Genomic DNA, 55,072 nt, shown 5'->3' with positions numbered 1-55,072 from the left:
ACCTACACCCCGGCGGACCAGCACCTGGCCAATGCCGCCGCGTTCACCTCGGCGCTGGTCGACTCGGCCTGCACGATCAGCGGCGCATAACCGGTAATCGCCCGGCCGATCGGCGGTTTCGGGGCAGAATCGGGGGGTGGCCACGTGGCGGGATGTCGCCCGGCTGGTGGACGCGCTGCCGCTGACCGAGCGGCATGCCGGGCGCGACTGGCGGGTCGGGAAGAAGCTGGTGGTGTGGGAGCGCCCACCGCGCTACTCCGACCGCCAGCACTACCCGGAAGCGGGCGGCGACGACCCCGAGGGCGGCGACATCCTGGCCGCCCGGGTGCGCGACGAGACGACCAAGGCGGCGCTGATCGCCGAGCGGCCCGCCGTCTTCTTCACCACCCCGCATTTCGACGGCTACCCGGTGGTGCTGATCCGGCTGCCCGCGATCGGGGTGGCCGAGCTCGCGGAGGTCATCACCGACGCCTGGCTGGTGCAGGTCCCGCGGGTGGTGGCCCGGGAGTATCTGAGCCGGCGGGGCTGAGCCCGTTGGCCGCCGGCCGGGCCGGGCGGAGCGAGCCGGTCAGACCTGCGGGGCGGCGTCGATCCCGGATTCCTTGCGTTGTTGGGCGGTGATCGGGGCCGGCGCGTCGGTGAGCGGGTCGACACCACCCCCGGACTTCGGGAACGCGATGACCTCGCGGATCGAGTCCACCCCGGCCAGCAGCGCGGTGATCCGGTCCCACCCGAACGCGATCCCGCCGTGCGGCGGCGCGCCGTAGGTGAACGCGTCGAGCAGGAACCCGAACTTCTCCTGGGCCTGCTCGGCGTCGATGCCCATCACCGCGAACACCTGCTCCTGGATGTCGCGGCGGTGGATGCGCAGCGAGCCGCCGCCGATCTCGTTGCCGTTGCAGACGATGTCGTAGGCGTCGGCGATGACGGCGCCGGGGTCGGCGGTCAGCGCCGCCGCCGCGCCGGCCTTGGGTGCGGTGAAGGCGTGGTGCACCGCGGTCCAGGCCCCCGAGCCGACGGCCACGTCCCCGGCGGCGGTGGCCTCGTCGGCCGGCTCGAACAGCGGCGGGTCCACCACCCAGGTGAACGCCCAGGCGTCGGCGTCGATGAGGTCGAGCCGGTGGGCGATCTCCACCCGGGCGGCGCCCAGCAGGGCCCGCGACGCCTTGACCGGGCCGGCAGCGAAGAACACGCAGTCCCCCGGCGCCGCGCCGACGTGGCCGGCCAGCCCGGCCCGCTCGGCCTCGGAGAGGTTCTTGGCGACCGGGCCGCCGAGTTCCCCGTCCGGCCCGACCAGGACGTAGGCCAGGCCTTTGGCGCCGCGCTGTTTGGCCCATTCCTGCCAGCCGTCGAGGGTGCGCCGCGGTTGGGAGGCGCCGCCGGGCATGACCACCGCGCCGACGTAGGGCGCCTGGAACACCCGGAACGGGGTGTCGGCGAAGTACTGCGTGCATTCGACCAGTTCCAGCTCGAACCGCAGGTCGGGTTTGTCGGTGCCGAACCGGCGCATGGCCTCGGCGTAGCTGATCCGCGGCAGCGGGGTGGGCAGCCGGTAGTCGATCAGCGCCCACAGGGCGGCCAGGATCTCCTCGGCGACGGCGATGACGTCCTCGGCGTCGACGAAGCTCATCTCCAGGTCGAGCTGGGTGAACTCGGGCTGGCGGTCGGCGCGGAAGTCTTCGTCGCGGTAGCAGCGCGCGATCTGGTAGTAGCGCTCCATGCCGGCGACCATCAGCAGCTGTTTGAACAGCTGCGGGCTCTGCGGCAGCGCGTAGAAGGTGCCGGGGCGCAGCCGGGCGGGCACCAGGAAGTCGCGCGCGCCCTCCGGGGTCGAGCGGGTCAGGGTCGGGGTCTCGATCTCGACGAAGTCGCGGTCGGCCAGCACGGCGCGGGCGGCCGCGTTGACCCGCGACCGCAGCCGCAGGGCGGCGCCGGGGCCGTCGCGGCGCAGGTCCAGGTAGCGGTGCCGCAGCCGGGCCTCCTCCCCCGGCGCCTCGTCGAGCTGGAACGGCAGCGGCGCGGATTCGGCGAGCACGTCGAGCGCGGTGGCGTTGACCTCGATGTCGCCGGTGGGGATCTCCGGGTTGGCGTTGCCCTCCGGGCGGGTTTCGACGGTCCCGGTCACCGCGATGCAGAATTCGGCGCGCAGCCGGTGGGCCTCGTCGAGCACCGCCGCGTCGCGGAAGACCACCTGCGCCACCCCCGAGGCGTCTCGCAGGTCGATGAAGATGACCCCGCCGTGGTCGCGGCGGCGCGCCACCCAGCCGGCCAGGGTGACCTGCTGCCCGGCGTGGGCGGATCGCAGGGAACCGGCGTCGTGACTGCGCAGCACAGCTACTCCTCGGGGGCGGGGCGGGAAACGATTGACCAGTCTAAGGCCGCCGGGCGGTGTGCCGCGCCGGGGCGGCGTGTGATGGGCTGTGGGTCACCGGACCGGAGGTTGCCTGATGGGCCTGAACGACAAGAAGCATCCCTGCCAGCGCGTCGACGTCGGATTCATCGACGCCGCGCCGTACCGCTTTTCCAACAGCGTCGAGTTGGCGATCACCCCGGAGCAGTTGTTCGAGGTGCTCGCCGACGCCGAGTCGTGGCCGCGGTGGGCGTCGGTGATCACCGACGTCACCTGGACCAGCCCGCAGCCCTACGGGGTGGGCACCACCCGCACCGTCACGATGCGCGGCGGGATCGTGGGCTACGAGGAGTTCATCGCCTGGGAGCCGTATACGTATCTGGCGTTCCGGTTCAACGAGTCCACCACCCGGGCGCTGGGGGCGTTCGCCGAGAGCTACCGCGTGGAGCCGACCGCGCAGGGCTGCCGGCTGACCTGGACGATGGCGATCAAACCGCTGGGACCGGCCCGGCTGGCGATGCCGCTGGCCCGGCCGGTGATGACGGTGATGCTGAAGTGGTTTTTGGCCCGGTTGCGCCGCTACACCGACCGGCGTTTCGCCGGGGTTGACCGTCGGGGTTGACCGCCGCGGTTCGAACGCCGCCAACCCCGACGCGGCCGCGCGCACGTGTGCGAAGCTGAGTTCGGGCCGTGCCGATGGCGCGGCGCCACCGAGCGATCGACTTGAACGACGGAGCCTGCGATGACCTTCAACGAGGGCGTGAACATCGACACCAGCACCACCCGGTCCAGCGGGGGGCGGGGTCGGGGCATGGCCATGGGCGGCGGGCTGGCCGGGCTGCTCGTGGTGGTCGTGGCGATGTTTCTCGGGGTGGACCCCGGCGAGGTGATGTCCCCGGAGGCGGGTGCGCCCAGCGAAGTGTCCCCGGGTTTCGACCTGGACAAGTGCAAGACCGGCGCGGACGCCAACAAGTACGTGCAGTGCCGGGTGGTGGCGACCGGCAACTCGGTGGATGCGACCTGGGCGCAGCTGCTGCCCGGCTACACCCGGCCGAACATGCGGCTGTTCACCGGCCAGGTGAACACCGGCTGCGGGATGGCGACCAGCGAAGTCGGCCCGTTCTACTGCCCGGCGGACCACACCGCCTACTTCGACACCGACTTCTTCCAGGTGCTGGTGGACCAGTTCGGTTCCAGCAGCGGCGCGTTGGCTCAGGAGTACGTGGTGGCCCACGAGTACGGCCACCATGTGCAGAACCTGCTCGGGACGCTGGGGCGGGCGCAGACCGGCGCCAAGGGCGCGACCGGCGCCGGGGTGCGCACCGAGTTGCAGGCCGACTGCTACGCCGGGGTGTGGGCGCACTACGCGGCGATCACCAAGGATGAGAGCACCGGCGAGCCGTTCCTGCAGCCGCTGAGCGATCAGGACATCGCCGATGCGCTGTCGGCGGCGGCGTCGGTCGGTGACGACCGCATCCAGGAGTCGATGACCGGTCGGATCAACCCGGACGCCTGGACGCACGGGTCTTCCGAGCAGCGCCAGCACTGGTTCACCATCGGCTACCAAACCGGCGAGCCGGACAAGTGCGACACGTTCGCCGCACGCGACCTGGGCTGAGCGGCCCCGATCCGGCCTCGATACGACGAAGCCCCCGCTTCTGGTGCGCGGGGGCTTCGTGCTGCGGCAGGTTCTACAGCCAGCTGGAGCCGACCGCGCTGTCGGTGGACGCCATGTTGTTGCCGGCGTTCTGCACCTTCATGCCGTGGCTGGCGGCCTGCTGGTAGATCACCTGGAAGTTACGGCCCAGCTGCGCGATGAACTCCTGGCACGCCGCCGAACCGGCACCGCCCCAAAAGTCCCCGGCCATCAACACATCCCGAATGATCGCCTGGTGCTCGGCCTCCAGCGCCGCGGCCTGGGCCTTGATCATCGCCCCGTGGGCGTTGACATCCCCGAACTGGTAATTGATCGTCATCGTTCTCGTCCTCTCAAAACCCTGCTGGTAGTCAGCTGCTCAGGCTCGACTGCGCCGCAGCCTCTTGCTGCTCATAGACGTTCGCGTCGCGGATCAACCCGTCGCGCACCCCGTGCAACATGTTCACGATGTTGCGGAATGCGGCCTGCATCTGCCCCATCGTGTCCAACGACGTCCGCTCCGCGATACCGCTCCAGCCGGCACCGGAGATGTTCTGCGACGACGCGAACATCCGCCGCGCCTCATCCTCCACCGTCTGCGCGTGCACCTCGAACCGGCCGGCCATATCCCGCATCAGCTGCGGATCGGTCATAAAACGAGCTGCCATGGTTTGTCTCCCTTGAACGTTGTGTGTCTGAGTTCTGTTGCTCGCCTAGCGAGTTACGGGGCCGCCTGGTCAGCCGCCCTTGGCTGACACGGCGGCTTTCGCGCCGGCCTTGGCCATCGAGCCCAGGCCGCCGAAGCCGCGTCCGGCCAGTGCGCCCATCATCGCCTGGGCGAAGGGGCCGCCGGGCATGCCGGCCTGGACGGTGGCCGGCGAGACGATCGTCGTGGCCGGCGCCACCGGCAGCGCGCGGGTGATGGTCTGGATCGCCCCTTCGGGCACCGACAGGCCGCCGATGCGGGAGGCGTTGGCCAGTTGCGCGCTGACCTGTTGGCCGATCTGCGAGCCCCACGACGACAGCTGGTTGCTCAGCCCGGAGGTCAGGCCCTGCAGTTTGCCGCTGACCATCTCGTTGATCGCGTCCAGCAGCGAACTGGTGCCACCACCGATCATGTCGGTGCCCAGCCCGGTGCCGGCGCTGCCGCCGCGGGTCAGGCTGGTGAGCATGCTGACCGGCGCGGTCATCATCCGGGCAGGGATATTGAACAGTTCGGATGCTGTGCCCATCCCCGGCGTCGTGAGAATATCGCCGGGATTCAAGGCCAGGCCAAGCATATCCCCGAGAATCGGGACCGACGTCCCGATGTTACCGAGGCCGTCGAGCCCAGGGATACTCGGCAGCGCGAAATTCTGCAGAGATTCCGGGGCGAAGCTTCGCGTAGCGACGACACTCTCTTCCGCGCCGCTCATCCGCGAAACAGCCGGCGGGGGCCGCTGTCGCTCGGTGGCCGGCCGAGCGGCCGTCGAGGCGGATTGGTACTGCAGCATCGCCATCACGTCGTCTGCCCAGTACATCTGGTACTCGGCTTCGCAGGCGGCGATCAGGCCGGTGTTCTGGCCCAGCAGGTTGGTCGACACCAGCGTCAGCAGCCGAATCCGGTTGGCCAACACCAACGCCAGTGGAATCGACGTCGTGCGGGCCTGTTCGAACGCTGCCGCTACCGCGCCGGCTCGCGCACCGGCGTCAGCCGCCTCGATCGACGACTCGTGCAGCCATGCCACGTAGGGGGTGACCGCGCTTTCCATCGCCAGCGCTGACGGCCCGATCCAGTCGGTTGCCAAGCCTGCGGTCATCGATTGGATGGTCTGGGCGGTTGTCTCCAACTCAGCTGCGAGGTTCTCCCAGGACACCGCGGCATCCAGCATCGGGCCCGAGCCCGGACCGGCGGAGATCAGAAAGGAGTTGACCTCCGGAGGGAAAAACGGGAATCCGAACCCCAGCATCACAGCCCCCGCATCACTGAGCGCTGACTGCGTTGGCAGCCTCGGCGTTGGTGTAGGCGGCCGCGTTGGTCCGCAACGTGTTGACGAACTGTTCGTGGATCGCGGCGGCCTGAGCGGCCATGGCCTGGTACATCTGCGCGTGCGCGGAGAACTGCGCCGCCGTCAGCGCGGAAACCTCGTCCGCGGCGGCGGGAATCACCCCGGTGGTCGGCGCTGCGGCGGCGGCGTTACCCGCGTTCATCGAGGTTCCTATCGCCTCGAGGTTGGCGGCCGCTGCCATCAGCACGGCCGGCTCAGTTTTCACGAACATCTCCGGGACCCCCTTGGTCGTACACACGCCACACGCAAACGCCGGCGCCGCGCTTCCCGAGCCGCTGGCCGAGTTACGCGCCGCCGAGTCGCGATTATGCCAAATCGATCGTGATTCACGCCACTCCGAAGGAACGAAACTTAGCGAAGCCGGTCCGTCGACGCCGCCCACGGCCTAAGCCGTAGGGCGCGACGTTACACCCGTAACTCCAGTTAGGCGACGATTTCGCAGACGAGCGGCGCACGTCGCCTCGCCCGGGTCGCCGACCCGCGGCTCAGTTCACCTGAAGCCACCGGCCCGACGACCGCGGCCGCACCGCCGTCCCCGCCCCGCAAAACCTGTGGACAGCGCCGCTGGCCAGCGGCGATGCTCGCCACGACCCGCTTCCGGCGGCTGTGAAATCCCTAAGGCGGGAGCGGGCCGCGTCGTCGCTGAAAGCGGCACGAAACCCCGGGTGTGCGGACGCGGATCCCCCGCGGGTTACCGCATTCGCCCGCCACGGGCGCCTCACGCAGGTGATGCGAGCGCGGTCAAGATTTCACGCAGGCGATCCCGGCCAGTGCTGTCCAGCGGCAGCAGCGGCCGGCGCGGGTCACCGGCCGGCGCTCCCCGCAACGCCAGGCCGGCCTTGACGGTGGTGGCCAGCCCACCGGCGACGATGAACTCCAGCATCGGCTTCAGCCGGTCGTAGAGTGCCTCGGCGCGGTCCTGGTCGCCGGCCCGTACCGCGGCGACCAGATCCAGACAGGGCTGCGGGGCGAGGTTGGGCGCTGAGGTGCACCAGCCGGCCGCGCCGGCGCGCAGCGCGTCGAGCACCAGCGGGTTGCTGCCGTTGTAGAACGGCAGCGCTCCATCGCTGAGTTCGGCGAGCCGCTGCATGCGCCCCAGGTCGCCGGTGGACTCCTTGACCATCGTGACGTGCTCGATCGACTCGAACATCGACACCAAAAGCTCCGGGCTCATGTCCACCCCGGCCGTGGCCGGGTTGTTGTAGGCCATGATCGGGATGTCGATCGCGTCGGAGACCGCCCGGAAGTGCTCGGTGATCTCGCGGTCCGTCAGCTTCCAGTAGGACACCGGGATCACCTGCACCGCGTCGGCGCCGGATTGCTGGGCGTAGCGCGCGCGGCGCACCGTCGCCGCGGTCGTCATCGCCGAGACGCCGACCAGCACGGGCACGGCGCCGTCGACGGCGGCGATGGTGGTGTCCACCACGGTGTCGAACTCGGGCTCGTCGAGGTAGGCCAACTCGCCGGTGCTGCCCAGCGGGGCCATGGCGTGCACGCCGTCGGCGACCAGCCGTTTCACCAGGCTGGTCAGCCGGTCGGTGTCGATCCCGTCGGCGCTGAACGGGGTGACCGGGTAGGCGATGACGTCGCGGATGTCGGGCACGGGCGGGCTCCTCGGGCGGGTCGGGACTCAGGCGGTGATGGCGTCGGGGTGGCGCGCCAGGGCGCGCCGGGCGTAGTAGGCGAAGTTGGCTCTGCTGCGCTGCGGTGTCGAGGTCCAGTCGTGGGCCTCGCGGGCCAGCTTGTCCGGCAGCGGTTTGATGGTGCCCGCGGCCATCGCGGCCAGCTGCAAGCGGGCCGCGCGTTCGATGAGCATCCCGAGGGTGCAGGCCTCCTCGACGCTGGCGCCGACCACGATCTGGCCGTGGTGGGCCAGCAGGATCGCGCGCTTGTCCCCCAGGGCGGTGGAGATGATCTCACCCTCTTCGTTGCCCACCGGGACCCCCGGCCAGTCCTTGAGGAAGGCGCAGTCGTCGTACAGCGGCGTGGTGTCCATCTGTGAGACCACCAGCGGGGTCTCGAGCATCGACAGCGCGGCGACGTGGAACGGGTGGGTATGCACGATGCAGTTCACGCCCGGCCGTGCCCGGTAGATCCAACTGTGGAACCGGTTGGCCGGGTTGGCCATGCCGTCGCCCTCGAGGACGTTGAGGTCTTCGTCGACGACCAGCAGGTTGTCCTCGGTGATCTCGTCGAAGCCCAACCCCAGCCGCTGGGTGTAGTAGGTGCCCGGCTGTTCGGCGCGGGCGGTGATCTGCCCGGCCAGCCCGGAGTCGTGGCCGCCGTCGAACAGCGCCCGGCAGGTCAGGGCGAGCTTCTGGCGGGTGGTCCAGTCCGGTTCGGCGACGTTCGCGGCCAGCTGGTCCTTCGCGCGGCCCATCAACGCTGATTTGGATTCGGTGAACGAGCTTGCCATGCCGGCTCCTCAGATCGGAAACACTGACTCCACTATAGGACACTTTGTGTCATAGTGGCGGTGTGACCGCTCTGGTGCGCACGATCCGCCGCCAGCGGGGCCTGACGCTGCAGGGCCTCGCCGAGCAGACCGGGCTGACCAAGAGCTACCTGTCCAAGGTGGAACGCGAGCAGGCCACCCCGTCGATCGCGGCCGCGCTGAAGATCGCCGACGCGCTGCAGGTCGATGTGGCGCGCTTGTTCTCCGCGCAGAACACCGGCGGGCAGATCGCGGTGGACCGCACCGGCGGAGCCCAGCGGTACCGGGCGCTGGCGCCGGAAATGCTGGGAAAGGCGATGTCGCCGTTCGTCGTTCGCCCCGGCGAGGGCTCAGCCGACGACCCGCATCCGGCCCACAGCGGCCAGGAGCTGGTGTTCGTGCGGACCGGGACGATCGAGTTGGCCTACGGCGCGGACACCGTGACCCTCGGCCCCGGCGACAGCGCCTACTTCGACGCCTCGGTCGACCACCGGATCCGCGCCGTCGGCGACGAGCCCGCGGAGGCGCTGGTCGTCGCCTACCACGAGCCGGGAACCCGCTGAGCGGGCCGCCGGGCGGCTACCAGGGCCGGGTGGAGCAGGTCACCCCGCTGCCACCCTGCTGGGAGACGACCACCTCGCCGTCGACCGCGATCTCGCAGCGGAACTCCGGATTGATGCGCAACCCGCCGCTGGCGGTGATCAGCGCCCACTGGCCCGGGTCGGCCAACCGCGTGGTGTAGACCAGCGTCTGCCCCCCGGTGATGGGGGTGCGGTAGAGGGTCTTGAGGTACTTGTCCGGTTCGGCGTTGTAGGCGTCCATGCTGGGCGGATCGGTCTCGATGTACCGGATGTCGCCGTGCAGGTCGCTGGTGGTGGTGATCGTGTAGGTGACCTCGTGGCCACCCTCCTCCGGGTCCGCCGTGGCAGCGGCCTGACTGACCGCCACACCGGCGGCCGCCACCATCAGCGCAGCCCCGACCGTGGTTGGAATTCGCATGTACGCCATATCGAGGCAGGCTACCGAAGCGTTACAGCGCCGACAGAATCCGTTCCAACCGCCCGCCGCGCTCCGGTGTCCCTGATATCGACATCGAAACGGCCCGATTCGGGCGTTTTTCGGGCCTATGAGCCGGCCTGCGCGTCGATTTCAGGGGATATCCGCCGCGATCGGCACCCGGGTGCCGGCCCCAGCTCCGAAAAACCGCAGGGTCAGCTCGACGCCAGGCGGGCACGCACGTCGGCGACCACCTCATCGAGGGGTACGGCGACCTGCTCCCCGCTGGCGAGGTCTTTGACGCCGATCACCCCGGCGTCGATGTCGCGTTCCCCGGCGACCAGCGCCACCCGGGCGCCGGAGCGGTCGGCGGCGCGCATCGCGCCCTTGAGCCCGCGGCCGCCGTAGGCCAGATCGACCCGCACGCCGGCGTCCCGCAGCGCCGCCGCGAGCTGCGCCAGTTGCAGCTTGGCCCGCTCCCCCAGCGGCACCCCGAACACCTCGCAGCGCGCGGTCGAGCCGACGGTCTTGCCCTCGGCGGCCAGGGCCAGCAGGGTGCGGTCCACGCCGAGGCCGAAGCCGATGCCGGAGAGGTCCTGCCCACCGAGCTGGTGCATCAGCCCGTCATAGCGCCCGCCGCCACCGATTCCGGACTGCGCGCCCAGCCCGTCGTGGACGAACTCGAAGGTGGTCTTGGTGTAGTAGTCCAGGCCGCGCACCATGCGCGGGTTGATCACATACGGCACCCCGAGGGCGTCCAGGTGCTCGCGCACGGTCGCGAAGTGCTCGCGCGCCGAGTCCGACAGGTGATCGAGCAGCACCGGCGCGTCGGCGGTGAGCTCACGCATCCGCCCGCGCTTGTCGTCGAGGACCCGCAGCGGGTTGATCTCGGCGCGCCTGCGGGTCTCCTCGTCCAGGTCGAGGCGGAACAGGAACTCCTGGAGCAGCTCCCGGTAGGCCGGCCGGCAGGTGTCATCACCCAGGGAGGTCAGCTCCAGCCGGAAGCCGTCCAGGCCCAGCGAGCGGAACGCGGTGTCGGCCAGCGCGATGACCTCGGCGTCCAGCGCCGGGTCGTCGACCCCGATCGCCTCGACGCCGACCTGCTGCAGCTGGCGGTAGCGCCCGGCCTGCGGGCGTTCGTAGCGGAAGAACGGACCGGCGTAGCAGAGTTTGACCGGCAGCGTGCCGCGGTCCAGGCCGTGCTCGATCACCGCGCGGACCACGCCGGCGGTGCCTTCCGGGCGCAGTGTCACCGACCGGTCCCCGCGGTCGGCGAAGGTGTACATCTCCTTGGAGACCACGTCGGTGGACTCCCCCACCCCGCGGGCGAACAGCGCGGTGTCCTCGAAGATCGGCAACTCGATGTCGCCGTAGCCGGCGCGGCGGGCGGCGGCGAGCATGCCGTCCCGCACGGCCACGAATGCCGCCGAATCCGGCGGCAGGTAGTCCGGGACACCCTTGGGTCCGGCGAAGGCGCTGAACTCGCTCACCCGCTCAACCCTTCCAGGAACGGGTTGGTGCGCCGCTCGATCCCGATCGTGGTGGCCGGGCCGTGTCCGGGATAGACCACGGTGTGGTCGTCGAGCACCAGCAGCTTGGCCACGATCGAGCCGAGCAGGTCACGGCCGCTGCCGCCGGGCAGGTCGGTGCGGCCCACCGACCCGGCGAACAGGGTGTCGCCGCTGAACACCACGTCGTGCGGGCCGTCGGGGGCGGCGCCGGGGATGCGGAAGCACACCGAACCGCGGGTGTGGCCGGGGGTGTGGTCGACGGCGACGGTGATGCCGCCCAACTCCACCTTGTCGCCGTCGCGGTCGAGTTCGACGACCTGTTTGGGCTCGCGGAACAGCGCACCGAGTGCCAGCTGGCCCAGCCGCGGCCCGAACCCGCGGATCGGGTCGGTGAGCATGAAGCGGTCCTCGGGGTGGATGTAGGCGGGGATGCCGTAGGTGTCACAGACCTTCTGCGCCGACCAGATGTGGTCGATGTGGCCGTGGGTGATCAGCACCGCGGCCGGGGTGAGCCGGTTCTCGTCGAGGATCCGGCGCAGCTCGCCCATCGCGCGCTGGCCCGGGTCGATGATGAGCGCGTCCGCGCCGCGCCGCTCGGCCAGCACATAGCAGTTGCACGCCAGCAGCCCGGCGGGAAATCCGGTGATCAACACGCCGTCCAGTTTCCCATCGGGTGGTGTCAGCGGCACACACCAGGGCTGGCAGACTCTTGCCCAGGACACGACCACGGAGGATGAGCTGCGGTGCCGACCAACGAACAACGACGCGCGACGGCCAAGCGCAAACTCGAGCGGCAGCTGGAGCGACGCGCCCACCAGGCCCGCCGCCGCCGCATGGTGACCATCGCCGGGTCGATCGGCGGGGTGGTCATCCTGGTGGCCGCCGGGGTCTTCGCGGTGGTCTCCCTCAACGGGGACTCCGATTCCACGGCGACGCCCTCGGGTGAGACCACCAGCCCGGGCCTGGACGATGCGGCCGCGCTGCCGTCGTTCACCGCGAAGGCGGGCAGCGTCTCGTGCAGCTACCCGGCAACGGACAAGAAGGCCGCCAAGGAGGTGCAGCCGCCGAAGACCCAGGACGGCAAGGTGCCCACCGACCCGGCGACGATCAGCGTCTCGATGATGACCGACCAGGGACCGGTCGGGCTGATGCTGGACAACGGCAAGTCGCCGTGCACGGTCAACAGCTTCGTCAGCCTGGCGCACCAGGATTACTTCAACGACACGACCTGCCACCGGCTGACCACCGCGCCCACCCTGCGGGTGCTGCAGTGCGGTGACCCCGGCGGGGACGGCAAGGGCGGGCCGGGCTACGAGTTCGCCAACGAGTACCCCACCGACGAGTACGAGCCGGGCGACCCGGCGCTGCAGCGCCCGGTGGTCTACCCGCGCGGCACCCTGGCGATGGCCAACTCCGGGCCCGACACCAACGGCAGCCAGTTCTTCCTGGTCTACGGCGACTCACAACTGCCGCCGAACTACACCGTGTTCGGCACGATCCAGGACGACGGGCTGGCGACCCTGGACAAGATCGCCGACGCCGGCGTCGCCGACGGCACCACCGACGGCGCCCCCAAGACCCCGGTGACGATCAAGTCGGTGCTCCTTGACTAAGGCGATGTGGGCCGGCGCCGCCGCGGTCGGGTTGGTGGCGCTGCTGGCCGGCTGCTCCGGCTCCGACCAGCCCGCGGCCGGGACGTCGACGCCGTCGGCGTCGGGGGGGACCTCGACCGCCACCTCGCCGTTGAACAGCACGGTCCCGCCGCGCCCGTACGACGGCCAGCTGCCGCAGTTCACGCCGGCACCGCAACTCGGGGCGAACTGCCAATACCTGCCCACCGCGCAGCCACCCGCCAAGAACGTCGACGCACCCCCGGCCGGCGAGGTGGCGACCACCCCCGCGACCGTCGCCGCGACCATCGCCACCGATCAGGGACCGATCGGGCTGGAGTTGAACCAGGCCCAATCACCGTGCACGGTCAACAGTTTCGTCAGCCTGGCCCAGCAGGGCTACTTCGACGACACCTCGTGTCACCGGCTGACCACCGCCGCCACCCTGAGCGTGTTGCAGTGCGGTGACCCGACCGGAGCCGGCACCGGCGGGCCGGGCTACGAGTTCGCCAACGAGTACCCCACCGACCAGTACCAGCCGGACGATCCGACTCTGCAGCGCCCGGTCGTCTACCCGCGCGGCACCCTGGCGATGGCCAACGCCGGACCCGACACCAACGGCAGCCAGTTCTTCCTGGTCTACGGCGACTCACAACTGCCGCCGAACTACACGGTGTTCGGCACGATCGGAGACGACGGCTTGGCGACCCTGGACAAGATCGCCGCCGCCGGTGTCGCCGACGGCAGCACCGACGGCACCCCCGCCACCGCGGTGACGATCACCTCGGTGCATCTGGACTAGCAGCCGATGTCCACACCCCAGCCCACCGATCGCCGCCGGCTGCTGCGACACCTGCTGGTCGTGCTGCTGGTCGTCGTGTTCGCCTACCTGGTGGCGGTGACGGTGTCGCTGGTGATCGGCGATCAGCAGAAGGGCTCCGACCTCGAGCGACTCGGCGGGACCCGCGTCACCCTGAGCCCGCAGACCCTCGACGGCGCGCCGCTCCCGGCGGAGGAGACGACCCGCGCGGAGAAGGTCCTCGGCGCCCGGCTCAAAGCCGCCGGGATCCGGAATGCGGAGACGGCTGTCGACGGCGACACGGTGGTGGTGAGCCTGCCCGGTGAGGATCCCGACCTGCCCGCCGATCTCGGTGCCCGCAAGCAGCTTCTCGTCCGTCCGGTGCTCGAGTCCCTTCCCGTCGCACCCGCCGAGGATCGCAGCGCACCGGCACCCGCCCCGACCGACAAAACGCTCGCCGAACGGGTCAGGACCGCGCAGAAGACGCGCCAGAGCGACAACCAACTCATCCAGGTCCAAGCGCTGCACGCTCAGACCGACCGCTGCGGTCAGGACGACCCGCTGGCCGGCTACGACGATCCCGCCCTGCCGCTGGTGACCTGCTCCACCGACGGCACCACCGCCTACCTGCTGGGGCCGGCCATCCTGGACAACGACCAGATCGAGCGCGCCGCCGCCGACGTCAACTCCCACTCCGGCACCAACCTGGTCGATCTCGTCCTGACCGCCGACGGCAAGTCGACCTGGGCGAAGTTCACCGCCGAAAACGTCGGAACCGCCGCCGCCTTCACCCAGGACACCGCGGTCCTGAGCGCACCGCTCATCCAGGAGGCCATCCCCGCCGGGCGCACCCAGATCAGCGGCAACTTCAGTCCTGAGGACGCCCGCGAGCTCGCCGCGGCGATCAGCCAGGGACCGTTGCCGTCGGCTTTCGCGGTCACCGATACCGAGAAGGTGGCGCCGCAGCCGTCGTCGTCGAACTTCGGGTCCCCCGAATTCGGGTTGATCGCCGGTGGTTTCGTGGTGATGGTCGCGTTGATCGGCGGGCTGGTGTTCCTGATGGCCCGCGAACGGTCCTGATGGTCCCCGGTCAGGCCGCCGACGTCACCCGGTAGACGTCGTAGACCCCTTCGACGTTGCGCACCACGTTGAGCAGGTGCCCCAGATGCTTGGGGTCGCCCATCTCAAAGGTGAAGCGGCTCACGGCCACCCGGTCACCGGAGGTGGTCACCGACGCGGAGAGGATGTTGACCTTCTCGTCGGCCAGCGCGTGGGTGATGTCGGAGAGCAGCCGGTGCCGGTCGAGGGCCTCGACCTGAATCGCCACCAGGAACACCGACGAGGCCGACGGATTCCACTTCACGTCGATGATCCGCTCGGCCTGCTGCAGCAGCGACGAGGCGTTGGTGCAGTCGGTGCGGTGCACGCTGACCCCGCCGCCGCGGGTGACGAAGCCCAGGATCGTGTCGCCGGGCACCGGGGTGCAGCACTTGGCCAGTTTCGTCAGCACCCCCGGCGCGCCGGGCACCTCCACCCCGACGTCGTCGCTGCTGCGGTCCCGGCGCGGCAGCATGGTGGTCGGGGTGGAGCGTTCGGCGAGTTCGTCTTCGGCGTCATCGGATTCCAGCGCCGACACCAGTTTCTGCACCACGTGCCGCGCGGAGGTGTGGCCCTCCCCCACCGCGGTGTAGAGCGCCGAGACATCCGCGTAGTGCAGTTCGCGGGCCAGCGCCGCCATCGACTCGCCGCTGACCAGCCGTTGCAGCGGAAACGCGGTGCGACGGGCTTCGCGGGCGATGGCGTCCTTGCCGGCTTCCAGCGCCTCCTCGCGCCGCTCCTTGGCGAACCACTGCCGGATCTTGGCCTTCGCGCGCGGGGACACCACGAACGTCTGCCAATCCCGCGACGGCCCGGCGTTCTGCGCCTTGGAGGTGAAAACCTCCACCACTTCCCCGTTTTCGAGTTTGCGTTCCAGCGCGACCAGCCGGCCGTTGACCCGCGCGCCGATACAGCGATGCCCCACCTCGGTGTGCACCGCGTAGGCGAAGTCGACGGGGGTCGACCCGGCCGGCAGGGTGATGACGTCGCCCTTCGGGGTGAAGACGAAGATCTCCTTGACCGCCAGGTCGAAGCGCAGCGACTCGAGGAACTCACCGGGGTCGGCGGCCTCCCGCTGCCAGTCCAGCAGCTGGCGCATCCAGGCCATGTCATCGATCTCGGCGGCCGCCTGCGGATGCGGTACGGCGTTGCGCCCCTTGGCCTCTTTGTAGCGCCAGTGCGCGGCGATCCCGTACTCGGCGGTGCGGTGCATGTCGCGGGTGCGGATCTGCACCTCCAGCGGTTTGCCCTCCGGCCCGACGACGGTGGTGTGCAGCGACTGGTAGACCCCGAACCGGGGTTGGGCGATGTAGTCCTTGAACCGGCCGGCCATCGGCTGCCACAGCGAGTGCACCACACCGACCGCGGCGTAGCAGTCCCGGATCTGCTCACAGAGGATCCGGATGCCGACCAGGTCGTGGATGTCGTCGAAGTCGCGGCCCTTGACGATCATCTTCTGATAGATCGACCAGTAGTGCTTGGGGCGGCCCTCCACCGCGGCGTCGATCTTCGCGGCGGACAGTGTCGCGGTGATCTCCGAGCGCACCTTCTCCAGATAGGTGTCGCGCGAGGGGGCGCGGTCGGCCACAAGCCGCACGATCTCCTCGTACTTCTTCGGGTGCAGGATCGCGAACGCGAGATCCTCCAGCTCCCACTTGACGGTGGCCATGCCCAGCCGGTGCGCCAGCGGCGCGATCACTTCCAGCGTCTCGCGGGCCTTGCTGGCCTGCTTCTCCGGCGCCAGGAACCGGATGGTGCGCATGTTGTGCAGCCGGTCGGCGACCTTGATCACCAGCACCCGCGGGTCGCGGGCCATCGCGATGATCATCTTGCGGATGGTCTCGCCCTCGGCGGCGCTGCCCAGCACCATCCGGTCGAGCTTGGTCACCCCGTCGACCAGGTGGGCGACCTCCTCACCGAAGTCGGCGGACAGCTCGGTCAGCAGGTAGCCGGTGTCCTCGACGGTGTCGTGCAGCAGCGCGGCGACCAGCGTGGTGGTGTCCATGCCCAACTCGGCGAGGATGTTGGCCACCGCCAGCGGGTGGGTGATGTAGGGGTCGCCGGATTTGCGCATCTGGTTGGCGTGCCGCTGGGCGGCGACCTCGTAGGCCCGGCCCAGCACCGCCACGTCGGCCTTGGGGTAGACCTCGCGGTGCACGGCCACCAGCGGGTCGAGCACCGGGCTGACGGCGCCGCGCTGGGAGGTCATCCGGCGGGCCAGCCGGGCGCGTACCCGCCGCGACGCCGCGGCTGACGCCTTGAGCACATCGGTGCGCTCGGCTGCCGGCTCGGGCGGCAACACGTCGGCCAGCGACATCGGCTGGGTCGGCTCGCTGCCCGCCATCGGCGCGCTACCCCGGTCCTGCTCCGTCACGGTGTGCACCTCCGCCCCCGAGGATAATCACTGACCGCAGGCCCCGGGCCCTCCGACGCGGTTTCACCCGGCCGGAGCGGGCCGGTCAGGACAGGCACAGGCTGTGCACCGGCACCGGGGAGACCGCGCGGCGGCCGTCGAGTGCGGCCAACTCCAGGACCACCGCCGCCGCCTGCACGGTGGCGCCGCAGCGTTCCAGCAGCCGGCGCGCCGCGGCCACCGTGCCCCCGGTGGCCAGGACGTCGTCGACGATGAGCACCCGGCGGCCCAGCAGCGCGATCCCCTCCGCGGGGATCTCCAGCGCGGCGGTGCCGTACTCGAGCTGGTAGGCCTCCCGGTGGACCGGCGGGGGCAGTTTCCCGCCCTTGCGGACCGCCAGCACGCCCAGGTCCAGGCGGGTCGCCACCGCGGCGGCGAGCAGGAAGCCGCGGGCGTCCAGCCCGGCCACCAGGTCGGCGCCGTGCGCGGCCTCGGCCAGTCCGTCGGTGACCGCGGCCAGCCCGGCCGCGTCGGCGAACAGCGGAGTGAGGTCCTTGAACGTCACCCCGGGGGTGGGAAAGTCGGGGACCTGGCGGGTCTTGGCGATGATCAGGTCGCCGAGTGCGGTCACCGCGACAACGTCCAGCGGTCCATGTTCCAGCCCGCGCCCCAGCGGGTCGGGTTGGCCAGCACCCCGTACATCTTCTGCGGGGTCAGCACGGTGCGCTGCTGGCGGTACAGCGGCAGGGTGGGCATGTCGGCCCACAGCACCGGCGCGGCATCGGAGAGCAGCCGTACCTGTTCGGTGGGGCTGACGGTCACCGCCAGCGCCCCGATGATGAAGTCGATCTTTCCGTTGGCGTAGCCGGCGAGGTTGTTGCCGTTTCCGGCGTGCAGGCTGTAGGAGTCCATGGCGGCCGATCCGGTCGAGCCGCTGCCGGTGGCGCCGCCGAGGCTGGACAGCAGGACGTCGATCCGGTTCTCGCGCAGGGCTTGCGGGCCCACCTCCGGGTCGGCGACGGCGACGACGTCGATTCCGGCCGGGGCGCAGGCGCGGGTGATCTCGCCGACCGCGGCGGCCAGCCGGGCGTCGGGCGCGCGGTAGCCGATCCGCACGTTCAGCGGGGTGTCGCCGAGCTCGGCGCGGGCGGCGTCGGGTTTGGCCGCGGTGAACTCGCCGGCCTCGGAGGCGGCTTCGATGCCGCTGAAGGCGTCGTCGAAGGCGGTGTAGAGCCGCGCGTTGGCGATCGGCACGCCCGCGTTCGCCGCGATCACGTCCCGCGGGGTGCACAGGGCCAGCGCCCGGCGGGCGTGGACGTCGGCCAGCGGCCCGTTCGCCGCGAAGATGAGCTGCTCGATGCCGTCGGCCGGGGTCTCCAGCTTCTGGTAGCCGTCAGGGGCCACCAGCAGTCCCGAGGATCCGGTGGCCACGTCGACGACGTCGACGTCGCCGGCGTCGACCAGGTCCTGGATGTCGGCGCCCTGGGCGCGGACCCGGACCTTGCCGGTGGCCGGCGGGGCTTTCCACCACCGGTCGTTGGCGACCAGCAGCACCGCCCCGTCGTCGTCGACCCCGTCGATGCGGTAGGGCCCCGAGGAGGGGAACTTGGTGAGGTCGAGGTCGGGGTGCAGGTCCCAGATCGTGTTCCAGGCCTGCGCGACCCGCTCGACCAGCGGGCTGTCCGGCCCGGTCAGCGCCATCGTCATCTCGCCGCGGTCGACGCCGAGGTCGTCGGCGATGACATGCGCGGGCATCAGCGCGGTCGCGGTGAACAGTTCGTTGTAGTCGACGAAGTTGCGGTCCGCGCCGAAGTTCACCCGCGCCTTCTTCTCACCGGGCTGGCAGTCGATGCCGACGATGTCGGCGTAGCCGGCGCGGTTGGCGGCGTCGAACGCCGGGAAGCGGCCCGACTGCGCCGCCCAGGTCAGCACCATGTCGTCGCAGGTGACCGGGGTGTCGTCGGAGTAGACGGCTTCGCCGGCGATCTCGTAGTCGAGCACCAGCGGGGCGCGGCCGACGACCGCGATGGTCCCGAAGTCGTTGTCGGCGACGACCTGCCCGTTGGGGCCGTGGTAGCCGAACCCGGTCAGGGTGCGGGCGAAGGCCTGCGCTCCGGCCGAGGCGGCGCCGACCACGGTGTTGGTGTTGTAGCTGACCAGTGCGCCGTCGACGACGTATTCGATCCGGTCGGCCCGGCCGCCCCAGCAGCCGGTGAGCCCCAGCGGCGCGGCCAGCAGGCAGATCGCCGCCGCGAGCAGAACACGCCGACGGTGCGCACCCATCCCGGTTACCGCCGTTTACCGCTGGGACGTCCCTGCCTGGTGCGGGTGGGCCGCACCGGCCGCGCTCCCGGCGCCGGCTTGTCGGCCGCCGGTTCGGTGTCGGTGGACGCCGCGAGGGTCGACGCGCTGACCGTGTCCTGCTCGGCGTCGTCGGCGTCCTGGTCGGCGGTGGTGTCGTCGCCGGCGGCGGGCGCACCGGCGACCCGTTGCCGGCGCTTGAGCACCTTGCGGGTGTGGTTGCGCACCAGTTCAGTGCGCTCGCGCATGCTCACCAGCAGCGGGGTGGCGAAGTAGATCGAGGAGTAGGTGCCCACGATGATGCCCACCAGCTGCACCAGCGCCAGGTCCTTGAGCATCCCGACGCCCAGCAGCCAGACCGCGACCACCATCAGCGCGATCACCGGCAGCACCGCGATGACACTGGTGTTGATCGAGCGCATGAACGTCTGGTTGACCGCCAGGTTGGCCTGCTCGGCGTAGGTGCGCCGGGTGGTGTGCTGGAAGCCGTGGGTGTTCTCCTCCACCTTGTCGAAGACGATGACGGTGTCGTAGATGGAGAAGCCCAGGATGGTCAGCCAGCCGATGACGGTGGCCGGTGTCACCTCGAACCCGATCGCCGCGTACACCCCGGCGGTGACGACCAGGTCGAACACCATCGACGCCAGCGCCGAGATCGCCATGTAGCGCTCGTAGCGCGCGGCGATGTAGATCGCGACCAAGACCAGGAACACGACGATGGCCAGCATCGCCTTCTTGGTGATCTGGCCGCCCCAGGTCTCGGAGACCGCGGAGTCGCTGATCGCCGACGCACTGGGCTGGCCGTCCTCCCCGACCGGCTGGAAGCGGTCGAACAGCGCCGCTTTCAGCGCCGCGGTCTGGTCGGTGTCCAGGGTCTGGGACCGGATCTGGATGGTGCGCGATCCGCCGGAGCCGACCTCCACCACCGCCTCGGGGGCGAAGCCCACCGTGTCGGTGAACACCTCGGTCACCTGGGCGACCTCGGCGTCCCCGCGCGGGAACGACACCGTGGTGCCGCCCTCGAAGTCGATGCCGAAGCTGAACCCGCGGATCAGGATCGCCGCGATCGACAGCGCGAAGATGACGCCGCTGACCGCGTACCACAGCCGCCGGCGCCCGACCACCTCGAAGGCGCCGGTGCCGGTGTAGAGCCGGTTCAGGAAGCTGTGGTGGGGCAGCTGGGCGTCTCCGGCGATGGCGGTGGACTCGGTGAGCTCGGTGGCCGTGCCGGCGTCGTCGGTGCTCGATTTGGCAGCCACGCGCTACCCCCTTCCCGTCGAGGAGCCGGCCGCGGAGCGGCCCAGCGCCCGGCGTTCGCGGGCCACCTGTTGGACCGCGCCGAGCCCGTTGAATGCCGGTTTGGCCAGCGTGGTCGACTTCGACGTCAGATAGACCAGCGGCCAGGTCACCAGGAACACCACCACCAGGTCCAGGACGGTGATCAACCCCAGCGTGAACGCGAAGCCCTTGACCTGCCCGACGGCCAGGACATAGAGCACCGCGGCGGCCAGGAAGGTGACCGCGTTGCCGGACACGATCGTCTTGCGGGCGCGCACCCAGCCGCGCGGCACCGCCGACCGGTAGGAGCGGCCCTCGCGGATCTCGTCCTTGATGCGCTCGAAGTACACCACGAACGAGTCGGCGGTCGTGCCGATCCCGATGATCAGACCGGCGATGCCGGCCAGGTCCAGCGTGTAGTTGATGTAGCGGCCCAACAGCACCAGGATCCCGTAGGCCATCACCCCGGCCAGCACCAGGGAGAGCGCGGTCAGGATGCCCAGCACCCGGTAGTAGATCAGCGCGTAGATCAGCACCGCCAGCAGACCGATGGCACCGGCGATGAGGCCGGCCTCCATCGACCGCAGCCCCAGCGACGCGGAGACCGTCTGCGCCTCGGACGCCTCGAACGACAGCGGCAGCGAGCCGTACTTGAGGACGTTGGCCAGCTCGCGCGCCTCCGACTGGGTGAAGTTCCCGCTGATGCGGGTGCGGCCGCCGGGGATGGCCTCCTGGATCTGCGGGGCGCTGACCACCTGGGAGTCGAGGGTGAACGCGGTCGCGGTGCCGACGTTGCGGGCGGTGAAGTCCGCCCACGTGTCGGCCGCCTCGCTTTTGAAGGTCAGTTCGACGATGTTGCCGCCGCCCTGCTGGTCCATCCCGGAGGTGGCGTCCTTGATCTGGTCACCGCTGATGATCGACGGCGCCAGCAGGTAGGCGGTCTTGCCGTCGGTGGAGCAGGTGACCAGCGGCAGCGTCGGGTCGTCGTTGCCGGCCAGCACGTCCTCTTCGCCCTCCCCGCAGCGCATGGACTGGGCCAGCAGCGCCCGGATCTGGGTGAACTGGTGCTCGCTCTGCCGGAGCTGCTTCTCCATCTCGATGCGCTCGGCCAGCGCCTGGCGCTTGTCACCGGGGGCGGCGGGCCCCTCGGCGGCGTCCGGCTGGTCCCCGCCGGGTGTCGGCGCCGGGCTGGGGCTGGGTTCGGGACTGGGCTCGGGCTCCAGCGGGAAGGGCCGCGGCTGCGGAGCCGGCGCGGTCGCCGGGGCGGTCTGTTCGGGGGTGCCCTCGGTGGCGTCGGGCGGTGGGGCCTCGGCGGGCGGGCCCTCGTCGGGCAGCCCCTCGGCGGGCAGCGGCGGCAACTGCGGCTGCTCCTGCTGCTCCTGCTGTTGTTCCTCGGCGGTGCGCGCCGGAATGGCCTCCAGCACCGGGCGGATGTACAGCCGGGCGGTCTGGCCCAGGTTGCGGGCTTCGTCGCCGTCGTTGCCCGGCACCGTGATCACCAGGTTGTCGCCGTCGATGACCACCTCGGAGCCGGAGACACCGAGGCCGTTGACGCGGGCCCCGATGATCTCCTGCGCCTTGGCCAGCGCGTCGCGGGTGGGCCGGGATCCGTCCGGGGTCCGCGCGGTCAGCGTCACCCGGGTGCCGCCCTGCAGGTCGATGCCGAGTTTGGGTTCGGGCTTTTTGTCCCCGGTCAGGAAGACCAGCAGGAAGGTGCCGATCAGCAGCGCCAGAAACACGGAAATGTAGCGGGCAGGTTGCACCGGCGCCGAAGGCGATGCCACGTTCTTGTGTCTCCTCGCTTGACGATCAGTTCGACAGCACCCGCAAAGAGTACGTGGCGCTGAGCCGGGTTGCGGGCCGACCTCAGTCCGCGGTCAGCGGCTCCGTTTCGTTGGCGGTGAGTTCCTCGGCCTCGCCGGTCTCCTCGGCGGCCTCCCGGTCCCGGATCGCCAGCTTCATCCAGGTGGTGACCACCCCCGGCGCGATCTCCAGGTCCACCGTGTCATCGGTGATGGCGGTGATGGTGCCCTGCAACCCGGAGGTGGTGTGCACCCGGTCCCCGATGCGCAGGGCTTCGTGCAGGTCGATGGTGGCCTGCATGGCTCGTTTCTGTCGCCGCGACGCGAAGAACATGAACGCGCCGAGGACGACGAACAGCGGCAGGAAGACGACCAATTGCTCCATGGTGACGACAATCTTTCCGGTTGCTCGTTTGTACAGCTCACCAGTGTGCCATTCGCCCGGCGACCGCACACCGGGGACCACCGTTTGACCGCCCCCGCCGGCGCGCCGTGATTAAAGTGAGGCCGAGCGAGGAACCCTGACACGACACAACCGGACAACCCGGGAGGCATCGATGAAGCTGCAACGTCAACTTGCTCCGGTCGCGATGGCGCTGCTGGCCCCGCTGGGTGCGGTGGCCGCGGTGACGGTCGCCACGCCCGCGGTCAGCTCCGCGGAGCCGCTGAACTGCCCGGCCGGCCAGTGGTGGGATCCCACCGCCAATGTGTGCCGGCCGCTCAACCAGGGCCCGCAGCCGCTCTTCTGCGACAACGGCTGGTGGTGGAACCCGGTGACCAACGAGTGCGCGCCGCCGGTGCTGCCGCCGAACTGATCGAATGTCTGCGCCGACCGGTCTGTGAGCCAGGCCGGTCGGCCGCTGCTTCGGTGCGTCATCTCACAGCGATCGGGCGCGCCCCGCGCATACCGGAATTAAATTAGTTTTGCTAACGTAGTTTCCGGTGGGCGCAATGTAGAGCCCGCCGCTAAGACCTTTGATCACCGATTAGATCCGCTTTGGGGTTCGTTATGTCCGTTGTTACTCACGACGACGTCGTCTCGCACCAGTCCGTCTCGCACCAGGCCGCCTCGCACCAGGCGGTCTCGCAGGACGAGGCTCAGGAACGTCGCATCGCCGAATTGGCCGCCACCGACCCGCAGTTCGCCGCGGCACAGCCCGACCCGGCCGTCGCTGCGGCCGCCGAGGACCCGGACCTGTCGTTGCCGCAGGTCATCCAGACGGTGCTCGACGGCTACGCCGACCGGCCCGCCCTCGGCCAGCGTGCCGTCGAGTTCGTCCCCGACGCCGCGACCGGACGCACCGTCGCCGCGCTGCAGCCGCGATTCGAGACCATCACCTACCGGGAGCTCTCCGAGCGCGTCGCCACGCTGGCGCGGGCCTGGTCGGCCGAGTCGGTCTCCCCCGGCGACCGGGTCTGCGTGCTGGGGTTCACCAGCATCGACTACACCGTGATCGACGTGGCGCTGGCGAAGCTGGGCGCGGTGTCGGTGCCGCTGCAGACCAGCGCGGCCGTCGCCCAACTGCAGCCGATCGTGGCCGAGACCGAGCCGGTGGTGTTGGCCGCCAGCGTCGCCAACCTCACCGACGCCACCGAGCTGGCCCTGGCCGGCCGCCCGACCCGGCTGGTGGTGTTCGACCACCACCCGCAGGTCGACGATCACCGCGACGCCGTCGCCGCCGCCCGCGAGCGGCTGGCCGACTCCGGCGTGGTCGTCGAGACGCTGGCCGAGGTCCTCGACCGCGGCGCCACCGCGCCCGCCGCCCCGGCGCCGCCCGCCGGCGACGACCCGCTGGCGCTGCTGATCTACACCTCCGGGTCCACCGGCGCGCCCAAGGGGGCGATGTACCCGGCCGGCAACGCCGTCAAGATGTGGCGGCGGACCAACAAGGATTGGTTCGGCCCCAGTGCCGCGTCGATCACGCTGAACTTCATGCCGATGAGCCATGTCATGGGCCGCGGCATCCTCTACGGCACGCTGGCCAACGGTGGCACCGCCTACTTCGCCGCCCGCAGTGACCTCTCCTCACTGCTGGAGGACCTGGCGCTGGTGCGGCCCACCGAACTCAACTTCGTGCCGCGCATCTGGGAGATCCTGTTCCAGGAGTACCAGGCCGAGGTCGACCGCCGCAGCACCGACGACGCCGACCGGGCCGCGGTCGAGGGGGAAGTGCTCGCCGAGCAGCGCCGCGACCAGCTGGGGGGACGGTTCATCTTCGTGATGACCGGCTCGGCGCCGATCTCCGATGAGCTCAAGGCCTGGGTGGAAAAGCTCGTCGAGCAGCCCGTGCTCAACGGCTACGGCTCCACCGAGGCCGGAATGGTCACCTTCGACGGGGTGATCCAGCGCCCGCCGGTGCTGGACTACAAGCTGGTCGACGTGCCCGACCTGGGCTACTTCGCCACCGACCATCCGCATCCGCGCGGCGAGCTGCTGCTCAAGACCGAGAACATGTTCCCCGGCTACTACAAGCGGCCGGAGGTCACCGCCGAGGTGTTCGACGCCGACGGCTACTACCGCACCGGCGACGTGGTCGCCGAGGTCGGCCCCGATCAGCTGGTCTACGTCGACCGGCGCAACAACGTGCTCAAGCTCGCCCAGGGCGAGTTCGTCACGGTGGCCAAGCTGGAGGCGGTCTTCGGCAACAGTCCGCTGGTGCGCCAGATCTACCTCTACGGCAACAGCGCCCAGCCCTACCTGCTGGCCGTGGTGGTGCCGACGCCGGAAGCGCTCGACGCCCACAGCGTCGAGGAGCTCAAGCCGCTGATCGCCGATTCGCTGCAGAGCGTGGCCAAGGAGGCCGACCTGCAGTCCTATGAGGTGCCCCGCGACTTCCTCATCGAGACAACGCCGTTCACGCTGGAGAACGGCCTGCTCACCGGGATCCGCAAGCTGGCGTGGCCGAAGCTCAAGGCCCACTACGGTGAGCGCCTCGAGGCGCTCTACACCGAGTTGGCCGAAGGTCAGGCCAACGAGCTCAACGAGCTTCGCCGCCACGGCGCCGACGCGCCGGCGCTGCAGACGGTCAGCCGCGCCGCCGCCGCGCTGCTCGGCGCCGCCAGCAGCGACCTGGGTCCCGACACGCACTTCACCGATCTGGGCGGAGACTCGTTGTCGGCGTTGACGTTCGCCAACCTGCTGCACGAGATCTACGACGTCGACGTCCCGGTCGGGGTCATCGTCAGCCCGGCCACCGACCTGGCCGGCCTGGCCGACTACATCGAGGAGCAGCGCCGCGGTTCGCAGCGGCCCACCTTCGCCGCCGTGCACGGGCGCGATGCGATCGAGGTGGCCGCCGCCGAGCTGACCCTCGACAAGTTCCTCGACGCCGACCTGCTGGCGGCCGCACCCGGGCTGCCCGCGGCGCCCACCGAGGTGCGCACCGTGCTGCTCACCGGTGCCACCGGCTTCCTGGGCCGCTACCTGGCGCTGGACTGGCTGGAGCGGGTCGCCCCGGTGGGCGGCACCGTTATCTGCCTGGTGCGCGCCAAGTCCGACGAGGAGGCCCGGGCCCGGCTCGACGCCACCTTCGACAGCGGCGACGCCGCGCTGCTGGCCCGCTACCGCGAGTTGGCGGCCGAGCACCTGGAGGTGCTCGCCGGCGACAAGGGTGAGGAGAACCTCGGCCTGGACGCGGGCACCTGGCAGCGGCTGGCCGACACCGTCGACGTCATCGTCGACCCGGCCGCGCTGGTCAACCACGTGCTGCCCTACAGCCAGCTGTTCGGGCCCAACGTGTTGGGCACCGCGGAGCTGCTGCGGTTGGCGATGACCACCACGATCAAGCCGTACACCTACGTGTCGACGATCGGGGTGGGTGATCAGATCCGGCCCGGTGAGTTCATCGAGGACGCCGACGTGCGGGTGATGAGCTCGGTGCGCGCGATCAACGACGCCTACGCCAACGGTTACGGCAACAGCAAGTGGGCCGGTGAGGTGCTGCTCCGCGAGGCCAACGACCTGTGCGGGCTGCCGGCCACGGTGTTCCGCTGCGACATGATCCTGGCCGACACCAGCTACGCCGGCCAGCTCAACCTGCCGGACATGTTCACCCGGATGATGTTGAGCCTGACCGCCACCGGCATCGCGCCCGGCTCCTTCTACGAGCTCGACGCCGAAGGCAACCGCCAGCGCGCCCACTACGACGGGCTGCCGGTGGAGTTCATCGCCGAGGCGATCGTGGAGCTGGGCGCCAAGTCCGGCGCGGGTTTCGCCACCTACCACGTGATGAACCCGCACGACGACGGGCTGGGCATGGACGAGTTCGTCGACTGGCTGATCGAGGCCGGCTACCCGATCCGCCGGGTCAGCGAGTACAGCGAGTGGCTGCAGCGGTTCGAGACCAGCCTGCGGGCACTGCCGGAGAAGCAGCGGCAGGCGTCGCTGCTGCCGCTGCTGCACAACTACCAGAAGCCGGCGCCGCCGATCCGCGGGTCGATCGCGCCGACCGACCGGTTCCGCTCGGCGGTGCAGGAGGCGAAGATCGGCGCGGACCAGGACATCCCGCATGTCACCCCGCAGGTCATCGTCAAATACATCACCGACCTGGAGCTGCTCGGGTTGGTTTGAGCATCGAGCGGACAGCGCCCCCGATTCCGCACGGAATCGGGGGCGCTCGCCTCCGTTGGCACGGCCACCGCGGTCAAACCCGGCTCTGGGCGGGCGCTCTTCCCTGAAATCGACACCGATATCGCGGAATTGGCCGTTTTTTACCACTATGTGCCCGTGAGCGTGTCGATTTCAGGGGATATCGGCGCGGTGTCCGCCGCGCTTACTCGAACAACCCCTGCTGGCCGGCCCCGGCCGGTGGCGCCATCCCCAGATGCGTCCAGGCCGCCGGGGTGGCGACCCGCCCGCGCGGGGTGCGGGCGATCATCCCGGCGCGGACCAGGAACGGCTCGCACACCTCCTCCACGGTGGCGGCCTCCTCCCCGACCGCGACGGCCAGCGTGGACACCCCGACCGGTCCGCCGCCGAAGCTGCGGGTCAGCGCGGAGAGCACCGCGCGGTCCAGCCGGTCCAGGCCGAGTTCGTCGACGTCGTAGACCGCCAGCGCGGCTTTGGCGATGTCGCGGGTGATCACGCCGTCGGCGCGGACCTCGGCGTAGTCGCGGACCCGGCGCAGCAGCCGGTTGGCGATCCGCGGGGTGCCGCGGGAGCGCCGGGCGATCTCGGCGCCCGCCTCCGCCCCCAGCTCGATGCCCAGGATGCCGGCGGAGCGGGCCAGCACCCGTTGCAGCTCGTCGGGCTCGTAGAAGTCCATGTGTGCGGTGAACCCGAACCGGTCGCGCAGCGGCCCGGTGAGCGCCCCGGAGCGGGTGGTGGCGCCGACCAGGGTGAACGGTGCGACATCCAGCGGGATCGAGGTGGCTCCGGGGCCCTTGCCCACCACCACGTCGACCCGGAAGTCCTCCATCGCCAGATACAGCATCTCCTCGGCGGGCCGGGCGATGCGGTGGATCTCGTCGATGAACAGCACGTCGTGCTCGACGAGGTTGGACAGCATCGCGGCCAGGTCGCCGGCGCGTTCCAGCGCCGGGCCCGAGGTCACCCGCAGCGAGGAGCCCAGCTCGGCGGCGATGATCATCGCCAGCGACGTCTTGCCCAGCCCGGGCGGGCCGGACAGCAGGATGTGATCCGGTGTGCCGCCGCGGTTCTTGGCGCCCTCGATGACCAGCTGCAGCTGTTCGCGCACCCGCGGCTGGCCGATGAACTCCTCGAGGGACCGGGGCCGCAGCCCGGCATCGACGTCGCCCTCCCCCACGGTCAGCGCCGGGGAGACCTCCCGCTCCTGCGGGTCCTCGTCGGCGGTCATTTGCGGCCCAGCATCGACAGCGCGGCGCGCAGCGCGCTCGCGGTGGTCGCGTCCTCGCCGCTGTCCGCGGCGGCGGCCAGCACCTTGTCGGTGGCGCTCTCGGCCTGTTTGGCGGGGAAGCCGAGACCGACCAGGGCTTCGACCACCGGGGCGCGCACCGCGTGCCCGTTGGGCGCGGCCGGGCCGGCGGCCGCCCCGGCAACCGCGCCGATCTTGTCGCGCAGTTCGAGCACCATCCGTTCGGCGCTGCGTTTGCCCACCCCGGGCACCCGGGTCAGCGCGGTGATGTCGGAGTCGGCGATCGCCTGCCGAAGCGCGGGCGCGTCGTGGACGGCCAGGGTGGCCAGGGCGATCTTGGGGCCGATCCCGGAAACCGAGAGCAGGGTGCGGAACAGGTCGCGGTCCTCGGTGTCGGGGAAGCCGTAGAGGGTTTGGGAGTCCTCGCGCACGATCATCGCCGTGACGAGCCGGGCCTCGGCACCGCGGCGCAGGGTGGCCAGGGTCGCCGGGGTGGCGTTGACCTGGTAGCCGACCCCGGCGGCCTCGATCACCGCGTGGTCCAGGGCGATCTCGAGCACCTCGCCGCGCACCGAGGCGATCATGCCCGCGCCGCTTTCAGCCGGGCCTGGTATTTCTTGCGCGCCTCGGCGGCCAGTGCTTCGGCGGCCGCCATCCGCGCGATCATCGGCGCCCGCCAGCAGTGGCAGATCGCCAGCGCGAGCGCGTCGGCGGCGTCCGCCGGGGTGGGTTTCTGCTGCAACGCCAGGATGCGGGTGACCATCGCGGTGACCTGGGCTTTGTCGGCCCGGCCGTTGCCGGTGACGGCGGCCTTGACCTCGCTGGGGGTGTGGAAGTGCACGTCGATGTCGCGGCGGGCGGCGGCCAGCGCGATCACGCCGCCGGCCTGGGCGGTGCCCATCGCGGTGTTGGCGTTGGAGTTGGCGAACACCCGCTCGATCGCCAGCACGTCCGGGCGGTGGGTGTCCAACCAGTGGTCGACGGCGTCGCTGATCGTCAGCAGGCGGCGGTGCAGCGGTTCACCGGCGGCGGTGCGGACCACATCGACGTCCAGCGCGGTGACCGTGCGGCCCTGTCCGCCCTCGACCACCGAGAGCCCGCACCGGGTCAGGCCGGGGTCCACGCCCATCACTCGTACCGCACGCATGTTCGATACTGTAGTGCTCGGCCCGGACCTGCCCCGGTAGACACACCGGGGCCGGCACCGCCGGCGGCTACTCCTCGGCGTCGAGTTCGGCCGCCACGTCGTCGGGGATGTCGACGTTGGTGTAGACCTCCTGCACGTCGTCGCTGTCCTCGAGCGCGTCGACGAGTTTGAGCACCTTGCGCGCGCCGTCGAGATCGACCGGCACGGTCACCGACGGCTGGAACCCGGCCTCGGCGGAGTTGTAGTCGATCCCGGCGTCCTGCAACGCGCTGCGCACCGCCACCAGGTCGCCGGGTTCGGTGATGACCTCGAACACCTCACCCAGGTCGTTGACGTCCTCCGCGCCCGCCTCCAGGACCGCGGTGAGCACGTCGTCCTCGGTGAGACCGTTCTTGTCCAGGGTGATCACGCCCTTGCGGCTGAACAGGTAGGCCACCGATCCGGGGTCGGCCATGTTGCCGCCGTTGCGGGTCACCGCCACCCGCACCTCGCTGGCGGCCCGGTTGCGGTTGTCGGTGAGGCACTCGATGAGCACCGCCACCCCGTTGGGCCCGTAGCCCTCGTAGGTGACGGTCTCCCAGTTCGCCCCGCCGGCCTCTTCGCCCGCCCCGCGTTTGCGGGCCCGCTCGATGTTGTCGTTGGGCACCGAGGATTTCTTGGCCTTCTGGATGGCGTCATACAGCGTCGGATTGCCGGCCGGGTCGCCGCCGCCGACGCGGGCGGCCACCTCGACGTTCTTGACCAGCCGGGCGAACATCTTGCCGCGGCGTGCATCAATGACGGCCTTCTTGTGCTTGGTCGTCGCCCACTTTGAATGCCCGGCCATCGTTTTCCCGCCTCAAATCCCTCGAACTGATCGCGTGACGAGTCTACGTGCCGCCGATTGCGCGCTCGGTCACGTCCCCGCCGCGGGCAACTCGAAATGCTGGTAGTCCACCGGGGAGCGCCAGTGCCCGCCCCAGGTCCAGCCGCGGTCGGTGAAGGCCCGCACCGCCGCGTCGCCGTCGTGCAGCAACCCCGGGTCGATGCGGGTGCGGTCCAGATACACCTCGGCGTTGCCCGGTTGCACCCCGTCGCTGTCGAGGTAGGGGTTGAGCAGCGGGTTGACGTCGATCGCCCGGCCGTAGGCGTGCAGCGCCCAGTTCCCCGAGCCCGGGATCCGGCGGCAGTTGAACGCCGAGGTGTTGTTGTCGCGCATCGAGGCTTCGTCGTCGGCGCCGGGATAGCGCTCGACGGTGCGCATCCGCTCGATCGGATAGCCCATCCGGTGCAGGTCGGCGAAGATCGCGATGACCTCGTCGACGACGTCGCGGTGCACGATCAGTTCACCGCGGTGGGTTTCCTGGTCGAAGCCGAGGTGGTCGACGGTGACCCGGCGCAGCTGCTCGGGTGGCACCGGGCAGCCGGGCCGCCAGCTCGCCCCGAGCGCGGCGGCGTCGACGGCGCTGACCCGCGGCGCCTGGATGGTGGTCGTCGGCGCGGCCACCGGCGGGCTCGACGCGGCCGGTTCGGGTGGCGGTGGCGCGGCGCACTGCACCGCCGCCGCGACGACGCCCGCAACGACGACGAGCAGTGTCGCCGCGGCCCGCCGACGGCGGCCCGCCGCCCGCACGGCCCGCTAGGACTCCGCCGCGGGGTCCGGGTCCCCGCCGGGCGGGAAGAATCCGGGCACCCACCGCTCGATCAGCTCGGCGTAGTTCACGTGGGCGTCGAGTTGGACGGCCACCCCGATCAGCCCGCCGAGGGTGCGCAGCAGCATCACGTAGCCGGCCGGGATGGTCAGCTGCCGGGCGACCTTGAACCGGTCGTTGAAGCCCTCTTCGAACGGGTCGGTGGTCGCCAGCGCGGACCGCTGGAACCAGGCCCGGGTGAAGTGGAACTCCCCGGCCCGCAGCGGATCGATGTAGCCCCACAGCGGCCCGAGGTACTCCACCACCTGCTCGGGGCTCAAGTCGTAGTCGGCCGGCATGAACCGCAGTTCCTTGAGCAGCCGGATGACCTCGTCCCAGCGTTCGTCGCGGGCGTAGCACAGCAGCTCACCGAAGCCGGCCGGGATGCCGTCGGGATGCTGGGAGACCGCACCGAAGTCGATGACGCCCAGCCGGCCGTCGGCGAGCACCATGAAGTTGCCCGGGTGCGGGTCGGCGTGCACCAGCCCGGCGCGGGCCGGGGAGCTCAAGGTGAACTCCAGCAGCCGCGCGCAGGCGTCGTTGCGCTCGTCAGCGGTGCCGTCGGCGATGATCGACGACAGCCGGCGGCCCTCCGACCATTCCGAGACGATGACCTTGGGGGCGCTGGCCACGATCGCCGGGACGAAGAACTTCTCGTCGCCGGCGTAGGCCTTGGCGAAGGTCCGCTGGTTGTCGGCTTCGTCGCGGTAGTCCAGCTCGGCTTCCAGGGTGTCGCTGACCTCGGCGATCAACCGGTCGACGTCCGCGCCGGGCACCACCTGCTTGAACACCCAGGAGAACCGTTTGATCATCTTGAGGTCGGCGCGCAGCGCCTCGTCGGCGCCGGGGTATTGGATCTTGACCGCCACCTGGCGGCCGTCCTTCCACACCGCGCGGTGCACCTGCCCGATGCTCGCCGCGGCGACCGGGGTGTCGTCGAAGGACTCGAACCGGTCCCGCCAGCGGGTGCCGAGTTGGCCGTCGAGCACCCGGTGCACCTTGGCCGCCGGCAGCGGCGGCGCCTCGCTCTGCAGCTTGACCAGCGCCTCCCGGAAGGGCTCGGCGAACTGCGGTGGGATGGCGGCCTCCATCACCGACAGCGCCTGGCCGACCTTCATCGCGCCGCCCTTGAGCTCACCGAGGACCTTGAACATCTCGTCGGCGGCCTTCTCCAGAAGCTCCGCGTTGACTTCGTCCTTGGATTTGCCGGTCATGCGCTTGCCGACGCCGAGCGCGGCGCGTCCGGCCACGCCCGCCGGCAGGCTCGCGAGCCGGGTCGCCCGGCGGAATCCGCCACGTCTGATCTCTGCCATCAGCACATCATGCCTGCCCGCCGCGTTCGCCGCTCCACCGCGGGTCGAACTACCCGCGGCGCGTCGGTCAGCCGCGCCCGGCGGCGATGTCGACGAACAGCCGGTGGATGCGCCGGTCGCCGGTCACCTCCGGGTGAAAGGAGGTCGCCAGCACCGCGCCTTCCCGCACGGCGACGATCCGCCCGGCGGCGCGGGCCAGCACCTGCACCTCGGGGCCGATCCGCTCCACCCAGGGCGCGCGGATGAACACCGCGTGCACCGGATCCGCCAGCCCGGCGAAGGGCAGGTCCTGTTCGAAGGAGTCCACCTGGCGTCCGAAAGCATTGCGCCGCACCGTCATATCGATACCGCCCAACGGCAGTGCCCGGCGCGTCCCGGCGCCGGCGTCGAGGATCTCCCGGGCCAGCAGAATCATCCCCGCGCAGGCGCCGTAGGCGGGCATCCCGGCGGCCAGTCGCGCCCGGAGCGGCTCGAGCAGTTCGAACTCGGCTAGCAGGTGGGTGATCGTGGTCGATTCGCCGCCGGGCAGGACCAGGGCGTCGACGGCGTCGAGTTCGGCGCGGCGGCGCACCGGCAGCGGGTCGGCGCCGGCGTCGGCCAGCGCGGCCAGGTGCTCGCGGGTGTCGCCCTGCAGGGCCAGCACCCCGACCCGCGGTGGGCTCATCGACTCCGGTGCCCGTGCGGGTAGCGGGTCAGCCCCTCCTGGGTCACCGCGGCGACCATCGCCCCGGTGCGGTCGTAGATCTTGCCCTCGGTCAACGCCCGCCCGGCGCCGGCCGACGGCGAGGACTGGTCGTAGAGCAGCCAGTCGTCGGCGCGGAACGGCCGCAGGAACCACATGGCGTGGTCGAGGGAGGCCACCTGCAGGTTGTCGCGCGCGTCGGGGTGGATCGACCAGGAGGTGCCCAGCAGGGTCAGGTCGCTCATGTAGGCCAGGGCGCAGATGTGCAGCACCGGGTCGTCGGGCAGCGGTTCGCGGTGGCGGAACCAGACCTGCTGTTCGGCGACCTTGCCCGGCACGTGCGGCAGTTCAGCGGCGGGCACCCGGCGCACGTCCCACTCGGCGAAGGCCTTGAAGCCCTCCTCGTCGATGGCCTTCATGCCGGGCAGGGCGGGCACGTGCTCCGGTTCGGGTGCGGCGGGCATCCCGTCCTGGTGTTCGATGCCGTCCTGGCGGATCTGGAACGACGCCGACATGTTGAAGATGATCTCGCCGTGTTGGACCGCGTTGACCCGGCGGGTGCAGAACGACCCGCCGTCGCGGACGCGTTCGACGAGAAAAACGGTGGGCGCCTTGGCATCTCCGGGCCGCAGAAAATACCCGTGCAGGGAGTGGACCAGGAACTGCGGGTCGACGGTGCGCACCGCCGAGACCAGCGCCTGCCCGGCGACGTGGCCGCCGAAGGTGCGCTGGTGGTCGCTGGAGTGCGGGCTGAAGACGGCGCCGCGGTAAATATTGACCTCGAGCTTTTCCAGATCGAGGATCTGTTCGATCGCCATGCCGGGGCGCTACCAGCCGCGCTCGGCCAGCCGGTGCGGCTGCGCGATGTCCTCCACGTTGATACCCACCATCGCCTCACCGAGCCCGCGGGAGACCCGGGCCAGCACTTCCGGATCGTTGTAGAACGTCGTGGCCTTGACGATGGCCGCGGCCCGCGCCGCCGGGTCACCGGACTTGAAGATGCCCGACCCGACGAACACCCCCTCCGCACCCAGCTGCATCATCATCGCCGCATCCGCCGGCGTGGCGATCCCACCGGCGGTGAACAGCGTCACCGGCAACTTGCCGGCCCGCGCCACCTCGGCCACCAGCTCATACGGTGCGGCCAACTCCTTGGCCGCCACGAACAACTCATCCTCGCTCAACGAGGTCAGCCGACGGATCTCACCGCCGATCGTGCGCATGTGCGTGGTCGCGTTCGACACGTCCCCGGTGCCGGCCTCGCCCTTGGACCGGATCATCGCCGCCCCCTCGGTGATCCGCCGCAACGCCTCACCGAGGTTGGTCGCCCCGCACACGAACGGCACCGTGAACTGCCACTTGTCCACATGGTGGGTGTAGTCGGCCGGGGTGAGCACCTCGGATTCGTCGACGAAGTCCACCCCGAGGCTCTGCAGGATCTGCGCCTCGACGAAATGCCCGATCCGCACCTTGGCCATCACCGGGATCGACACCGCCGCCACGATGCTCTCGATCATGTCCGGATCACTCATCCGCGACACCCCGCCCTGAGCGCGGATATCGGCGGGCACCCGCTCCAAAGCCATCACCGCCACCGCACCGGCCGCCTCGGCGATGCGAGCCTGCTCCGGGGTGACGACATCCATGATGACCCCGCCCTTGAGCATCTCGGCCATCCCGCGCTTGACTCGCGCCGTCCCGGTCTGCCCGGACGCGTCCGAGCCGTTGTGCGCTGCGCTGTCCACTAGCTGCTTCTCCTTGAGCCGAATTCTCCCGACCAGTCTAGTGGGCATCGCCGAATGGGCTGCTGCCCGCACACCCCCGCCTCGGGCGGCGCCGGTGGCGGGCGGCCGGCTCAGCGCGGCGGCGCGAACACCGGCTCGGCCGGCGGCGGTTCGGCCAGCAGTGCGGGCAGCACGAACACCCGTGCGTACCGGCGCATTTGGTCGGCGTCATCGACGCCGGGAACCAGCCGCAGCAGCAGACCCAGCGCCACCGACAACACGAACCGGGCCGCGTCGGCTGCGGTCAACCCGGGCCGCAGGTAGCCGGCCGGCGCGGCCTCGAACGCCGCCCCGACCTGCGCGACGAGCAACGCGTCGAGACCGGCGGAGCCGATGATCAGGTCGGCCACGCTGCCCGCGTCGGCCCGGTCGGACAGGATGCCGAGCACCCGGTCCTGGCCCACCTCGGTGGCCACCAGCACCAGCGACTCCACCGCCAGTTCACCCGGGTCGGTCACGCCGGCCAGCCGGTCGGCGATCCGGGCCATCGCGCGCCCGGCCACCCGGAGCACGAGGGCGTCGAGCAGGGCGTCGCGGGTGGCGAAGTGCCGGTAGATCACCGCCCGGGAGTACCCGGCCTCGGCGGCGATGGCCGCCATGGTCGACGCGCGGTAGCCGTACCGGGCGAAGCAGCGTTCGGCGGCGTCGAGCAGCAGTTCGCGGGCCTGCCCGGCGGTGTTGCCGCCGCCCACCGGCCGGCCGCGCCGACGCGGCACCGTGCGTTCGCGAGCACCAGCCATATATAGACATTAACGCAGAAACATCTATTATCTAGGTCACAGCGCTCGACCGCCGCCTACGAAAGGGGCCCGCCGATGACCGCACCCACCGCCGAGCCCGGCGGCGTCCCCGACCAGCGCGACTGGGGTGCCGTCCTGGCCTCGTGGCGGTTGCTGGTCAACCCGGCCAAGAACGCCTCGCAGGTCTACGAGTTGATCGTGGGTCTCGCCGCCCCGATCCTGGCGCGCAGCTACCACCAGCTGCGCGCGCACCCCAACGGCCGGCGGCTGTTGGCCGAGAAACCGGACCTGCTGGCCGTGCTCGGCGACGACGACTACCTGGCGTCGCTGCCGGTCGGCTCCCTCGGGCACGCGTATCGCTCTTTCCTCACCACCAACCGGCTCGACGCCGGGGTGTTCAGCGTCGAGGAGGTGATCCGCCCGATCGCCGAGCGGCGCGGCTGGGACGACGATTTCTTCTACATGATCCGGCGCGGCACCGCGCTGCACGACATGTTCCACACCCTGGGCGGCTACGGACCCGACATGGGTGGGGAGTTCGGCAACCTCGGCTTCCACTGCGGGCAGATGGAGCCGTCGGGCGCGCTGAAGGCGCTGGCTCTGTCCACGACCGGGGTGCTGATCCAGGCCTCCCCGCGCCGCAAGCTGCGCTACTTCCGCCAGGCGGTGCGGCGCGGACAGCGCGCCGACAACCTGATGGCCGCGCCCTACGAGGAGCTGCTGGACAAACCGCTCGACGAGGTGCGCGCGCTGCTCGGTGTGGCGCCCACCGCCACCGCCCACCCCGACGGCCACCTGTTCGTTTCGTGGATGCCGCCGGGGATGACGCCGCCGACGCGCTGGGACTACGACGCGCAGCTGCGCGCGGAGCTACAGCGGAGCGCTTAAGCCGCGCTCAGCGGATGTAGCGGGCCGGGCGGTGCGGTCCGGGCGGCTCGTCGGCCAGCGCGTTGGCCTCGGTCAGCAGCTCCCCGAGTTGCAGCGGGTAGACGGTCTCCCCGGCCGCGGTCAGCTCGGCGATCTGCGCGGCGTCACACCAGCGGTGCCCGCTGAGGTAGCTGTGCTCCAAACTGGTGCGCTGCGCCGGGCACGGGTCGAATCGGGTGGTGCGGTGGACGAAGTAGAACTCCTGGCTGTTGATCACCGCGCCGTTGAAACCGAACACGGCGTTGCGCCGCCAGACCGGCCCGATCAGCGCCTCGGAGTCGACCCGCAGGCCGGTCTCCTCGGCGAGTTCGCGCGCGGCCGTCGCGGCGAGGGCCTCCCCGTCGCCGGCCCGCCCGCCGACGGTGAACCACCAGCGCGGCGCGTCTTCGCCGAGCGCCGGGTCGGAGCCGCGCAGCAGCAGCACCGCGCCGTGTTCGTCGAGCAGCACCATGCGCGCCGAGGTGCGCGGCGCCAGCAGACCGGGCTGCTGCAGATCGCCGTAGGCCACCGCCCCGACCCGTTCGGCGATCTCGAAGTAGCTGGGCGACACCGCGGTTCCGCTGAGGCGCAGCAGTCGCACCAGCGGACGTTCGTTGAGCGCGCGGGTGTCGCGGACCGCGTCGTTGTAGAACCGGCGCGCCAGCACCACCCGGGCTTCGGCGTCGGCCAGCTCGGCGACGAGTTCGGTCGGCAGCGTCGTCGGATCCACCGCGGCGAGCTCGGCGGAGAGCGCGTTCTCCTCGTTCTCGCGGGTGTTGCGCGGCGCCCGCTCGGCGACGTCGGCCAGCGCCGCCAGCCGCCTGCCCTCGGGGCTGCCGTGGTAGGCCTCCAGCGCCACCGCCCGCGCCACCACCGCGCGGCGGGCCAACGCGGCGTCCAACGCCTGCCAGGACAGGTCGCAGCGCACGTGCAGACGGTTGAGCCGGTTGGCGGTCTGGTAGGCCCAGGCCGCCAACGCCACCAGCAGCGCCACGACCAGCGCGACGGCGGCCACCGCCCACACCATCAGCTGGCCACCTCGACCTTGGCGCCGGCGCGGGCCACCGTCTCGTAGACCCGCAGGATCTGGCTGGCCACCACCGACCAGTCGTAGCGCCCCACCGCGGCGCTCGCCGCGGTGACGTAGCGCCGGCGCAGCGCGTCGTCGTCGAGCAGGCGGATCAGGCCGTCGGCCAGCGCCGCGCTGTCGGCCACCGGGACGAGCAGTCCGGCCTCCCCGTCGGCGAGCACCCGGCGGAACGCATCGAGGTTGCTCGCGACGACGGCGGTGCCCGCGGCCATCGCTTCGACCAGCACGATGCCGAAGCTCTCCCCGCCGGTGTTGGGGGCGCAGTAGACGTCGGCGCTGCGCAGCGCGGACGCCTTCTCGGCGTCGTCGGCCTGCCCCAAGAAGTGCAGGTGCCCGGCGAGTTCGCCTGCCTGGCTTCGCAGTTGGCTCTCGTCGCCGCGGCCGACCACCAGGATCTCCAGGTCGGGGAACCGCTCGACCAGCCTCGGGAGCGCCTCCAGCAGCACCGCCATGCCCTTGCGGGACTCGTCGTAGCGGCCCAGGAACAGCACGGTCTTACCGGGTCGGGGGTATCCGTCGAGCAGCGGCGCGGCGGCGAACGACGCCACGTCCACACCGTTGGGGATCTCCACGGCGTCGGATCCCAGCGCCTCCATCTGCCAGCGGCGCGCCAGGTCCGAGACCGCGATGCGGCCGACGATCTTCTCGTGCCAGGGCCGCAGCACCCCCTGGAAGAGGTTGAGCGTCAGCGACCGGGTGGTCGAGGTGTGAAAGGTCGCCACGATGGGGCCCTCGGCGATCCGCAGCGCCCACATCGACAGGCTCGGGGCGTTGGGCTCGTGCAGGTGCAGGACGTCGAAGTCGCCCTCGGCCAGCCAGCGGCGGACCCGGCCGTGCACCGCCGGGCTGAACTGCAGCCGCGCGACCGAGCCGTTGTAGGGAATGGGCACCGCCCGCCCGGCGGAGACGACGTAGTCGGGCAGCGTGACGTGCGGGGAAGCCGGGGCGAGGACGCTGACGGTGTGGCCGCGGGCGCGCATCACCTCCGCCAGCTGCAGGACGTGGGCCTGGACGCCGCCGGGCACGTCGAAGGAGTACGGGCAGACCATGCCGATCCGCATCAGGTCTGCTCCAGCGAGGTGCGGCGCTGCTCGGGCAGGTCGGCCAGCCACTGCGGCTGCAGCATGTGCCAGTCGGCCGGGTGCTCGGCGATGTTGGTGGCGAACCGGTCCGCCAGCGCCTGGGTGATCGCGCCCACGTCACCGGTGGCGGTGTCCACCGCGGGATAGACCTGAAAGCCCCAGCGGTTCGGGCCGTCGAACCAGCAGTGCGCGGGCAGCAGCGTCGCCCCGGTCTCCAGCGCGAGCTTCGCCGGGCCGGCCGGCATCCGGGTGGGCTCACCGAAGAAGTCCACCGGCACGCCGCGGCGGGTGAGGTCGCGCTCGGCCATCAGGCAGACCACCCGGTTGTCTCGTAACCGCTCCGCGCACACCTCGAACGCCGGCCGTTCCCCGCCTTTGTGCGGCAGGATCTCGAAACCCAGCGACTCCCGGTAGTCGACGAAACGCTGGTAGAGCGAATCGGGTTTGAGGCGTTCGGCCACGGTGGTGAACGAGCCGTGGGTCTGGGCCAGCCACACCCCGGCCATGTCCCAGTTCCCGCTGTGCGGCACCGCCACCACCACACCGTGGCCGGCGGCCAGCGCGGCATCGAGGTGGTCCTGCCCGCCGACCGAGCTGTCGAGCCGGGCCGCGAGCTTCTCGTGGTTCATCGACGGCAACCGGAACGCCTCCCGCCAGTACCGGGCGTAGGAGGTCAGCGAGGCCCGCATCAGCGAGCCGGGCACCTCGCGCGGGGTAACCCCGAGTACCCGGGCCAGGTTGCGCCGCAGCTGGTCGGGGCCGCGTCCGCGGGCGGCGAAGAGCGCCCCGGCGTCGAACATGTTGCGGGCGGCGAACTCCGGCATGGTCCGGACCATCATCCAGCCGGCCGCATACCCCCAGTCGGTGAGGGTGTCGGCCCCCGGAACCGGGATCACGGCGCTCCCCCGTCGTCGCCCGGCGTCAGCGGCTCCACCGCACCCGGTGAGGTGCGCACGGTGTGCAGCCGCTGCACGAAGGTGACCACGCTGGTGACCGCGAGCACCCACATCGCCACCGGCAACGCCCAGGTCTGCGGGATCACCGGAAAGTCGGCCAGCCCGGCCCCGACGAGCACGATGATCAGCCGTTCCGGCCGTTCGATCAGGCCGCCGTCGCCGCGCAGCCCGCTGGCCTCCGCGCGCGCTTTGATGTAGGAGATGACCTGCGAGGTCACCAGGCAGATCAGCGTCGCCACGGCCAGCGAGGCGTCGCCGAGACCGAACGCCGCCCACCACAGCAGGCCGCTGAAGATCGCGCCGTCGCTGATCCGGTCGCAGGCGGCGTCGAGCACCGCGCCGAATCGCGAGCCACCGCCGGTCTGGCGGGCCATCGCGCCGTCGAGCATGTCGAAGAGCACGAAGAACCAGATCACCAGGGTGCCGGCGAACAGGTGGCCCATGGGAAACAGGGTCAGCGCCGCCAGCACCGCCGCGGCGGTGCCGACGATGGTCACCCCGTCGGGGGTGAAGCCCAGCCGCAGCGCGGCTTTGGCCGCCGGGGCCGTGATGCCGCTGAACGTGGCCCGCGACAGGAACCGCAGCTTGCTCACGGCTGCTTCACCCACTCCTCGGCCAGCAGCCGGCGGGTCTCGGCCAGCAGCTGCGGCATCACCTTGGAGTCGCCGATGACGGTGATGAAGTTGGCGTCACCGCCCCAGCGCGGTACGACGTGCACGTGCAGGTGCTCGGCGAGTGAACCGCCCGCCGCGGCGCCCAGGTTTAGTCCGACGTTGAACCCGTGCGGACGCGACACCGCCTTGATCACCCGGATCGACTTCTGGATGAAGGCCATCAGTTCCGCGCTCTCCGCGGCGGTCAGGTCCTCCAGCTCCGAGACCCGCCGGTAGGGCACCACCATGAGGTGGCCGGCGTTGTAGGGGTACAGGTTGAGCACCGCGTAGACGAGCTCGCCGCGGGCGACCATCAGACCGTCTTCGTCGGACATCCGCGGGATGTCGGTGAACGGTTGCGACGGTGTCGCATCCGCGCGGTTGCGAGGTGCCTGGGCCAGATAGTTCATCCGGTGCGGCGACCACAGCCGCTGCAGGTGGTCGGGCTCGCCGACACCCCGGTCGACCACGGTGTCCTCGCTGTCGTCGGTCACCCGTTACCGCCCACCGTCACCGCCGCGGCGGTCGGAACTTCGTTGCGCCGGTTGGCGACCCAGTCGACGATCGCGGCCACCGCCTCGTCGCGGGGCACGCCGTTGATCTGGGTGCGGTCGCCGAACCGGAAGCTCACCGCGCCTGCGGCCACGTCGCGGTCGCCGGCCAGCAGCATGAACGGCACCCGCTGGTTGGTGTGGTTGACGATCTTCTTGGCCATCCGGTCGTCGCTGGTGTCCACCTCGACGCGGATGCCGTGCGAGCGCAGTTGCGCGGCAACGTCGTTCAGGTGCGGGATGTGGTCGTCGGCGACCGGGATGCCGGCCACCTGGACCGGGGCGAGCCAGGCGGGGAAGGCTCCGGCGTAGTGCTCGGTGAGTACTCCGAAGAACCGTTCGATCGAACCGAACAGGGCGCGGTGGATCAGCACCGGGCGCTGCCGGGTGCCGTCGGCGGCGGTGTACTCCAGCCCGAACCGTTCGGGCATGTTGAAGTCCAGCTGGATCGTCGACATCTGCCAGCTGCGGCCCAGCGCGTCGGTGACCTGCACCGAGATCTTCGGCCCGTAGAACGCCGCGCCGCCGGGGTCGGGCACCAGCTGCAGCCCGGAGGCTTCGGCCACCTCGCGCAGGGTCGCGGTCGAGGCGTCCCAGTCCTCGTCGGTGCCGACGAACTTCTCCGGGTCCTTGGTGGACAGTTCCAGGTAGTAGTCGTCGAGCCCGTAGTCGGCCAGCAGGTCGAGCACGAACTGCAACAGCGAGGCCAGTTCGGCACCCATCTGTTCGCGGGTGCAGTAGATGTGGGCGTCGTCCTGGGTCATGCCGCGCACCCGGGTCAGCCCGTGCACGACACCGGATTTCTCGTAGCGGTAGACGGAGCCGAATTCGAAGAGCCGCAGCGGCAGCTCCCGGTAGGAACGCCCCCGCGCGCGGTAGATCAGGTGGTGCATCGGGCAGTTCATCGGTTTGAGGTAGTAGTCCTGCCCGGGCTTGCGCACGGCGCCGTCCTCGTCGTACTCCGCGTCGATGTGCATCGGCGGGTACATGCCGTCGCGGTACCACTCCAGGTGGCCGGAGGTCTCGTAGAGCTGCGCCTTGGTGATGTGCGGGGTGTTGACGAACTGGTAGCCGGCCTCGATGTGCTTGCGCCGGGAGTAGTCCTCCATCTCGCCGCGGACGATGCCGCCCTTGGGGTGGAAGACCGGCAGGCCCGACCCGATCTCGTCGGGGAAGCTGAACAGGTCCAGTTCCACGCCCAGCTTGCGGTGGTCGCGGCGCAGCGCCTCCTCGATCAGCTCCAGGTGCCGGTCGAGTGCTTCCTGCGACTCCCACGCGGTGCCGTAGATGCGTTGCAGGCTGGCGTTGTTCTGGTCGCCGCGCCAGTACGCCGCGGAGCTGCGGGTGAGCTTGAACGCCGGGATGTGTTTGGTGGTGGGGATGTGCGGTCCCCGGCACAGATCGCCCCAGACGCGTTCCTTGGTGCGCGGGTTGAGGTTGTCGTAGGCGGTCAGTTCGTCGCCGCCGACCTCCATGATCTCGGCGTCGCCGGACTTGTCGTCGACCAGCTCGAGTTTGTAGGGCTCGTCGACCAGTTCGGCGCGGGCCTGGTCCTTGGATTCATAGACCCGCCGGGAGAACAGCTGGCCCTCTTTGACGATCTGGCGCATCCGCTTCTCCAGAGCGGCCAGGTCCTCCGGGGTGAAGGCGTGGTCGGTGGCGAAGTCGTAGTAGAAGCCGTCGGTGATCGGCGGGCCGATGCCCAGCTTGGTGCCGGGGAACAGGTCCTGGACCGCCTGGGCCAGCACGTGGGCGCACGAGTGCCGGATCACGCTGCGGCCCGCCTCGGTGTCGGCGGCGACCGGGGTGACGTCGACGTCGGTGTCGGGCGCCCAGCTCAGGTCGCGCAGCGTCCCGTCCGCGTCGGCGACCACGACCACCGCGTCCGGGGCGCCGCGCGAGGGCAGGCCCGCATCGCGGACAGCGGCGCCCACCGTGGTCCCGGCCGGCACCCGGATCGGGTCGGCGGGGGCGTGCGTGGCGGGGGCGCTCATGGGCTGGTCTCCAGGGGTGTCGGGCCTGTTTCAACGGTCGCGACCATGCTATCGGGGCGCAAATTCGTGGGTGGGCGGCGCATCGGTGGGTGAACTCAAAGCTGGCCCGGTTTGAGCCGCACGGACAGCGCGGGTGCCTCGGTCAGCACTCGATTCTGCGTCCACCACGACAAAGTGCGAGAGCGGGGCGTGGTCACCGCAGAATCAATGGCCCGGGTTCCCGCTGCGGCGAACCCTCAGGCCGCCGCGGCCTCGGTCAGTGCGGAGTACTCCGCGTCGGTCAAGTCGATGGCGGCTGCGGCGACGTTCTGCTCGAGGTGAGCGAGGTCGGCGGTGCCCGGGATCGGCAGCATCGCCGGTGAGCGTTTCAGCAGCCACGCCAGCGCGAGCTGGGCGGGGGTGGCGTCGCGCTCCTCGGCGATGTGACGCAAAGGCCCGGCCGGGTCGGCCAGTGGTCCCGCCGCGAGCGGGAACCAGGGGATGAAGCCGATGCCCTGCTCGGTGGCGCGGTCCACCAGCGGGTCGGCGCCCAAGTCGGCGAGGTTGTAGCGGTTCTGCACCGAGACGATCGGGGTGATCTGCTGTGCGGCTTCCAGCTGGTCGGTGTCCACCTCGGAGAGCCCGATGTGGCGGATCTTGCCTTCGTCGCGCAGCGCCGCCAGCTCACCGACCTGGTCGGCGAGCGGGAAGTCACGGTCGATGCGGTGCAGCTGGAACAGGTCGATACGGTCCAGACCCAACCGCCGCAGGCTCATCTCGCACTGCTGGCGCAGGTAGGTCGGGTTGCCCAACGGCGTCCACTGGTCCGGACCGGTACGCAGCAGGCCCGCCTTGGTGGCGATCACCAAGCCGTCGTAGGGGTGCAGTGCTTCGAAGATGATGTCCTCGGAGACATCGGGCCCATAGGAGTCGGCGGTGTCGATGAAGTTGACGCCGAGTTCGACCGCCCGGCGCAGCAGCCGGATGCAGGCGCCGCGGTCGGCGGGCGGGCCCCACACCCCCGGCCCGGTGAGCCGCATCGCGCCGAAGCCGAGCCGGTTGACCGTCAGGTCGCCGCCGAGCGTGAACGTTTCCGGTGTCACCCGTCCGACCGTACGCCTCCGGTGGCACAGTGGAGCGGTGGATTTCGCCAAGTTCGCGACACAGCCGCTGACCTACGACGAGGTGGGCGCCACCGCGCGGCCGGTGCTGCCCGACGGCTACAAGCACATCGAGGTCGCCGCCCGGATCGGGTCCGGGCGGCGACGTTTCGAGGAGGCCGGTGCGGCGGTGCTGCGCTATGGGATGCAGCGCGGCTCGGGTGTTTCGGTGCGGGCCAGCAGTGAGGTGGCCGCCGTCGACACGGTGGTGGTCGTGCGCCTCGGTCCGATCAAGGCGCCGTGCCGGGTCGTCTACGTCCTCGACGAGCCGAACCGGCGCGGCTTCGCCTACGGCACCCTGCCGGGTCACCCCGAGTCCGGCGAGGAGCTGTTCTCGGTGCGTTACGACCCGGCCGCCGACGCGGTGTACGCCGAGGTTCGGGCGTTCTCCCGCAGCGCCACCTGGTGGAGCCGCCTCGGCGCACCCGTCACCGCGTTGGGCCAGCGGGTGATGACCCGGCGCTACCTGCGCGCGCTGTAACCCAGGTGGACGGCCTGCGCCAGCCGGGCCAGCACCAGCGCCGAGACCAGCAGCCCGAAGTCGCGCAGCGCCACGTCGTAGTAGCCGGACAGGGTGAGCAGGTCGACGATGATGCCGGCCAGCCACGCCGCCACCACCCAGGCGCCGATGCGGGGCGCGACCGCGACCAGGATCCCGGCGACGATCTCGATCACTCCGACCAGGTACATGTCGGTGGTGGCGCTGCCGGGTACGAGGTTGTCGATCCAGCCGGCCAGGTACTTGTCCCAGTGGTCCGGGTTGGTGGGCAGGATGTTGAAGAACTTGTCCAGGCCGAACAGGATCGGTGCGACCGTGAACAGCGTGCGTAGCGCGAAGAAGGCCTCGAACAGCGGGTCCTTGAGCCGCTCGGCGAGGGGCGGAGTGACGCCGGCGGCGGATGTGGTGCTCATGATGACTCCTTACCTCTAAAGAAGAACACTTTTAACGTTAGAACGGGTAAACTGTAACGTCAATAACTTCGTCTGTTAGAAATGGTGAGATGGCAGACTTGGCCCGCGATGCCGCCGGGATCGGCGCCTTAGCCGATCCGCTGCGCCGCCGCCTCTACCGATTCGTCTGCGCCCAACCCGAGCCGGTCAGCCGTGACCAGGCCGCCGAGGCCGTCGGGATCCCGCGCCACCAGGCGAAGTTCCACCTGGACCGGCTGGAGGCCGACGGCCTGTTGGAGGCCAGCTACGTCCGGTTGACGGGACGCTCCGGCCCGGGCGCCGGCCGGCCGGCCAAGCTGTACCGCCGCGCCGAGCGCGACATCGCGGTCAGCCTGCCGCAGCGCGAGTACCGGCTGGCCGGCGAGCTGATGGCGGCCGCCATCGCCGAATCCGCCCGCACCGGCGAGGCGGTGCTGGCGGTGCTGCAGCGCACCGCCCACGACTACGGCCACACCCTGGGCGCGGCGGCCGCTGAGCGGCAGCCGCCCACCGACGTCGAGGCGGCCCTGGAGTTGGCGGTCACGGTGCTGGCGGCGCACGGCTACGAACCGCGCTACGGCGACGCCGCGGAGGTGTATCTGGCCAACTGCCCGTTCGACGCGCTGGCCCGCACCCAGACCGAGCTGGCCTGCCACATGAACCACGCGTTGGTGTCCGGGGTCGCGGGCGCGCTGGCCCCGTTCGGCCCGCGTGCGCGGCTCTGCCCGGGCCGTGCGCGCTGCTGCGTGGTGCTCGAGACCGGCGACCGGAGCTAGGCCCAGCCGGTCAGTAACTGGGCGGCGCCGACGCACAGCCGGTCGATCACCGCGGCGGCGGGTTCCTCCGCCGTGACCATCGCGACGCCCTGTCCGGCGTCCACCGGCGCGATCCGGCGGTCGTCGGCGGCGAGTGCGGCGGCCAGTTCGTCGCGCGCCGCGCCGTCGAGGTCCTCCGGGCGGTCCGCCCAGCGGGTGAGGAAGTCGTTGACCAGCACGCGCGACGGGAACCGGGCCGGCCAGGGCCGGTCCTGACCGATGTCGAAGACGCGGGTGGTGGCGGTGGAGCTCTCGTCGGCGTCGATCAGCGCTGCGCGGGCGCCCGGGCTGCTCAGCGCCTCCGTGCAGGCCGACAGCCGGGTGCCCAGCCAGACGCCCGCCGCGCCGGCCGCCAGCACGGCCGCCACACTGCGCGGCGAGCCGATCCCGCCGGCCGCCAGCACCGGAACCTCCACCGCGTCGAGCACCACGTCCAGCAGCGGCAGCGTGGCCAGCCCCATGGCCCCGTGCCCGCCGCCCTCCGCACCGCGGGCGACCACGACGTCGACGCCGGCGTCGGCGGCGCGCAGCGCGCCGGCGCGGTCATAGACCTGGGTGGCGGTGGCGACGCCGGCGGCGTGCGCGCGGGCGACCCAGCCGAAATCGGTGCCGAAGCTGACCGAGAGCAGGCTGGGCCGCGCCGCCAACGCCGCGTCGAACAACGCGGGTTCCCCGGCGATGACCCAGTCCACCAAGCCGATGCCGAACGGCCCGGTCACCTCGCCGAGTTCGGCCAGCTCGGTGCGCAGCGCCGACGCCGTGGCGGCGCTGCCCATGCCGATCATGCCGAGACCGCCCGCCGCGGTGACCGCCGCGGCCAGCCGGCCGCCGGCCACTCCCCCCATCGGCGCGTTGACGATCGGCAGCCGCAGGCCCATGCCCGCCGACCAGTGCGTCGTCAGCGTCATCCGCGCGTTACTGGGGATGTTTGGCGCTCAGTGCGACGGTGAGCAGCACCGCGGAGTCCTCCACCGCCTCCAGGGAGTGCCGTTCCATCGGGATCGCGACCCAGTCGCCGGCCTTGCCCTCCCAGGAGTCGTCGGGCAGGACCAGGCGCACGTGGCCCTGCAACACCTGCAGGGTCGCCTCGCCGGGGCTGTCGTGTTCGGCCAACTCCACGCCGCTGCGCAGCGCCACCAGCGTCTGGCGCAGCCCGTGGGAGTGGCCGCCGTTGATGGTCACCGCGGTGCGCCCGCTGCGGGATTGCTGGGCTTCGGCGACCTTCTCTGCGCTCAGGCTGGACAGCGAGACGGTGTTCATATGCTCCTTAGCCTTTCGGTCGGGTCGATCAGCCGGCGAGCAGGGCGGTCCCCGCCACCAGCAACGCCGTCAACTTAACCATCTCCAGGCCGACGTAGACGTAGTGGAGATGCGATCGCGGGCCTTCGTAGCCGTTCAGCACCAGGTCGGATCGTTTGTTCAGCCGCGGCCGGACCGCCGCCACCTGAAGGACCAGCATCGCGATCGCGATCGCGAACGCGGCCGTCACGACCGCCGGTTGCGGGCTGAATACCAGCGCGACGACGAGGCAGGCCGCGAACACCGCTTCGACGGTGTTGAGGGCGCGGAACACCATCCGCCCGATGCCGAGGCCGATCTGCAGGGTGACCCCCGGCGCGCGGAACTTCAGCGGCGCCTCGATGAACGACAGCCCGGCGACCATGCCCAGCCAACTGAACCCGACGGCCACGGCCACCGCCGCGCCGGGGTTCACCCGGCCACCCCGTCGACGCGGCCGCGCTGGGCGGCGGCGAGGTCCAGGTGCGCCAGGCACATGTCGGGTTCGACGAAGCTGTCGAGTTGCCTGACCGCCACCGGGGCGTCCCAGGTTTCCAGCGCGCCCTGCATGAGGCCGAGATGGATCGGGCAGACCACTTCCGGGTCGGTCTCGGCGAGTTCGAGGAACGGGCAGTGCCGCAGGCCGACCTGCTGCTCGCCGCCGGCTTCGCGGCGTTCAGGGGCGAAGCCCAACTCGTCGAGCATCTCGACGAGGTTCTCGATGGATTGCTCGCAGTCCGGCGCCGGGCGGTCCTGCGCCGGCGGACGCAGCCGGCGCGCCCAGGTCCGGCCGGCTTCCAACGCCCTGGTGGCGGGGTCGGCGTCGGTGGCGAACCCGATGGTGAGGATCTCGGCGAGCAGTCGGTACCGGCGCGGACCCCCGCGGTCCATCTGCCGGACCGCCTGGACCATCACCGGGGGGCGGCCCGGACCCCGGTGTGGGGTCTGCACGCGCTCGACCCGGCCATCCCGGACCAGAGTGGCCAGATGGAACCGGACGGTGTTGGGGTGAACGTCCAGGTCGGCGGCGATCTGGGCGATGCTCATCGGCGCCCGGGCGGATTTGAGCACCCGCCAGACGTCGAGGCGGCGCCCCGTCAGTTCCCCCGCTGACCCGGAGATTGAGCTCACTCCCCCTGTTTGGGCAAGCTCGCCACGAGCGGGGTGTCGACCCCCAGCGCTCCGATCTTGGCCGCTCCGCCCGGCGACCCGAGCGGCTCGTCGCGACCCGGCAACGTCTCGGAGAAGAACGCCGCATTGTCGTCCAGATACGGCTCCAGGTCCTCGGGCAGGTCGTCCTCGTAGTAAATTGCTTCGACAGGGCAGACCGGCTCACACGCACCGCAGTCGACGCATTCGTCCGGATGGATGTAGAGAGCACGGCCACCCTCGTAGATGCAGTCGACCGGGCACTCGTCCACACAGGACCGGTCCATGACATCGACACAGGGTTTCCCGATCACATAAGTCATGCGCTAGAGTTTACACAATTGATTTTGTGAGAACCAGGAAGGCGAGCCTACCCATGGCGGACACCGGACCCGACGTCGGCGACCGGGCCGACCTGCCGCGGGTTCTGGGCAACTCCGCCGACCTCACCGCGGGTGACCCCGCCGCCTCGGGAACCCTGTGGAAGTTGGATCTTCCGCACCGGGGCCTGGACTCCAACATCATCGCATTGCCGCCGCACGGCACCATCGGTGCCCACGATGGCGCCGACGTCGATGTGTTGGTTCACGTGCTGACCGGAAGCGGCACCGTGACCACCGAACAGGCCACCGTGGACCTGCGTCCCGGCGCGCTGTTGTGGATGCCGCGACGTTCGCGTCGCGGGTTTCAGGCCGGCCCGGACGGGCTGCGCTATCTGACCGTGCATCAGCACCGCGAGATCGGCGGCCTGATGCCTACTGTGAGGCAGGCTGTGTCATGACCGATACCGAAAACCGTCTCCCGTCCGCCGACCGCGATGCCGAGCACGTACAGGGGCATTGGCTGCTGGCCCGGCTGGGCAAGCGGGTGTTGCGGCCGGGCGGCATCGAGTTGTCGCGCTCGCTGCTGCGCCGGGCGAAGCTGGCCGACGCCGACGTGCTGGAGTTCGCCCCGGGGTTGGGCCGCACCGCCACCGAGATCATGGCGGCCAACCCGCGCTCCTACATCGGCGCCGAGCAGAACCCCGACGCCGCCCGGATGGTGGAGACGATCGTGGCCGGCCGCGGTGAGGTGCGGGTCGCCGACGCCGAGGAGACCGGCCTGCCCGACGCCAGCCGCGACGTCGTCGTCGGCGAGGCGATGCTGACCATGCAGGGCGAGAAGTCGAAGAACGCGATCGTCGCCGAGGCGGCGCGGGTGCTGCGGCCGGGCGGCCGCTACGCCATCCACGAGTTGGCGCTCACCCCGGACTCGCTCGCCGAGGACATCAAAACCGACGTGCAGCAGGCGTTGGCGCGGTCGATCAAGGTCAACGCCCGCCCGCTGACGGTCGCCGAGTGGACCGCCCTGCTCGCCGCCCACGGCCTGGTGGTCGACGAGGTCGAGACCGCACCGATGGCGCTGCTGCAGCCCCGGCGGCTGATCTCCGACGAAGGCCTGTTCGGCGCGCTGCGGTTCGCCAAGAACCTGCTGCTGCAGCCCGATGCGCGCCGGCGGGTGCTCAACATGCGCCAGACCTTCCGCAAATACAACCAGCAGATGGCTGCGATCGCGATCGTCGCGCACAAGCCGGCCGCCCAGTAAGTAGGTCGCGCCGCAGGTGTCGCGACGTGCGACACTGGGCGTCATGGCGAACCCGCTCAGCCGGCCGATCTCGGGAGTCTTCGATCAGCTCGCGCGCGTTTACGACTTCCCGCTGCTGCAGCAGACCTTCTACCGGCCCGCCCAGGACGCGGTGGTGGCGCGGCTGCGCCGAGCCGATGCCCAACGCATCGCCGACGTCGGCTGCGGCACCGGAATCCTCAGTTCGCGGATCGCCGAGGAGTTGGCCCCGACGGCGGTCTACGGCTGCGACATGTCCGACGGCATGCTGGCCAAGGCCCGCGACCGCTCCGCGAAGGTGAGCTGGACCAGGGCGCCGGCCGAACAGCTTCCGTTCGACGACGCCTCGATCGACGCGGTGATCAGCACCAACGCGTTCCACTTCTTCGACCAGCCGGCCGCGGTGGCGGAGTTTCATCGCGTCCTGGCGCCGGGCGGGTTGATGATGATCGGGGTGGTCAACCCGAGCAGCGCGCCGCGGCGCTTCCTGCTGTGGCTGGGCTCCGGCGGCGGTTCGGTCGGCCACTTCCCCACTCCCGAGCAGATGCGCAGCCTGGCCACCGGTGCCGGCTTCGCCACCGTGGAGCACCAGGTGGTGCGGCGCTGGACCGGCGAGGGACTCACCGTCGCCACCAAGTAGCGACGCAACTCAGTTCTCTTCGGCCGCTTCGGCTTTCGCCCAGCGGTAGTCGGCCTTGCCCGACGGGGACCGGCGCAGGCCGGGCCGGAACAGGATGTCTTTGGGCAGTTTGTAGCGTGCGACGTGCCGGGCGGCCTCGGCGAGCAACCCGGCGGCGTCGACGTCGGCGCCGTCGGCCACCTGGACCAGCGCCACCACTTCCGAACCCCAGCGGGTGCTGGGCCGGCCCACGACGATGACGTCGTAGACGTCCGGGTGGTGGGCCAGCGCCGCCTCGACTTCCTCGGCGAAGATCTTCTCGCCGCCGGAGTTGATCGTCACGGAGTCCCGCCCGAGCAGGTCGATGGTGCCGTCGGCGTCCCAGCGAGCCCGGTCGCCGGGTACCGAGTGGCGGACGCCGTCGATGGTCGGGAAGGTGCGGGCGGACTTCTCCGCATCACCGAGGTATCCCAGCGGCACCGGGTCCTGCTGCGCCAGCCAGCCGATCTCCGCGTCCCCCGGCGCGAGCACCCGGGTCAGGTCTTCGCTGACCACCACCGCACCCGGGTTGGGAGCGAATCGCCCGGAGCCGATCGAGGCGCGGGTCGACATCTGGCCCATCTGCGACCCGCTCTCCGAGGAGCCGCCGGCATCCAGAATCGTCAACTGCGGCAACAACTCCAGGAATCGTGCCTTGACCCCGGCGCTGAAGATCGCTCCCCCGCTGACCAGGTGCTGAAGCCCGGACAGGTCGAAGCGGCCGGTCTCCAACTCCGCCAGCAGCGGGCGGGCGAACGCGTCGCCGACGATCGACAGCGATGCCACCCGTTCGCGGTCGGCCAACGCCAGCGCCTCGGCGGGGTCGAACCGGTCGGTGGTGGCCGACATGACGAACGGGACACCGCGCAGCAGCGTGTTGAACGCCGCCCACTGCGCGGCGCCGTGCATCAACGGCGCCACCGTCATCGAACCGGGACCGCCCTGCCGGGCGCGCTCGACGATCTGCTCGAGGCTGGTGAACCGCCGGTCGGTTCCGTAGATCCGCCCGCCCATCGCACCGATGTAGATGTCGTGCTGGCGCCACAGCACGCCCTTGGGCAGGCCGGTGGTTCCGCCGGTGTAGAGGAGGTAGAGGTCGTCGGGAGACGGTGTGACCGGCGGGGGTTCGGCCGCGGCGTCCGCCAGCAGCTGTTCGTAGCGCACCGCGCCGGGCAGCGGCGGGTGGCCGGAGGAATCGTCGACGTGGATGAGCCGCAGGCCGGGCAGCCGGTCGAGGACTTCGGCGAGTGTGGGGGCGAACCGGGCGTGGTACATCACCGCGTCGGCGGCGGCGTTGTCGAAAAGGTAGCGCAGTTCCTCGGCGACGTAGCGGTAGTTGACGTTGAACGGCGCGACGCGGGCCTTGAACGCCGCCAGCATCCCCTCGAGGTATTCGTTGCCGTTGGTCAGGTACAGCGCGAGGTGGCTCTGCCCGGACTGGTGGCCGGCCAGCTCCGCGCGTTCCCGGTGCGCACCCAGTCCCCAGTCGTGCAGGGCGCGGGCCAGCCGGTTGGCGCGGGCGTCGGTCTCGGCGAAGCTGAACCGCCGGTCGCCGAAGACGATGGCGTCGCGGTCGGGATTGGTGGCGGCCACCGCCGCGAACACCTCGGCGAGGTTGAATTCTTGGTCAGCAGTCACGGCGGCCCCATCGTAGCCGGGCGGCCCGGTTCTGATGTACTGCCGACATGACCACCACGTCGAGTCTGGACGACGCCGCCGGCACGCTGACCCTGCGCACCGGGGTGACCGGCCGGGCGGCGCGGATGGGCCACCGGTTGACCATCGCGATGCGGTCCTGGCGGATCACCGTCGACTGCGACGGCGATACGCCGGTGACGGCGCGCCTGGTCGTCGACGTCGATTCGCTGCAGGTGGTCTCCGGTGAGGGCGGCCTGACCCCGCTGAGCGGCCCGGAGAAGACCCTGGTGCGCGCCAACGCCCTGAAGACCTTGGACGCCAAGCGGTTTCCGACCGTCGAGTTCGACGCCGAATCGATTCAGCCCCGTGACGGCGGCTATCTGCTGCACGGGCCGCTCACCGTGCACGGGGTCAGCAGGCCCGTCGAGGTCGCGCTTGACGTGGCCGACGACGGGTCGGCTCACCGGTTGCGGGTCCGCACCGAGGTCCGCCACAGCGACCACAAGGTGAAGCAGTACTCGACGGCGATGGGGGCGATGAAGGTCGCCGATGTGGTGGCGGTGGAGTTCGACGCCACCGCGGATCATTCGTAGTAGGCGAAGGTGCAGGTCGGGTTCGGTTCGTTGACGTAGCTCACCAGCAGGTCGTTCATCACGATCGTGCAGGCCAGCACCTCGGTGCCGCCCTCGGCGGTCACCGAGGAGGAGATCTTGTCGTAGACGTCGTACTGCTTCTCCCAGGGCAGCATGACGCCGGTTTCGACCTGTTCGGCGCCGCCGTTGATCTGGTAGCGGATGGTCACCGGCGCAGGCCCGCCGACGACCTTCATGGTCGCCGTTCCCACCGGTGGGCCGGTCGGGGTGGGTGCCGCCGGGGAGGCGGTCGTGGTCGTGGTCGACGCGGCCGCCGGCGGCGTCGATGTTTCGCCGGCCGGCGCAGTGCTGGTCGTGGAGCAGCCGATCATCAGCGGCGCGACCAGCGCGGTACCGGCGAGGGCGGTGGCGAAGCCGTGGCGAGGGGACATGACCGGAAGCGTAAGCCGGATTCGCGGGGGCGGGAGACGGTTTTCCTGCGGTGGCCCGTTCTACCGGCCCCTGCAGCCGGACAGTACGCGGCGGTTACCGTCGACAGCTGTGATCCTCGTGTTGCCGCCCTCGGAGACCAAACACGCCGGCGGTGACGGGCCGCCGCTCCGGTTGGACGCCCTCGGCTTTCCCACGCTCACTCCACTGCGCGCCGAACTGGTCGACGAGGTGGTCGCCCTGGCCGGCGACCTCGCCGGCAGTCGTCGGGCCCTGGGGCTGACCGCCCGCCAGGATGCGGAGATCGCACGCAACGCGGTGTTGTGGGAGGCCGCGACGATGCCGGCGATCCAGCGCTACACCGGCGTGCTCTACGACGCGCTGGACGCGGGCGCCTTGCGTGGCGCGCAGGCCGGCCGCGCCCGTAACCGCCTCGTCGTGGCCTCGGCCCTGTTCGGTCTGTTGCGCGCCGACGACCCGATCCCGGCCTACCGGCTCTCCGCCGGGTCCCGGCTGCCCGACCGGCCCGGGTTGGCGCCGCGGTGGCGCCCGGTGCTGGAGCCGGTGTTCGCCGCATTGGCCGGCGACCAGCTCGTCGTCGATCTGCGCTCCGGGCCCTATGCCGCGTTGGCGCGGATACCCGGTGCCGTGAAAGTCGTTGTGGTGGCGGAGAGCCCGGACGGTCGGCGGACCGCGGTGAGCCACGCCAGCAAGGCGCACAAGGGCAGGCTGGCCCGCGTGCTGGCGGTGAGCCGCGCCGAGCCGACCGATGCGGCCGGGGCGGCGGCCATCGCGCGCCGCGCCGGGCTCACGGTCGAGCACCGACCCGGTGAGCTCACCGTCATCGTTGCGGCTTAAGCGGATTGCTTGATCAGATCGGCGCACTTCTCGGCGATCATCAGCACCGGGGCGTGAATGTTGTTGCTGGGCACGGTCGGCATCACCGACGCATCCGCGATCCGCAGACCCTCGATGCCCCGCACCCGCAGCGTCGGGTCGACGACGGCCATCGGGTCGGTGTCCGGGCCCATCTTGGCGGTGCCGCACGGGTGGTACTCGGTGTCGGCGTGCGCGCGCAGAGTCTCTTCGATCTGTCGGGGGTCGTTGCGGTCGTAGCGGACGATCATCTCGCCGCGGTAGGGGTCGAAGACGGGATCGTTCATGACGTCCAGGGCGATCTGGGTGCCCTTGACCAGCGTCGGCATGTCGTAAGGGTGGCTGAAGTACTTCGGGTCGATCAGCGGGTCGACGGCGGTGTCGGGGCTGGCCAGCCGCACCTCCCCGGTGCTCTTGGGGCGGGCGAGCAGCAGGTGCGCCGAATAGCCGTGGCCGATCGGCGGTTTGCGACCATGGTCCTCACCGATGCCGACGATCAGCTCCATCTCCATGTCGGCCACCTCGACGTCGGCGCTGGTGCGGTAGTAAGCCCCGGATTCGGCGGCGCAGCTGGTGAGCAGGCCGGTGCGATGCCGGCGCCACTGCCAGGCGGCCTTGGCCATCCGGGCGATGCCGGTCGGTGAGATCCCGACCGTGCCCTCGGTGGTGCGTGCCCGGAAGATCAGCAGCGCCGAGATGTGGTCCTGCAGATTCTGGCCCACCCCGGGACTGTCGAGCACCGGGGGGATGCCCAGTTCCTGGAGGTGGGCGCCGGGCCCGACGCCGGAGGCCAGCAGGATCTGCGGCGTGCCGAACGCACCTGCCGCCAGGATGACCTCGCGTCGGGCGCGTACGGTGCGCGACTGTCGGCCGCGTCGGTAGCTGACCCCGGTGGCGCGGCGGCCGTCGAAGTCGATCCCGGTGATGTGCGCTTTGGTACGCACGTCCAGGTTGGGTCGGTCGAGGTTCGGGTGGATGAACGCGGCGGCCGCGCTGTGCCGCTCACCGTCCTTCTGGGTGACCTGCACGTGGTAGCAGCCGAAGTGCTGCGCGCCGTTGTAGTCGTCGTTGAACGGGATGCCCTGCGCCTGGCAGGCGGCCAGGAAAACCTCGTTGAGCGGGCTCGGGCTGCGCAGGTTGGTCACGTGCAGTGGGCCGGAGGTGCCGTGGTAACGCGAGTTGCGGTGGACGGCGTTGTTCTCCGACTTGGTGAAGTACGGCAACACGTCCTCGAAGCCCCAGCCCGGGTTGCCCAGCGCCGCCCAGTGATCGAAGTCCGAGGGGTGGCCGTGGGCGTAGATCATCGCGTTGATCGTGCTGGAGCCGCCGAGTGCCTTGCCGCGCGGC

60 protein-coding genes (1 of these 60 cut by a window edge) are annotated in these 55,072 nt (G+C 70.8%); 18 read left to right on the top strand and 42 right to left on the bottom strand.

Translation table 11 applies throughout. From position 1 onward, the window contains the following. Positions 1–90, top strand: the 3' portion of a protein-coding gene (locus A5643_RS14145) for an ESX-1 system-associated protein (protein WP_082948962.1). The gene continues 999 nt to the left of window position 1, outside the view; 90 of the gene's 1,089 nt are visible here — the last part of the coding sequence; its start codon lies off the left edge, out of view; it ends in the stop codon at positions 88–90. A 46-nt stretch (positions 91–136) separates the two neighbouring features. After that, on the top strand, positions 137–529 hold the full coding sequence (locus A5643_RS14140) for an MmcQ/YjbR family DNA-binding protein (protein WP_066856714.1): 393 nt from the start codon (positions 137–139) through the stop codon (positions 527–529). Between the two features lie 39 nt (positions 530–568). Here the strand turns inward: A5643_RS14140 and aspS are convergent, their stop codons facing one another. After that, positions 569–2,332: an aspartate--tRNA ligase gene (gene aspS / locus A5643_RS14135; protein WP_066856711.1), complete on the bottom strand. Its 1,764-nt coding sequence runs from the start codon at positions 2,330–2,332 to the stop codon at positions 569–571. A 115-nt stretch (positions 2,333–2,447) separates the two neighbouring features. Here aspS and A5643_RS14130 point away from each other — a divergent pair, with 115 nt between their 5' ends. Further along, positions 2,448–2,972: an SRPBCC family protein gene (locus A5643_RS14130; protein ID WP_066856708.1), complete on the top strand. Its 525-nt coding sequence runs from the start codon at positions 2,448–2,450 to the stop codon at positions 2,970–2,972. A 120-nt stretch (positions 2,973–3,092) separates the two neighbouring features. Further along, positions 3,093–3,968, top strand: a complete 876-nt coding sequence (gene ypfJ, locus A5643_RS14125; protein ID WP_066856706.1) for a KPN_02809 family neutral zinc metallopeptidase — start codon at positions 3,093–3,095, stop codon at positions 3,966–3,968. Between the two features lie 73 nt (positions 3,969–4,041). Here the strand turns inward: ypfJ and A5643_RS14120 are convergent, their stop codons facing one another. The 6 genes from A5643_RS14120 to A5643_RS14095 form a co-directional block, all read right to left on the bottom strand. Further along, positions 4,042–4,326: a WXG100 family type VII secretion target gene (locus tag A5643_RS14120; protein WP_066856703.1), complete on the bottom strand. Its 285-nt coding sequence runs from the start codon at positions 4,324–4,326 to the stop codon at positions 4,042–4,044. 31 nt (positions 4,327–4,357) lie between these two features. Continuing rightward, positions 4,358–4,654 carry a WXG100 family type VII secretion target gene (locus A5643_RS14115; protein WP_066852983.1) on the bottom strand — a complete coding sequence of 99 codons (297 nt, stop codon included), beginning with the start codon at positions 4,652–4,654 and terminating at the stop codon, positions 4,358–4,360. A gap of 69 nt (positions 4,655–4,723) precedes the next feature. Further along, positions 4,724–5,935 (bottom strand): PPE family protein, encoded by a 1,212-nt coding sequence (locus A5643_RS14110; protein ID WP_066856700.1) that lies wholly within the window; start codon positions 5,933–5,935, stop codon positions 4,724–4,726. Positions 5,936–5,948: 13 nt separating this feature from the next. Next, positions 5,949–6,245, bottom strand: a complete 297-nt coding sequence (locus A5643_RS14105; protein WP_066856697.1) for a PE family protein — start codon at positions 6,243–6,245, stop codon at positions 5,949–5,951. A 507-nt stretch (positions 6,246–6,752) separates the two neighbouring features. Beyond that, positions 6,753–7,637: a dihydrodipicolinate synthase family protein gene (locus A5643_RS14100; protein WP_066856694.1), complete on the bottom strand. Its 885-nt coding sequence runs from the start codon at positions 7,635–7,637 to the stop codon at positions 6,753–6,755. A 27-nt stretch (positions 7,638–7,664) separates the two neighbouring features. Beyond that, positions 7,665–8,450 (bottom strand): aldolase, encoded by a 786-nt coding sequence (locus A5643_RS14095; protein ID WP_066856691.1) that lies wholly within the window; start codon positions 8,448–8,450, stop codon positions 7,665–7,667. Positions 8,451–8,512: 62 nt separating this feature from the next. On the opposite strand from A5643_RS14095, the gene A5643_RS14090 reads away from it, so the two are divergent. Next, entirely contained in the window at positions 8,513–9,031 is a 519-nt protein-coding gene (locus A5643_RS14090) for a helix-turn-helix domain-containing protein (RefSeq protein ID WP_066856688.1), read from the top strand. Between the two features lie 16 nt (positions 9,032–9,047). On the opposite strand, the gene A5643_RS14085 is transcribed toward A5643_RS14090, so the two are convergent. The 3 genes from A5643_RS14085 to A5643_RS14075 all read right to left on the bottom strand — a co-directional run bounded on the left by A5643_RS14085 (position 9,048) and on the right by A5643_RS14075 (position 11,628). Further along, positions 9,048–9,476: an Rv2576c family protein gene (locus A5643_RS14085; protein ID WP_066856685.1), complete on the bottom strand. Its 429-nt coding sequence runs from the start codon at positions 9,474–9,476 to the stop codon at positions 9,048–9,050. A gap of 203 nt (positions 9,477–9,679) precedes the next feature. Then, the gene (gene hisS / locus A5643_RS14080) at positions 9,680–10,954 is read right to left on the bottom strand and encodes a histidine--tRNA ligase (RefSeq protein ID WP_066856682.1); all 1,275 of its coding nucleotides are present in this window, start codon (positions 10,952–10,954) and stop codon (positions 9,680–9,682) included. Beyond that, the gene (locus A5643_RS14075; RefSeq protein ID WP_066856679.1) at positions 10,951–11,628 is read right to left on the bottom strand and encodes an MBL fold metallo-hydrolase; all 678 of its coding nucleotides are present in this window, start codon (positions 11,626–11,628) and stop codon (positions 10,951–10,953) included. The genes hisS and A5643_RS14075 overlap by 4 nt, the downstream gene beginning before the upstream one ends. 90 nt (positions 11,629–11,718) lie before the next feature. Between A5643_RS14075 and A5643_RS14070 the strand changes: the two genes are divergently transcribed. The 3 genes from A5643_RS14070 to A5643_RS14060 are packed head-to-tail and all read left to right on the top strand — an operon-like array spanning position 11,719 to position 14,464. Beyond that, positions 11,719–12,588: a peptidylprolyl isomerase gene (locus tag A5643_RS14070; protein ID WP_066856676.1), complete on the top strand. Its 870-nt coding sequence runs from the start codon at positions 11,719–11,721 to the stop codon at positions 12,586–12,588. A gap of 4 nt (positions 12,589–12,592) precedes the next feature. Then, complete coding sequence (locus tag A5643_RS14065) at positions 12,593–13,387, top strand: peptidylprolyl isomerase (protein ID WP_082948961.1); 795 nt, start codon at positions 12,593–12,595, stop codon at positions 13,385–13,387. Positions 13,388–13,393: 6 nt separating this feature from the next. Continuing rightward, positions 13,394–14,464 carry a SecDF P1 head subdomain-containing protein gene (locus tag A5643_RS14060; RefSeq protein WP_066856673.1) on the top strand — a complete coding sequence of 357 codons (1,071 nt, stop codon included), beginning with the start codon at positions 13,394–13,396 and terminating at the stop codon, positions 14,462–14,464. Positions 14,465–14,474: 10 nt separating this feature from the next. Here the strand turns inward: A5643_RS14060 and A5643_RS14055 are convergent, their stop codons facing one another. The 6 genes from A5643_RS14055 to yajC all read right to left on the bottom strand — a co-directional run bounded on the left by A5643_RS14055 (position 14,475) and on the right by yajC (position 22,601). Beyond that, a complete protein-coding gene (locus tag A5643_RS14055; RefSeq protein WP_066856916.1) occupies positions 14,475–16,799 on the bottom strand; it encodes a RelA/SpoT family protein in 2,325 nt (774 codons plus the stop codon). Positions 16,800–16,941: 142 nt separating this feature from the next. Next, the gene (locus A5643_RS14050; protein ID WP_066856913.1) at positions 16,942–17,481 is read right to left on the bottom strand and encodes an adenine phosphoribosyltransferase; all 540 of its coding nucleotides are present in this window, start codon (positions 17,479–17,481) and stop codon (positions 16,942–16,944) included. After that, the gene (locus A5643_RS14045; protein ID WP_066856670.1) at positions 17,463–19,118 is read right to left on the bottom strand and encodes an ABC transporter substrate-binding protein; all 1,656 of its coding nucleotides are present in this window, start codon (positions 19,116–19,118) and stop codon (positions 17,463–17,465) included. The genes A5643_RS14050 and A5643_RS14045 overlap by 19 nt, the downstream gene beginning before the upstream one ends. 5 nt (positions 19,119–19,123) lie before the next feature. Then, a complete protein-coding gene (gene secF / locus A5643_RS14040) occupies positions 19,124–20,395 on the bottom strand; it encodes a protein translocase subunit SecF (protein ID WP_066856667.1) in 1,272 nt (423 codons plus the stop codon). A gap of 3 nt (positions 20,396–20,398) precedes the next feature. Beyond that, positions 20,399–22,198 carry a protein translocase subunit SecD gene (secD, locus tag A5643_RS14035; RefSeq protein ID WP_066856664.1) on the bottom strand — a complete coding sequence of 600 codons (1,800 nt, stop codon included), beginning with the start codon at positions 22,196–22,198 and terminating at the stop codon, positions 20,399–20,401. 82 nt (positions 22,199–22,280) lie between these two features. Beyond that, positions 22,281–22,601 (bottom strand): preprotein translocase subunit YajC, encoded by a 321-nt coding sequence (gene yajC, locus A5643_RS14030; RefSeq protein WP_066856662.1) that lies wholly within the window; start codon positions 22,599–22,601, stop codon positions 22,281–22,283. A 172-nt stretch (positions 22,602–22,773) separates the two neighbouring features. On the opposite strand from yajC, the gene A5643_RS14025 reads away from it, so the two are divergent. Continuing rightward, positions 22,774–23,031: a hypothetical protein gene (locus tag A5643_RS14025; protein ID WP_066856658.1), complete on the top strand. Its 258-nt coding sequence runs from the start codon at positions 22,774–22,776 to the stop codon at positions 23,029–23,031. 194 nt (positions 23,032–23,225) lie between these two features. Continuing rightward, the gene (car, locus tag A5643_RS14020) at positions 23,226–26,786 is read left to right on the top strand and encodes a carboxylic acid reductase (protein ID WP_082948959.1); all 3,561 of its coding nucleotides are present in this window, start codon (positions 23,226–23,228) and stop codon (positions 26,784–26,786) included. 202 nt (positions 26,787–26,988) lie between these two features. On the opposite strand, the gene ruvB is transcribed toward car, so the two are convergent. From ruvB to A5643_RS13970, 10 genes are all read right to left on the bottom strand, one after another. Then, positions 26,989–28,032 (bottom strand): Holliday junction branch migration DNA helicase RuvB, encoded by a 1,044-nt coding sequence (gene ruvB, locus A5643_RS14015; protein WP_066856656.1) that lies wholly within the window; start codon positions 28,030–28,032, stop codon positions 26,989–26,991. After that, positions 28,029–28,634, bottom strand: a complete 606-nt coding sequence (gene ruvA, locus A5643_RS14010; protein WP_066856653.1) for a Holliday junction branch migration protein RuvA — start codon at positions 28,632–28,634, stop codon at positions 28,029–28,031. Before ruvA ends, ruvB begins: the two co-directional genes overlap by 4 nt. Continuing rightward, complete coding sequence (ruvC, locus tag A5643_RS14005; RefSeq protein WP_066856650.1) at positions 28,631–29,197, bottom strand: crossover junction endodeoxyribonuclease RuvC; 567 nt, start codon at positions 29,195–29,197, stop codon at positions 28,631–28,633. The genes ruvA and ruvC overlap by 4 nt, the downstream gene beginning before the upstream one ends. Before the next feature lie 67 nt (positions 29,198–29,264). After that, positions 29,265–30,023: a YebC/PmpR family DNA-binding transcriptional regulator gene (locus tag A5643_RS14000; protein ID WP_066856647.1), complete on the bottom strand. Its 759-nt coding sequence runs from the start codon at positions 30,021–30,023 to the stop codon at positions 29,265–29,267. 69 nt (positions 30,024–30,092) lie between these two features. Continuing rightward, a complete protein-coding gene (locus tag A5643_RS13995; protein WP_502686240.1) occupies positions 30,093–30,809 on the bottom strand; it encodes a M15 family metallopeptidase in 717 nt (238 codons plus the stop codon). A 6-nt stretch (positions 30,810–30,815) separates the two neighbouring features. Beyond that, the gene (locus tag A5643_RS13990) at positions 30,816–32,180 is read right to left on the bottom strand and encodes an ABC1 kinase family protein (RefSeq protein WP_066856904.1); all 1,365 of its coding nucleotides are present in this window, start codon (positions 32,178–32,180) and stop codon (positions 30,816–30,818) included. 67 nt (positions 32,181–32,247) lie between these two features. After that, on the bottom strand, positions 32,248–32,844 hold the full coding sequence (pdxT, locus tag A5643_RS13985) for a pyridoxal 5'-phosphate synthase glutaminase subunit PdxT (RefSeq protein WP_066856644.1): 597 nt from the start codon (positions 32,842–32,844) through the stop codon (positions 32,248–32,250). Then, complete coding sequence (gene tesB / locus A5643_RS13980; protein WP_066856641.1) at positions 32,841–33,680, bottom strand: acyl-CoA thioesterase II; 840 nt, start codon at positions 33,678–33,680, stop codon at positions 32,841–32,843. Before tesB ends, pdxT begins: the two co-directional genes overlap by 4 nt. 9 nt (positions 33,681–33,689) lie before the next feature. After that, positions 33,690–34,607, bottom strand: a complete 918-nt coding sequence (gene pdxS, locus A5643_RS13975; protein WP_066856638.1) for a pyridoxal 5'-phosphate synthase lyase subunit PdxS — start codon at positions 34,605–34,607, stop codon at positions 33,690–33,692. 110 nt (positions 34,608–34,717) lie between these two features. Beyond that, entirely contained in the window at positions 34,718–35,386 is a 669-nt protein-coding gene (locus A5643_RS13970) for a TetR/AcrR family transcriptional regulator (protein WP_066856635.1), read from the bottom strand. 75 nt (positions 35,387–35,461) lie between these two features. Between A5643_RS13970 and A5643_RS13965 the strand changes: the two genes are divergently transcribed. Beyond that, entirely contained in the window at positions 35,462–36,274 is an 813-nt protein-coding gene (locus tag A5643_RS13965) for a Coq4 family protein (RefSeq protein WP_066856632.1), read from the top strand. Positions 36,275–36,281: 7 nt separating this feature from the next. Here the strand turns inward: A5643_RS13965 and A5643_RS13960 are convergent, their stop codons facing one another. From A5643_RS13960 to A5643_RS13930, 7 genes are all read right to left on the bottom strand, one after another. Next, positions 36,282–37,319 (bottom strand): NUDIX hydrolase, encoded by a 1,038-nt coding sequence (locus A5643_RS13960; RefSeq protein ID WP_066856629.1) that lies wholly within the window; start codon positions 37,317–37,319, stop codon positions 36,282–36,284. Then, the gene (locus A5643_RS13955) at positions 37,319–38,443 is read right to left on the bottom strand and encodes a glycosyltransferase family 4 protein (protein ID WP_066856626.1); all 1,125 of its coding nucleotides are present in this window, start codon (positions 38,441–38,443) and stop codon (positions 37,319–37,321) included. The genes A5643_RS13960 and A5643_RS13955 overlap by 1 nt, the downstream gene beginning before the upstream one ends. Continuing rightward, the gene (locus tag A5643_RS13950) at positions 38,443–39,360 is read right to left on the bottom strand and encodes a phosphatidylinositol mannoside acyltransferase (protein WP_066856623.1); all 918 of its coding nucleotides are present in this window, start codon (positions 39,358–39,360) and stop codon (positions 38,443–38,445) included. Before A5643_RS13950 ends, A5643_RS13955 begins: the two co-directional genes overlap by 1 nt. After that, entirely contained in the window at positions 39,357–40,013 is a 657-nt protein-coding gene (gene pgsA, locus A5643_RS13945) for a phosphatidylinositol phosphate synthase (protein ID WP_066856620.1), read from the bottom strand. Before pgsA ends, A5643_RS13950 begins: the two co-directional genes overlap by 4 nt. Then, the gene (locus tag A5643_RS13940) at positions 40,010–40,567 is read right to left on the bottom strand and encodes an ATP adenylyltransferase (protein WP_066856617.1); all 558 of its coding nucleotides are present in this window, start codon (positions 40,565–40,567) and stop codon (positions 40,010–40,012) included. The genes pgsA and A5643_RS13940 overlap by 4 nt, the downstream gene beginning before the upstream one ends. Then, complete coding sequence (gene thrS / locus A5643_RS13935; RefSeq protein WP_066856614.1) at positions 40,564–42,618, bottom strand: threonine--tRNA ligase; 2,055 nt, start codon at positions 42,616–42,618, stop codon at positions 40,564–40,566. The genes A5643_RS13940 and thrS overlap by 4 nt, the downstream gene beginning before the upstream one ends. Positions 42,619–42,854: 236 nt before the next feature. Beyond that, complete coding sequence (locus A5643_RS13930; protein ID WP_286143657.1) at positions 42,855–43,700, bottom strand: aldo/keto reductase; 846 nt, start codon at positions 43,698–43,700, stop codon at positions 42,855–42,857. A gap of 37 nt (positions 43,701–43,737) precedes the next feature. Between A5643_RS13930 and A5643_RS13925 the strand changes: the two genes are divergently transcribed. Next, positions 43,738–44,238 (top strand): DUF1990 domain-containing protein, encoded by a 501-nt coding sequence (locus tag A5643_RS13925; RefSeq protein ID WP_066856611.1) that lies wholly within the window; start codon positions 43,738–43,740, stop codon positions 44,236–44,238. Here the strand turns inward: A5643_RS13925 and A5643_RS13920 are convergent. Further along, on the bottom strand, positions 44,220–44,669 hold the full coding sequence (locus A5643_RS13920) for a DoxX family membrane protein (protein ID WP_066856608.1): 450 nt from the start codon (positions 44,667–44,669) through the stop codon (positions 44,220–44,222). The two genes, A5643_RS13925 and A5643_RS13920, sit on opposite strands and share 19 nt — an antisense overlap. A gap of 89 nt (positions 44,670–44,758) precedes the next feature. Here A5643_RS13920 and A5643_RS13915 point away from each other — a divergent pair, with 89 nt between their 5' ends. Continuing rightward, positions 44,759–45,463, top strand: a complete 705-nt coding sequence (locus tag A5643_RS13915) for a helix-turn-helix transcriptional regulator (RefSeq protein WP_066856605.1) — start codon at positions 44,759–44,761, stop codon at positions 45,461–45,463. On the opposite strand, the gene A5643_RS13910 is transcribed toward A5643_RS13915, so the two are convergent. The 5 genes from A5643_RS13910 to fdxA are packed head-to-tail and all read right to left on the bottom strand — an operon-like array spanning position 45,460 to position 48,252. After that, a complete protein-coding gene (locus tag A5643_RS13910) occupies positions 45,460–46,410 on the bottom strand; it encodes an NAD(P)H-dependent flavin oxidoreductase (RefSeq protein ID WP_066856602.1) in 951 nt (316 codons plus the stop codon). The genes A5643_RS13915 and A5643_RS13910 overlap by 4 nt on opposite strands. A 7-nt stretch (positions 46,411–46,417) precedes the next feature. Then, a complete protein-coding gene (locus A5643_RS13905; RefSeq protein ID WP_066856599.1) occupies positions 46,418–46,762 on the bottom strand; it encodes a cupin domain-containing protein in 345 nt (114 codons plus the stop codon). Between the two features lie 28 nt (positions 46,763–46,790). Further along, entirely contained in the window at positions 46,791–47,216 is a 426-nt protein-coding gene (locus A5643_RS13900; protein ID WP_066856596.1) for a hypothetical protein, read from the bottom strand. Beyond that, complete coding sequence (locus A5643_RS13895) at positions 47,213–47,911, bottom strand: helix-turn-helix transcriptional regulator (protein WP_066856593.1); 699 nt, start codon at positions 47,909–47,911, stop codon at positions 47,213–47,215. Before A5643_RS13895 ends, A5643_RS13900 begins: the two co-directional genes overlap by 4 nt. After that, the gene (gene fdxA / locus A5643_RS13890; RefSeq protein ID WP_066856590.1) at positions 47,908–48,252 is read right to left on the bottom strand and encodes a ferredoxin; all 345 of its coding nucleotides are present in this window, start codon (positions 48,250–48,252) and stop codon (positions 47,908–47,910) included. The genes A5643_RS13895 and fdxA overlap by 4 nt, the downstream gene beginning before the upstream one ends. Before the next feature lie 53 nt (positions 48,253–48,305). Between fdxA and A5643_RS13885 the strand changes: the two genes are divergently transcribed. From A5643_RS13885 to A5643_RS13875, 3 genes are read left to right on the top strand one after another with little or no spacing between them, the layout of a single operon-like run. Further along, complete coding sequence (locus A5643_RS13885; protein WP_066856587.1) at positions 48,306–48,710, top strand: cupin domain-containing protein; 405 nt, start codon at positions 48,306–48,308, stop codon at positions 48,708–48,710. Next, positions 48,707–49,513 carry a class I SAM-dependent methyltransferase gene (locus A5643_RS13880; RefSeq protein WP_066856584.1) on the top strand — a complete coding sequence of 269 codons (807 nt, stop codon included), beginning with the start codon at positions 48,707–48,709 and terminating at the stop codon, positions 49,511–49,513. The genes A5643_RS13885 and A5643_RS13880 overlap by 4 nt, the downstream gene beginning before the upstream one ends. Positions 49,514–49,556: 43 nt before the next feature. Then, entirely contained in the window at positions 49,557–50,171 is a 615-nt protein-coding gene (locus A5643_RS13875; protein ID WP_066856581.1) for a class I SAM-dependent methyltransferase, read from the top strand. 9 nt (positions 50,172–50,180) lie between these two features. Here A5643_RS13875 and A5643_RS13870 read toward each other — a convergent pair whose 3' ends face one another. Further along, a complete protein-coding gene (locus tag A5643_RS13870; RefSeq protein WP_066856576.1) occupies positions 50,181–51,827 on the bottom strand; it encodes an acyl-CoA synthetase in 1,647 nt (548 codons plus the stop codon). 47 nt (positions 51,828–51,874) lie between these two features. On the opposite strand from A5643_RS13870, the gene A5643_RS13865 reads away from it, so the two are divergent. Continuing rightward, on the top strand, positions 51,875–52,420 hold the full coding sequence (locus A5643_RS13865; protein WP_066856574.1) for a YceI family protein: 546 nt from the start codon (positions 51,875–51,877) through the stop codon (positions 52,418–52,420). On the opposite strand, the gene A5643_RS18770 is transcribed toward A5643_RS13865, so the two are convergent. Beyond that, positions 52,411–52,851 carry a hypothetical protein gene (locus A5643_RS18770; RefSeq protein ID WP_231995567.1) on the bottom strand — a complete coding sequence of 147 codons (441 nt, stop codon included), beginning with the start codon at positions 52,849–52,851 and terminating at the stop codon, positions 52,411–52,413. The two genes, A5643_RS13865 and A5643_RS18770, sit on opposite strands and share 10 nt — an antisense overlap. 109 nt (positions 52,852–52,960) lie before the next feature. Here A5643_RS18770 and yaaA point away from each other — a divergent pair, with 109 nt between their 5' ends. Beyond that, positions 52,961–53,707 carry a peroxide stress protein YaaA gene (gene yaaA, locus A5643_RS13855; RefSeq protein ID WP_066856571.1) on the top strand — a complete coding sequence of 249 codons (747 nt, stop codon included), beginning with the start codon at positions 52,961–52,963 and terminating at the stop codon, positions 53,705–53,707. Here the strand turns inward: yaaA and A5643_RS13850 are convergent. Beyond that, positions 53,704–55,072, bottom strand: a 1,369-nt coding sequence (locus tag A5643_RS13850) for a GMC family oxidoreductase (RefSeq protein ID WP_066856569.1), incomplete at its 5' end; no start/stop codon positions are given. The two genes, yaaA and A5643_RS13850, sit on opposite strands and share 4 nt — an antisense overlap.

The sequence above is a fragment of the Mycobacterium sp. 1274756.6 genome (assembly GCF_001668625.1).
Taxonomy (GTDB): Bacteria; Actinomycetota; Actinomycetes; order Mycobacteriales; family Mycobacteriaceae; genus Mycobacterium.
The sequence above is the reverse complement of the archived record's forward strand: the minus strand, read 5'-3'. Positions and strand labels throughout refer to the sequence as shown.

Excerpts from the sequence above, each read along its gene's own strand:
- car (WP_082948959.1), top strand. The coding sequence starts at position 23,226 with ATGTCCGTTGTTACTCACGACGACGTCGTCTCGCACCAGTCCGTCTCG.
- A5643_RS13880 (WP_066856584.1), top strand. The coding sequence starts at position 48,707 with ATGACCGATACCGAAAACCGTCTCCCGTCCGCCGACCGCGATGCCGAG.
- A5643_RS14065 (WP_082948961.1), top strand. The coding sequence starts at position 12,593 with ATGTGGGCCGGCGCCGCCGCGGTCGGGTTGGTGGCGCTGCTGGCCGGC.
- A5643_RS14095 (WP_066856691.1), bottom strand. The coding sequence starts at position 8,450 with ATGGCAAGCTCGTTCACCGAATCCAAATCAGCGTTGATGGGCCGCGCG.
- ruvB (WP_066856656.1), bottom strand. The coding sequence starts at position 28,032 with ATGACCGCCGACGAGGACCCGCAGGAGCGGGAGGTCTCCCCGGCGCTG.
- A5643_RS13865 (WP_066856574.1), top strand. The coding sequence starts at position 51,875 with ATGACCACCACGTCGAGTCTGGACGACGCCGCCGGCACGCTGACCCTG.
- A5643_RS13875 (WP_066856581.1), top strand. The coding sequence starts at position 49,557 with ATGGCGAACCCGCTCAGCCGGCCGATCTCGGGAGTCTTCGATCAGCTC.
- A5643_RS14105 (WP_066856697.1), bottom strand. The coding sequence starts at position 6,245 with ATGTTCGTGAAAACTGAGCCGGCCGTGCTGATGGCAGCGGCCGCCAAC.
- A5643_RS13990 (WP_066856904.1), bottom strand. The coding sequence starts at position 32,180 with ATGGCAGAGATCAGACGTGGCGGATTCCGCCGGGCGACCCGGCTCGCG.
- pdxT (WP_066856644.1), bottom strand. The coding sequence starts at position 32,844 with ATGAGCCCACCGCGGGTCGGGGTGCTGGCCCTGCAGGGCGACACCCGC.
- tesB (WP_066856641.1), bottom strand. The coding sequence starts at position 33,680 with ATGGCGATCGAACAGATCCTCGATCTGGAAAAGCTCGAGGTCAATATT.
- A5643_RS13885 (WP_066856587.1), top strand. The coding sequence starts at position 48,306 with ATGGCGGACACCGGACCCGACGTCGGCGACCGGGCCGACCTGCCGCGG.
- A5643_RS14130 (WP_066856708.1), top strand. The coding sequence starts at position 2,448 with ATGGGCCTGAACGACAAGAAGCATCCCTGCCAGCGCGTCGACGTCGGA.
- A5643_RS13910 (WP_066856602.1), bottom strand. The coding sequence starts at position 46,410 with ATGACGCTGACGACGCACTGGTCGGCGGGCATGGGCCTGCGGCTGCCG.
- A5643_RS14085 (WP_066856685.1), bottom strand. The coding sequence starts at position 9,476 with ATGGCGTACATGCGAATTCCAACCACGGTCGGGGCTGCGCTGATGGTG.
- A5643_RS14045 (WP_066856670.1), bottom strand. The coding sequence starts at position 19,118 with ATGGGTGCGCACCGTCGGCGTGTTCTGCTCGCGGCGGCGATCTGCCTG.
- A5643_RS14115 (WP_066852983.1), bottom strand. The coding sequence starts at position 4,654 with ATGGCAGCTCGTTTTATGACCGATCCGCAGCTGATGCGGGATATGGCC.
- A5643_RS13905 (WP_066856599.1), bottom strand. The coding sequence starts at position 46,762 with ATGAACACCGTCTCGCTGTCCAGCCTGAGCGCAGAGAAGGTCGCCGAA.
- ruvA (WP_066856653.1), bottom strand. The coding sequence starts at position 28,634 with ATGATCGCCTCGGTGCGCGGCGAGGTGCTCGAGATCGCCCTGGACCAC.
- A5643_RS13970 (WP_066856635.1), bottom strand. The coding sequence starts at position 35,386 with ATGGCTGGTGCTCGCGAACGCACGGTGCCGCGTCGGCGCGGCCGGCCG.
- thrS (WP_066856614.1), bottom strand. The coding sequence starts at position 42,618 with ATGAGCGCCCCCGCCACGCACGCCCCCGCCGACCCGATCCGGGTGCCG.
- A5643_RS14000 (WP_066856647.1), bottom strand. The coding sequence starts at position 30,023 with ATGGCCGGGCATTCAAAGTGGGCGACGACCAAGCACAAGAAGGCCGTC.
- A5643_RS14110 (WP_066856700.1), bottom strand. The coding sequence starts at position 5,935 with ATGCTGGGGTTCGGATTCCCGTTTTTCCCTCCGGAGGTCAACTCCTTT.
- A5643_RS13920 (WP_066856608.1), bottom strand. The coding sequence starts at position 44,669 with ATGAGCACCACATCCGCCGCCGGCGTCACTCCGCCCCTCGCCGAGCGG.
- ypfJ (WP_066856706.1), top strand. The coding sequence starts at position 3,093 with ATGACCTTCAACGAGGGCGTGAACATCGACACCAGCACCACCCGGTCC.
- ruvC (WP_066856650.1), bottom strand. The coding sequence starts at position 29,197 with ATGCGTGCGGTACGAGTGATGGGCGTGGACCCCGGCCTGACCCGGTGC.
- A5643_RS14120 (WP_066856703.1), bottom strand. The coding sequence starts at position 4,326 with ATGACGATCAATTACCAGTTCGGGGATGTCAACGCCCACGGGGCGATG.
- A5643_RS18770 (WP_231995567.1), bottom strand. The coding sequence starts at position 52,851 with ATGTCCCCTCGCCACGGCTTCGCCACCGCCCTCGCCGGTACCGCGCTG.
- fdxA (WP_066856590.1), bottom strand. The coding sequence starts at position 48,252 with ATGACTTATGTGATCGGGAAACCCTGTGTCGATGTCATGGACCGGTCC.
- yajC (WP_066856662.1), bottom strand. The coding sequence starts at position 22,601 with ATGGAGCAATTGGTCGTCTTCCTGCCGCTGTTCGTCGTCCTCGGCGCG.
- A5643_RS14060 (WP_066856673.1), top strand. The coding sequence starts at position 13,394 with ATGTCCACACCCCAGCCCACCGATCGCCGCCGGCTGCTGCGACACCTG.
- A5643_RS13955 (WP_066856626.1), bottom strand. The coding sequence starts at position 38,443 with ATGCGGATCGGCATGGTCTGCCCGTACTCCTTCGACGTGCCCGGCGGC.
- A5643_RS14055 (WP_066856916.1), bottom strand. The coding sequence starts at position 16,799 with ATGTCGCTGGCCGACGTGTTGCCGCCCGAGCCGGCAGCCGAGCGCACC.
- A5643_RS13965 (WP_066856632.1), top strand. The coding sequence starts at position 35,462 with ATGACCGCACCCACCGCCGAGCCCGGCGGCGTCCCCGACCAGCGCGAC.
- A5643_RS13960 (WP_066856629.1), bottom strand. The coding sequence starts at position 37,319 with ATGGTGTGGGCGGTGGCCGCCGTCGCGCTGGTCGTGGCGCTGCTGGTG.
- A5643_RS14025 (WP_066856658.1), top strand. The coding sequence starts at position 22,774 with ATGAAGCTGCAACGTCAACTTGCTCCGGTCGCGATGGCGCTGCTGGCC.
- A5643_RS13915 (WP_066856605.1), top strand. The coding sequence starts at position 44,759 with ATGGCAGACTTGGCCCGCGATGCCGCCGGGATCGGCGCCTTAGCCGAT.